Below are 57,671 nucleotides of genomic sequence, written 5' to 3' on the forward strand. Positions count from 1 at the left end.
GTGCGCTCCACCGAGGAGCAGGCACAGACCTGGGATGACCTGCCCGAGGACATCAAGAACACCTATGACAAGCTGGGCATCCCCGAGGCCGAAAAGCAGCGCCTTGTCGCCGGCGTCGCCGCGCAGTACGAGTCCGAGGTGGTCTACCACCAGATTCGTGAGGACCTCGAGGCCCAGGGTGTGATCTTCCTCGACACCGATACCGCCCTGAAGGAGCACCCCGAGCTCTTCAAGGAACACTTCGGCTCCGTGATCCCGGCCGGCGACAATAAGTTCTCCGCGCTGAACACCGCCGTCTGGTCCGGTGGCTCCTTCATCTACGTGCCCAAGGGAGTCCACGTCGACATCCCGTTGCAGGCCTATTTCCGTATCAACACGGAGAACATGGGCCAGTTCGAGCGCACCCTCATCATCGTGGACGAGGATGCCTATGTGCACTATGTGGAGGGCTGTACCGCCCCGATCTACAAGTCGGATTCCCTGCACTCCGCCGTGGTGGAGATCATCGTGAAGAAGGGTGGCCGCTGCCGCTATACCACCATTCAGAACTGGTCCAATAACGTCTACAACCTGGTGACCAAGCGCACTAAGTGTGAAGAGGGCGCCACAATGGAATGGGTCGATGGCAACATCGGTTCCAAGGTGACGATGAAGTACCCGGCCGTGTGGATGACCGGCCCCCACGCCAAGGGCGAGGTGCTGTCTGTGGCCTTTGCTGGCGAGGGCCAGTTCCAGGACACCGGCGCCAAGATGACCCACATGGCTCCCTACACCTCCTCCAATATCGTCTCCAAGTCCGTGGCCCGCAGCGGCGGCCGCGCCGCCTACCGCGGTCTGGTGCAGATCAACAAGGATGCCCATCACTCCACCTCCAATGTGGAATGCGATGCGCTCTTGGTCGATAGCATCTCCCGCTCGGATACCTACCCCTATAACGACATTCGCAATGACCACGTGACCCTCGGCCACGAGGCCACCGTGTCGCAGGTGTCGGACGATCAACTCTTCTACCTCATGTCCCGCGGCATCCCCGAGGACGAGGCCATGGCCATGATCGTGCGCGGCTTCGTGGAGCCGATCGCCAAGGAGCTGCCGATGGAATACGCCCTCGAGCTCAACCGCTTGATCGAATTGCAGATGGAAGGATCGGTGGGTTAAGCACAATGTCAACTCCCCTCACTGAAACCGAAGCGACTATCACCCCGGTTGGGGCCGGCACCGGCCACCAGACTAAGGGCGATCGCTTCACATCGTTTTCCACCGCCGATTTCGAGGTCCCGAAGGGGCGTGACGAGGACTGGCGCTTTACCCCCATGCGTAAACTCCGCGGCCTGCACGATGGCAGCGCCGGTGCGGGGCAGCGCGCCGCGATCACCGTCACAGGCGCGAGCGAGGGCGTGAGCGTCAGCGAACTGGCGATGGACGATCCCTCGCTGGGACGCGCCGGCGCCCCCGTGGACCGTGCCGCCGCTCAGGCCTGGGAGAACTCCGAGGTAGCCGATCGTGTGAAGGTGGCCAAGAACGTCGCTCTCTCCGAGCCCGTGGTGATCACCATCAGCGGCCCCGGCACCGATGCCGTGTCCTATGGCACGGTCGTGATCGAGCTGGAAGAGAGCGCAGAGGCCGTCGTCTTCTTGCGCTATGAGGGCTGTGGCGCCCACTCCGACAATGTCGAGTTCATCATCGGCGACAATGCCCGGCTGACCACTGTGGTGCTCGAGGACTGGGAGGATGACGCCGTCCACCTGTCCAACTCTCACCTGCTGGTGGGCGCCGACGCCACCGTGCGCCACTACTACGCCGCCTTCGGTGGCGAGGTGGTGCGCACCGTGCCGCACGTGCGCTACACCGCTCCCGGTGGTGACGCCGAAATGCTCGGACTTTACTTCGCCGACTCCGGCCAGTACTTCGAGCAGCGACTGCTGGTGGATCATTCCGTGAAGAACTGCCGCTCCAATGTGCTCTACAAGGGCGCGCTGCAGTCCACTGGTGAATCCAGCCGCTCCGAAGCCCGCACCGCGTGGATCGGCGATGTGCTGATCCGCCCAGAGGCCACTGGTACCGATACCTACGAGAAGAACAACAACCTGCTGCTCACCCAGGGCGCCCGCGCCGATGCTGTGCCGAACTTGGAGATTCAGACCGGAGAAATTGTTGGCGCCGGCCACGCAGCCACCGTCGGCCGCTTCGACGATGAGCACATGTTCTACCTGCAGTCCCGCGGTATCCCCGAGTCCGAGGCCAAAATGCTGATCGTGCGCGGCTTCTTCACCGATGTGATCAAGCGGATCCCGATTCAGGAGATCCGCGACAACCTGGAAGAGATGGTGGAGCAGGAACTGACCGCCACGGTGCTCTAGCGCGTAGTGCGCCACACCATCGCCCCTGCCCACACCATTGCGACAAGGCGCCGCTATGCTCGGTGCCGATTCACCACAGTTAGGAATTAAAACCACTCATGAGCACTCTTGAGATTAAGAACCTGCACGCCCAGGTTGTGCCGGCCGACGAAAACGAGAAGCCGAAGATGATCCTGCACGGCGTGAACCTCACCATTAAGTCCGGTGAAACCCACGCCATCATGGGCCCCAATGGCTCCGGCAAATCCACACTGTCTTATGCCATCGCTGGCCACCCCCGTTATGAGATCACCGAGGGTGAGGTGCTTCTCGACGGCGAGAACCTGCTGGAGATGGACGTCGACGAGCGCGCCCGCGCCGGTCTCTTCCTCGCCATGCAGTACCCGACCGAGGTCCCCGGCGTGTCGATGGCGAACTTCCTGCGCAGCGCCGCCACCTCCGTGCGCGGCGAGGCCCCGAAGATTCGCGATTGGGTGAAGGAAGCCCGCACCGCGATGAATGAGCTCGACATCGACCCGGCTTTTGCCGAGCGTTCGGTGAACGAAGGCTTCTCCGGTGGCGAGAAGAAGCGCCACGAAGTGCTGCAGCTCGGCCTACTGAAGCCGAAGTTCGCGGTGCTGGACGAGACCGACTCCGGTCTGGACGTGGACGCCCTGCGCATTGTCTCCGAGGGCATCAACCGTTATAAGGAGCGCGAGAACGGTGGCGTGTTGATGATCACCCACTACCAGCGCATCCTCAACTACGTGAAGCCCGACTATGTGCACGTCTTCGCCGCTGGTCGCGTGGTGGAGTCCGGCGGACCCGAGCTGGCCCAGCAGCTCGAGGCAGAAGGCTACGAGAAGTTCGTTAAGTAGCAGCCCAGCGAGTAGTCGCCGCCGCACCATCACCTCGACCGAGACACCCATAGAGGAGAATCACCCATGGCAGAAAGGCAGAGCCCTGTCGATACCGCGCGGATTCGCACGGATTTCCCGATCCTGAGCCGCACGGTGCGCGAAGAGCGCCCGCTGATCTATCTGGATTCTGGCGCCACCGCCCAGCGCCCTCGTCAGGCAGTGGATGCGGAGCGTGACTTCCTCTTCCACCACAACGCACCCGTGCACCGCGGGGCCTATCAGCTGGCCGAGGAAGCCACCGATGACTACGAGCAGGCCCGCGAGCGTATTGCCCGCTTCGTGGGCGCATCGGTGGGAGAGATCGCCTTCACCAAAAACGCCACCGAGGCCCTCAACGAGGTCGCCTATATTCTCGGCGATGATCGCTCCGGCGAGTACGCCGTGGGCGCGGAGGATGAGATCGTGGTCTCCGAGCTGGAACACCACGCCAATCTCGTGCCTTGGCAGGAGCTGGCGCGACGTACAGGCGCCACCCTTCGCTGGTACAGCAGTACTGAGGATGGTCGAATCGACCTCGATTCCCTCGTGCTCAGCCCCCGCACCAAGGTGGTGGCGCTGACCCACCAGTCCAATGTGACCGGAGCCGTGCTCGATGTCGAGGAAGCCGTCCGCCGCGCCCACGAGGTAGGGGCACTCTTCGTGCTCGACGCCTGCCAGTCTGTGCCGCATATGCCTGTAGATCTGCACCAGCTGGGTGTGGACTTCGCCGCCTTCTCCGGGCACAAGATGCTCGGCCCCACTGGGGTGGGTGCACTCTATGGGGGCCAGGAACTGCTGGATTGCCTCCCGCCCTTCCTCACGGGCGGATCCATGATCGAGAAGGTGAACATGGACAGCTCCACCTACACGGTGGCGCCGCAACGGTATGAGGCCGGCACCCAGATGACGAGCCAAGTCGTGGGGCTCGGCGCTGCGGTGGCCTATCTCGAAGAGGTGGGGATGGAGGCGATTGCCGCCCACGAGCACGAACTCACCGCCTATGCGCTGGAGCAGCTCCAGCAGATTGAGGGGCTGCGCATCATTGGCCCCACCACCGCCGAGAATCGGGGCAGTGCCGTCAGCTTCGTGGTGGAAGGTATCCATCCGCACGACCTGGGGCAGGTTGTTGACGATCACGGCGTGTGCATCCGGGTGGGCCACCACTGCGCGTGGCCGGCGCATACCACCCTGGGCGTACAGGCCACCGCGCGGGCGAGCTTCTACCTCTACAACGAGAAGTGGGAGATTGACGCCCTCGTGGAGGCCATCAAGGCCGCCCAATCCTTCTTTGGCCTGAGCCGCTGATACGTAAGGCGGCCACGGCCACTATCTCCCTGAGTGGCTAAGATCGGGGAGACAGGTTGATAGCTTGAGGCGGGCGTCTGAGTGCCTGCACCGCGGAATACCCGTGCGAAAATCCGACTTTGTATTGCAGAAGGGCTAGTCCAGGCTGATGAAGCTGGAAAACATGTATCAAGAAGTGATCTTGGATCACTATAAAAACCCCCAACACGCAGGGCTGCGCGAACCCTTCAATGCGGAAGTGCATCACGTGAACACCTCCTGCGGCGATGAGCTCACCTTGCGCGTGCGACTGTCCGAGGACAAGTCCACCGTGGAGGATGTCTCCTATGAGGCCATCGGATGCTCGATTAGCCAGGCCTCCACCTCAGTGATGGCAGAGGAGATCGTGGGCAAGTCCGTGGAGGAGGCCTTCGCGATCCTCGCCGAGTTCGAGAAGATGGTCACCTCTCGCGGCACCATCGAGGGCGATGACGAGATCATTGGCGATGGCATCGCCTTCGCCGGCGTATCGAAATACCCGGCCCGCGTGAAGTGCGCCCTGCTGGGCTGGAAAGCCTTCGAGGCCGCGACGTATGACGCCGGCGCCGACCCCGCCGCCTAGCCACACCACCGCCAGCCCGAGCAGCTACACACACCGAAGCGAGGACGCATGTCTGAAGAACACACCACGCCCGAGACCGAGGACACCACCATCGACGCGGCCGCCGAACAGCCGCAGCCGCCCGCCGAGCGCACCCCTGAGCAGCTTGCGCTCGCCGGCAAGGTAGAGGAATACCTGATGGATGTGATCGACCCCGAGCTCGGCATCAACGTTGTTGATCTCGGCTTGGTCTACGACATCTGGATCGAAGGGGAGAGCACCGCCATGGTGAACATGACGCTGACCTCTCCCGCCTGCCCCCTGCAGGGGGTCATCGAAGAGCAGGCTAATACCGCTGTGCTCAGTAACCTCGAGGGTGAAATCAGCGAACTCCAGATCAACTGGGTATGGATGCCCGCCTGGGGCCCGCAGATGATCAACGAGGAAGGCCGCGAGCAGCTACGCGCGCTCGGCTTCTCCGTCTAAGCGCGAGCACCCGTCGCCTGCAGACATGGCGTCGTAGTATCTCACCGCACACCCGCAGCGATACGACGGCGCTTTCTGCTACTACGCAGCAGTGCGGGAAGCACAATCGCCCACGGCCGCCGCCACAGCGGGCGCAGAAAGGGGTGGCGCAGGCTGATGCGGCTCTGCAGCCGGACCATGGTACGCGCCACCGCCCACGGATCCTCGCCGGTGACATACGCCAACTGATCCGCCGCCGGCAAGGAGAAGAAACGCCCGAAGAAGTCCTGCAGCTGCGGCCCAGAGGCCTGGGTAATCAACTGGGCACCGATATTGCGCAGCAGATGAGCCAGCCAGCGCCGTGGCTGCGGCACGCGCAGAGCCGGCAGAACAGAGTGTTCGGCCGCGGCGAGCCGATCCAGCAGGGGATCGACGCTGCGTGCGGTGTCAGCCACCGAATAGCCAGTGGCGGGATTAATGGACCCAGCTCGCGCCCCGCACGCCCAGGCACCGGGCAGCGGCCGGCCATAGGTGCCCATCGGGATAAACACGATCTCCTCATCCTGCTGCGCGGCTGCGGCGGCGCGTGGATCCGGTAGATGGTCCGCTAGGCGGATGTTGAGCCGTTCGCGGAGAAGAGCGAGGAGATGGCGTCGTGAAGCGGCAACAGTGCAATCGATATCGGTGGCGAGGATGGTTTCCTCCCACAGCCACTGCCCCTGCACACGCTGGGTGTAGAGGAAACTCGGCGGCAGCTGCTGCTGTGTCGTGGACTGCCGCCAATCCATGAATACCGGCGTATCCTGCGGCGGGGCCGCGGGCAGCAGCCGGCCGACAGCTACCTGCCAGAGCGCGCGGTGCGGGTTGGCGCCACGGCAATCGATGATCGCATCGGCGCTCACATCGGCGGCGCTATGAACAGCCGCGGTATGCACCCGGAACCGGTCTGCACGGCACAGCCGCTCCACGGCCTCGTGCACCGCGGCATTGTCCAGCATGCGATAACAGAAGGGTAGCGGCTGCAGCTGGACGCTCGTGCCGCTGGACTGCATGGGAGTCGGCGGCCCCAGCAGCGGCTCCAGCCAGGCGGGCAGTTGGTGATCGATCAGGCCATAGGTGGCGCTCCACTGCTGCAGCCCGCGGGGGTCATAGGCGTCGATCTCCCAGCCGCGGGCCGCGGCGCGCAGCGCCACCATCGCCCCCGCCGGCCCCAGTCCGAGAATCGCTATACGCACGCTTACCTTCCCGTTGTTGTTGGTGTTCGCCGCCGTCGATCGGTGGGAGCACGCGGGCGAGGTGAGGGCGGTGGTACGGACGTTATGTGCCACCCAGTGGCGTTCCCGCCGCCTCGCCGCATCGATGCCGAGGCGCACCTGCTATCTTGGCTGTTTGTGATTGTAACCAATGATCTTGAAGTCCGAGTTGGCGCCCGCACCCTGCTCAACGCACCGGGGCAGCAGCTGCGCGTGCAGCCCGGTGATCGTATCGGTTTGGTGGGGCGCAATGGCGCAGGCAAAACCACTACCATGCGCATCCTCGCTGGGGAGGGCGAGCCCTATGGCGGTAGCGTAACCCGCAGCGGCGAGATCGGGTATCTGCCCCAGGATTCCAAGGAGGGCGATATCGAGCAGACCGCGCGGGATCGCGTGCTGTCCGCTCGGGGGCTGGATCAGATCCGGCGCAGTATGGATAAGCAGCAAGAGATCATGGAATCCACGCTCTCTGATACCAAGCGGGATACTGCGATCGGCAAATATGCCCGGCTGGAGGAGCGCTATCACTCTCTCGGCGGCTATGAGGCCGATAGCGAAGCTGCCCGCATCTGCCATGCGCTCGGCCTCGAGGAGCGCGTCTTAGAGCAGCAACTCAAAACACTCTCCGGTGGCCAGCGCCGCCGTGTCGAGCTGGCGCAAATCCTTTTCGCGGCCACCGCCGGCTCGGGACGCTCGGCGACCACCCTGCTGCTCGACGAGCCCACCAACCACCTCGACGCGGACTCGATTACCTGGCTGCGGGAGTTCCTCTCCAAGCACGAGGGTGGGCTGATCATGATTTCCCACGACGTCGAGCTTCTCGAGGCCGTGTGTAACAAGGTGTGGTTCCTGGACGCGGTGCGTGGCGAAGCCGATGTCTACAACATGGGCTGGAAGAAGTACCTAGACGCCCGTGCCACGGACGAGGCGCGCCGCCGGCGCGAGCACGCCAATGCGGAGAAGAAGGCCGCCGCCCTCAAACAGCAGGCCGCGAAGCTCGGGGCGAAGGCCACCAAGGCCAAGGCCGCCAAGCAGATGGCTGCCCGTGCGGAGAAAATGGTGGACTCTCTCGACGAAGTGCGCGTGAGCGATCGCGTGGCTTCCATTTCTTTCCCCACCCCAGCTCCCTGCGGCAAGACACCGCTCAATGCGCAGGGCCTGACCAAAATGTATGGCTCCCTCGAGGTCTTCGCCGGAGTGGATCTGGCCATCGATAAGGGCTCGCGCGTGGTGGTGCTCGGCTTCAACGGCGCCGGTAAGACGACGCTGCTGAAACTGCTCGCCGGGGTGGAACGCACTGATGGCGAAGGCGGCATTGTCAGCGGCCATGGCCTGAAGATCGGCTATTTTGCCCAAGAGCACGACACCATCGATACCGAGGCGAGCGTGTGGGAGAACGCCATCAACGCCTGCCCCGATGCCAATGAGCAGGACCTGCGTGGCCTTCTTGGCGCGTTCATGTTCTCCGGCGATCAGCTCGACCAGCGCGCCGGCACCCTCTCTGGTGGTGAGAAAACCCGCCTCGCCTTGGCCACGCTGGTGAGCTCGCGCGCCAATATGCTGCTGCTCGATGAGCCCACCAATAACCTCGACCCACAATCCCGCGAGCAGGTGCTCGATGCTTTGCGCACCTACACCGGAGCGGTGGTGCTCGTCACCCACGATCCAGGCGCGGTGGAAGCCCTCGAGCCGGAGCGCGTGATCGTGCTACCCGATGGCACCGAGGATCTGTGGAACGAGTCCTATCTCGAGATTGTGGAGCTCGCCTAAAGCAGCAGAGCACCGCCGCGTGCGGCACGCCCCGCAGGCCCACGTACGGAGCACCGGCGCGAGGCTCCCCGCGGCGCCGGTGCTTAGTTGCGGAAACCGTGCACGGGCGCGGGGATGAAGCCGCCGCGGTCGATGAAGGCCTGATTGCCCACGGTATTCACCGGCATGACGGGCGCGTAGCCCAGAAGCCCGCCGAAGTCCACCTCATCGCCGACCTGCGCACCCGGTACTGGGATCACGCGCACGGCGGTGGTCTTATGGTTCATCACGCCAATGGCCGCCTCGTCGGCGATCAGACCGGAGATGGTCGAGGCCGGGGTGTCGCCGGGAATGGCGATCATATCGAAGCCCACCGAGCAGATGGCAGTCATGGCCTCCAGCTTGTCGATACTGATCGCGCCCGAGCGCACCGCATCGATCATGCCCTTGTCCTCGGAGACGGGGATGAAGGAGCCAGACAGCCCGCCGACGCGCGAGCAGGCCATCAGCCCGCCCTTCTTCACGGCATCGTTAAGCAGGGCGAGCGCTGCGGTGGTGCCGTGGGTGCCTACTTGGTCGAGGCCCATGTGCTCAAGAATATGCGCCACGGAGTCACCCAATTCGGCGGTGGGGGCGAGGGAAAGGTCCACGATGCCGAAGTCCACTCCGAGTCGCTCGGCGGCCATGACACCTACCAGCTGGCCGGTGCGGGTGATTTTGAATGCGGCCCGTTTAATCTCCTCGGCCACCTGGTTCAGCGAGGCGCCGGCGAGGCTACCGACGGCGCGATCGACCACTCCGGGGCCGGAGACGCCGACGTTGATCACCACGTCCTGCTCCTCAAGGCCGTGATAGGCCCCGGCCATGAAGGGGTTATCTGATACCGAGTTGGCAAACACGACCAGCTTGGCGCAGGCGATGGCTGAGCGATCCGCGGTATTCTCCGCGCACTCCTTGATGATGTGGCCCAGCGTGGCCACGGCGTCCATGTTGATTCCAGCGCGGGAGCTGGCCACATTCACCGAGCCACAGACCACATCGGTGGTGCTGAGCGCTTCGGGAAGGGAGGTGATGAGCCGTTGTTCCCCAGCGGTGGCGCCCTTATCTACCAGCGCCGAATAACCGCCGATAAAGTTCACCCCCACTTCGGCGGCCGCTCGGTCGAGGGCGCGGGCGATCTCCACGGGATTGCCGTCCACGGCAGAGGCCAACACGCCCACCGGGGTGATGGAGATGCGCTTATTCACGATCGGGATGCCGAGCTCGCGCTCAATCTCCTGGCACACCGGAACGAGATTCTCGGCGGCGGAGACCACGCGCTCATATACTGCCTCGGCGGTGGCGCTCATGGTGGAACGAATGCATCCCATGAGATTGATGCCCATCGTCACCGTCCGGATATCCAGGCGGTAACGTTCGATCATCTCAATGGTTTCAAGGATGTCAAGGCTATTGCCCTGACGGTAGCGGGAATCCATGTGTCTTCTCTCTCGGATGTGGTATCGACTACTCGCGGAGGGCTCCCGCTAAATGCTGTGCATGGCGGAGAAAATGGCCTCCGATTGGACGCGGATTTCCAGCTTCTCGGCGGCCTCCACATCCTTCATGGCGTTCTGCACATCGGAGATGCCGCGGACGGAATCGTCGAACTCGCAGTGCAGAATCATGGTGAAGTACTTATCCATGATGGTCTGAGAGACGTTGAGGATGTTCACATCCAGCTCTGCACACTTGGTGGAGACGGCGGCAATAATGCCGGTGTGGTCCAAACCGGTGACTGTCATGATTGCGATCATGGTCTTATTAGACCACACCGCCCAGACCCCCTCGGGTAGCGGATGCTTATCGACGCCACTCCGCTGCCCAGCACCGCGCCCGCGGCCAGCGCCTAGAGCGCGGGTTCGCGCAGCGCCGACGACTGCGGAACATAGTTCCGAGAGAAGGCGATGAAGTTGTGCACGATTGTGTGGGCGGGGCTGACATCGGCGGCGTCGAGTTCCGCGCAGATGCGCTCATAATCGTCCTTAGCAAAGTAGCCATCGTTCATATAGAAGCTCATGCGACGCTTCATGCCGGCGGCATTCATCTCGGGATGGAACTGGGTAGCCCAAGAATGCTCATGGGTGCGGAGCATGTGTACGAAGCCGCCGGGACCAGTGGCGAGAACGGTGGAGCCCGGTGCGGGGGTCACGACATTTTCTTTATGGCCGGTCATGGCGCGGAAGGTGGCGGGCACACCGGCGGTCAGAGGATCGCTCGCGGCGGCGTCGCTGAGCGTCACCGTGGTCAGCCCGGCTACCTCGGGGTGGGTGTGGCCAACCTCGCCACCGCGGACGGCTTGGCTAAAGCCGGTACCGAAGCAGACGAAAAGACTCGGCACAGGGGAGTGCAAGATGGCATCCAATTGCTCATGGACGGCCAATTGGTGCTCGCTGTAGTGCTCATTGGTCACGTTGAAGGGGCTGCCGCCGATGAACACCCCAGCGTAGCGGCTGAGATCCGGTAGTTGCGCTGTGGGGGAGTCGAGCATGTAGTGCTCCATCTCGGTGGCGTCGAGTCCTGCAGTATTGAGGAAGTCGTCGAATTCTGCACGGGCCACCGCATGACCCAGACGAGGGGAAACCACCAAGAAAGTACGCATGGCAGACAGTGTACATACCGCTTGGTCTATTTTGTCAATACTTGCTGTGTCCGAGCGTTCATTACGATGGGTACTATGAGTTCTCGCACCCAACCCTCGGACGTTGACATTGCCCAGGCTCACACCCTTGAGCCCATCACGGATATCGCCCATCGCGCTGGATTCAGCGACGAAGAATTGATCCCCTATGGCACCCGCAAGGCCAAGGTGGATATCACCTCAAGCATCGAGAAACCCGCCGACGCCAAGCTGGTGCTCGTCACCGCCATGTCGCCCACCCCCGCCGGTGAAGGAAAATCCACCGTGCTCATCGGCTTGGGCGATGCCTTGCGCAACGCTGGCCACAACACCATCGTGGCTATGCGCGAGCCCTCGCTCGGCCCCGTCATGGGCATCAAGGGGGGCGCTGCCGGCGGCGGCTATGCCCAGGTGGTGCCCATGGAAGACATCAACCTGCACTTCACCGGAGATTTCCACGCCATTTCCACCGCCACCAACACCCTGGCGGCGATGATCGACAATCACCTCCACCAAGGCAACGAGCTCGGTATCGATCCCCGCAGCATCACGTGGAAACGCTGCCTCGATGTCAATGATCGGGCGCTGCGTACCGCCGTGATCGGCTTGGGTGGTCGCGCCCACGGCGTGCCGCGCGAAACCGGATTCGATATCACGGCGGCCAGCGAGATCATGGCCATTCTCTGTCTCGCCAGCGATCTGGAGGATCTCAAGGCGCGCTTCGCCCGCATCGTTATTGGCTTCACAACCGCAGGCGAGCCCGTAACTGCCGGTGATCTCCACGCCGAGGGGGCCATGACAGCCCTCATGGCTGATGCCATTCACCCCAACCTCGTACAGACCTTGGGCGGCACCCCCGCGCTCGTGCACGGTGGACCCTTCGCCAATATCGCCCACGGCTGCAACTCGCTCATCGCCACCACGACCGCCATGCGACATGCCGATGTGGTGGTGACCGAGGCTGGTTTCGGCTCCGATCTGGGCGCCGAGAAGTTCTTTGACATCAAGTGCCGCATGGGCGAGATGTCCGCCGACGCGGTAGTCGTGGTCGCCACCATCCGCTCCCTGAAGTACAACGGCGGGGTAGAGCGCGAGGCACTCAATGAGGAGAACCTCGATGCGCTGCATGCTGGTCTGTCGAATCTCGAGCGACACTGCCGCAATATCGACACAATTGGGGCGCAGCCCGTGGTGGCGCTCAACCGCTTCGTCTCCGATACCGATGCAGAGAGGGCGGTGCTGCAGGAGTGGTCCGAGCGCACTGGCTACGCCGTGGTGGATACCCAGGTGTGGTCCGAGGGCGGCGCCGGTGCCACCGAGCTGGCAGCAGCAGTGGCGGAGGAGATGAACTCTGGGCGCAATAACCCGGCCCCGCTCTATGACCCCGCCGAGGGCGTGGAGGCCTCCATTAACACCATTGCCACCACGATCTACGGTGCGGCGGACGTAGAGTTCACTAAGCAGGCCCGCAAGGATCTACAGGTGCTGCGCAATCATGGCTGGGACACCCTACCGGTGGTGATCTCCAAGACGCAGTACTCCTTCTCCGATGATCCGAGCCAGCTGGGCGCCCCTGAGGGCCACACCTTGCATGTGCGGCAGCTGATTCCCAAGATTGGCGCTGGATTCGTCGTCGCCCTCACCGGCGATGTGATGACCATGCCGGGGCTGCCGAAAAAGCCCGCTGCCAACGGCATTGATGTCGATGGCAGCGGGCGAATTTCGGGGCTGTTTTAACGGCCGCGGATGGTTTCCTCGATGAGGTTGAGAACCTGCTCCAAGTGGGCAGGTTCTTGGCCGCTCACCAGCTGAGAGATGAACCCATCCATGAAGGTCTCGAGGTAGACCATGAGCACATCCACTTCTACGTCGTCGCGCATCCGGCCGCGGCTGGCATTGTCGCTGAGGCGCGAGCGCACGGCTTCATCGAGCACCGCCTGATGTTGCTGCCAGAGCGAGCGGAAGTGGGGATCGGTGCGCAGCATGCGCGAGATCTCTAGCCGGGTGGAGAGCCAGTCATAGCGCTCGGGATGGTGCAGCATATCGCGCATCACCTCCACCAGGCCTTCCCGAGCGGTCACTTCCGCCATGCGGGCAGCGTCTTCTCGGGCGAGCGCCAAGAAGAGGTGCTCTTTATCGTTGAAGTGGTGGAAGATGGCGCCGCGGGATTTCCCGGTGGCTTCTTCCAGCCGGCGCACGGTGGCGCCTTCATAGCCGTGCTGGGCAAAGCAGGCCCGCGCCGCGTCGAGAATGCCTTGGCGGCGTCGATTGAGGTCACTCGAACTGACTCGAGGCATAGTCCCGCACCTACTTTCTTCACGACAAAGGCGGGCAGGTGGCATTGGATGCTTCCTGCCCGCCTTGTCTCACGTCTGAGCTAGGACCTAGCTCTTGACCATGTTGCGCAGCACGTACTGCAGGATGCCGCCGTGGCGGTAGTACTGGGCCTCACCGGGGGTGTCAATACGCACAACGGCGTCGAACTCGGTGGTGGAGCCGTCTTCCGCGGTGGCGGTGACGTGCACGGTCTTCGGGATGGAGTTGTTGTTGAACTCCTCGATGCCCGTGATGTCGAAGGTCTCGTGGCCGGTCAGACCCAGAGACTCGTGGGACTCGCCCTCCGGGAACTGAAGCGGCATGACGCCCATACCGATCAGGTTGGAGCGGTGAATACGCTCGAAGGACTCGGTAATCACGGCCTTCACGCCCAGCAGCAGGGTGCCCTTGGCAGCCCAGTCGCGGGAGGAACCGGTGCCGTACTCCTTGCCGGCGAGCACGACCAGCGGGGTGCCCTCGGCCTTGTAGTTCTCGCAGGCATCGAAGATGAAGGACTGCGGAGCGTCATCCTTGGTGAAGTCCAAGGTGTAGCCGCCGGTCACATCCACCAGCTGGTTGGCGAGGCGGATGTTGGCGAAGGTACCGCGCATCATCACCTCGTGGTTACCACGGCGGGAACCCAAGGAGTTGTAGTCCTGCTGCTCCACACCGTTCTCGTCCAGGTACTGCGCCGCGGGGGTGCCGGGCTTAATGGAGGAGGCGGGGGAGATGTGGTCGGTGGTGACGGAGTCGCCGAGCTTCGCCAGCACGCGAGCGCCGTGGATGTCCTCCACCGGAGCCGGCTCGGGCTGCATGCCATCGAAGTAGGGAGCCTTGCGGATGTAGGTGGAATCCTCATCCCATGCGAAGGTCTTGCCGGTGGGGATGTCCAGGGAGCGCCACTGCTCGTCGCCCTTGAACACATCGGCGTAGTCCTCGACGTACATGTCGCGAGAGATGGACTCTGCGATGACGTCCTCGATCTCCTGGGTGGAGGGCCAGATGTCCTTGAGGAAGACATCGTTGCCGTCCTGGTCCTGGCCGAGCGGCTGGGCCTCGAAATCGAAGTCCATGGTGCCGGCGATAGCGTAGGCGATCACCATGATCGGGGAGGCCAGGTAGTTCATCTTCACATCGGGGGAGATGCGGCCTTCGAAGTTACGGTTACCGGAGAGCACGGCGGTAGCAGTGAGGTCGTGCTCGTTGATGGCGTCCGAGATCTCCTGCGGCAGCGGGCCGGAGTTACCGATACAGGTGGTGCAGCCGAAGCCGGAAAGGTAGAAGCCCAGGGCCTCCAGGTCCTTCCACAGATCAGCGCGCTTGTAGTAGCCGTCGACAACCTGGGAACCGGGGGCGCAAATGGTCTTCACCCACGGCTTTGCCTTCAGGCCCTTCTCCGCGGCCTTGCGGGCGATCAGGCCAGCGCCGAGCATCACGGAGGGGTTGGAGGTGTTGGTGCAGGAGGTGATGGAGGCGATAGCCACCATGCCGTGGTCGATGGTGTATTCGCCACCGTGCGGGGACTGCACCACGACCGGGTTGGACTGGCGGCCCTCGGCACCTTCAGCCGCGGACTCGCCATGGCCGGCGCGGGAGGCGTTGTAGTTGGACGCGCCATCGGACTCGCCCGTCGGACCCTCGTGGTCCATACGCTTGGCGGGCTCGGAGGCGTCGACCGGCTCAGCAGAGCAGTAGTCCGGCAGATCCTTGCGGAACTGCTCCTTGGCCTCGGACTGCTTGATGCGGTCCTGCGGGCGCTTCGGGCCGGCGATGGAGGGCTCCACGGTGGACAGGTCCAGCTCGAGGTACTCGGAGTACTTGGCCTCGGGGGCGTCCTGCTCCAGCCACATGCCTTGGGCCTTGGCGTAGGCCTCGACCAGAGCAACCTGCTCCTCGGGGCGGCCGGTCAGGCGCATGTACTTGGTGGTCTCCTCGTCGATCGGGAAGATCGCACAGGTGGAACCGAACTCGGGGGACATGTTGCCGATGGTGGCGCGGTTGGCCAGCGGCACCTGCTTCACGCCGTTGCCGTAGAACTCAACGAACTTCTGCACCACGCCGTGCTGGCGGAGCATGTCGGTGATGGTGAGCACCACGTCGGTGGCGGTCACGCCGGCGGGGATCTCGCCGGTGAGCTTGAAGCCCACCACGCGCGGGATCAGCATGGATACGGGCTGGCCGAGCATAGCGGCCTCTGCCTCAATACCGCCGACACCCCAGCCGAGGATGCCGAGACCGTTTTCCATGGTGGTGTGGGAGTCGGTGCCGATACAGGTATCGGGGTAGGCGAGACCCTCGTTGTCGAAGACGACGCGCGCCAAGTACTCGATGTTCACCTGGTGGACGATGCCGGTTCCCGGAGGAACAACGCGGAAGTTGGAGAAGTTCTCGGCGCCCCAGCGGAGGAACTTATAGCGCTCCTCATTGCGCTGGTACTCGATGTCCACGTTCCTCTCCAGGGCGTCGGAACGGCCGAAGGCCTCGACGATCACGGAGTGGTCAATAACCATCTCAGCCGGGTTCAGGGGGTTCACCTGATCAGGGTTGCCGCCCAGGCTAGACACGGCCTCACGCATGGTGGCCAAGTCCACCACACAGGGCACACCGGTGAAGTCCTGCATGAGCACGCGGGCCGGGGTGAACTGAATCTCGGTGTCCGGCTCAGCCTCCGGATCCCAGTTGGCTAGTGCCTTGATGTGGTCGGCGGTGGTGTTGAGCCCGTCCTCGGTACGCAGAAGGTTCTCGGCGAGAACCTTCAGAGAGTAGGGCAGCTTCTCCATGCCATCGACGGCATCGAGGGCAAAGTAGTCATAAGACTTATCGCCGACCTCGAGCGTCTTCTTCGCATCAAAGGAGTTATTGCTTTCAGTCACGTAAAGCTCCGTTTCCTAGAAAATATGAGTGAACTGCTGCGAGGGGCGGTTCGTCTTAGGCTGACTCCTCCCTCGCGGCGCCCCGAATCCGTGCCACTTACATGCATGGGCACTGGTATCCGGTGCGAACCCAAACCAGCATAACAGTACGCTCGTTATGTTTAATAAAGATTGGGCGGGCAACGCGGTGCAGCCAGCGCTTCCACCCCATCGCGGGGGTGAAAACGGCGGCGTGCGTCACGCCGCACCTATCTATCCATGGTAGCCGGAACGCCGTGGAGATGGAGGAGATTAGAGCACGTGTGGGCAAAGAATTGGGCAATATATATACCCTCCGCGCGGTAGCGAGATCTGGGGGAGTGGTGCACTAGACTCAGTGGGCAAGGATCCGCCCCCCCTTAACTAGGGGTGTCCCGAGGGGCGGCGAGTGAGCGTCGATAAGCAAGAAAGCGATACAGCATCCATGGTTCCGAGCTCTATAGATATGGCCTCCATAATTGCCCAGCTTGAGGAGGATGGAGTGGCCTTCAGCTATGAGCATGAGGGCAATGCGGCGCTCAACGCCAAGCTCGTGGAAGTTGTGGAGATGGCCGAGGGGGAGGGCTATGAGAATCCCGGGATCATCGTGCTGGGCGCGAAGCAGCCTGGGCCGGGCGATGAACGCGATATTGCACAGGCGGCCGCCGATGCCACGGACTCCAGCTTGATGATGGTGCGCACTCCCGGCAGTGCCGCGGTGGTCTCGAGTGAGCATGCCCGCGCCGATATTGAAAGTGTGCAATATAGCCTCGCCACCACAACGGACTATGTCCTTGGGGCGCGCGAGGTGGTCGAAGAACTGCCTGGGTCAAGTGTTGGGGCTGTACCTCTTGTCGTGGGCACGCTCGCCCTCGTGGCCGTCGCGACGGCTTTTAGTGTTCGCTGGAGCGCGAAGCTTCACTGCAAGTAAAGCCTGTACGCTAGACAGTATTAAACCTAGCATTCAGACGTGTTCGAAAGTCGAACACTACTTTCGCCCCTTTTCGCAGCGTGACACGCCGATATCTCTGCGCAAGTGAGCAAACTCACATATCTTTTTGATAAAGCTAAGTTCGCAGGTGAGCCGCCCGCAGAGTCATGGGGCAGGGCTTTACTCGTGTGACTCAAGTGGATTGTCTGGTTATTGGTACCGATTGTGTCCTAATGTTTCCATTGTCAGCTTGTGAGTAGTGCTGGGTTCGAGAGACCGAGGTTTCTCAGCCTCTATCACCTTCAGACGCCACAGTTGTTCTACTGCGCCGCATCCAGCGGCGTGGTGATCAAGAACAACGCCCTCGCCTCTGGCGCCATGCCGGCGGCGGGATATCTTCATATCGAGTTCATTGACTGCTGGTTCCTACCCGCATTCATCACAGGAGCGTGAGTCTCGCTCAGAGTTTGAGACTCCCGGCGCACTGCGATGGCGCATGGCCACATCGAAGAGCACGTGGGGAAGCTTGCTTTTACCCGTGGTCGCAGGATAGATCCAGAGCAGAATTCGAGTCGAAGACACGGCGGGTGTGATGGCAATAGCCCTGCGGTACTCACTGGCCGATACATGGTGCGCGCGCCGCACGCCCGATTCCCGCGGGTGAGGCTGCGGTTGCTGCACCCCTATCTTGACCATGTGTTGTCTTAGCTGAGGCGGCACAGGGCGCGGGATAGGAGTAGCTCTGATCTAGTTTTCGATAGCGCCTAAGGAGAATTTGTGGCCACGTCTACCGAGCACCGAGGTCGTTTCCCTCGGCGGCGCGCACGCCGTGCACTGATGACGCTTGTTTCCTCCTCGCTTGTGTGCGTGCTGGCTTCGACGTCCGTCCACGCCGCGCCGAGTAATCCATCCGATGAGGCCATCCAGGACGCCCTGAGTGCCGTGGATTCCTCCTCGCAGAGTGTCGCCCAGTTGGCGAACACCGTGGCAGATGCCGCCGAGTCCATCGCTGCGATCGAAAACGAGATGGGTGCTCTTCGCGAAGCCGTGAATAAGGCCCTTGTGGATCTGCAGGATGCCCGCGCGGTGGCCGAGCTATCGCGCCAGCAAGCCCAGACAGCCCGCGAGGAGCTGGATGCGAGCCAGGCGGATATCGCCGAGGCCCAGAAACTGCTGAATGAGATCGCCCGTTCGGCCTATCGCCGCTCGGTATCTCCCTCCTCCCTCAATGATCTCGTCGGATCCTCCACGTCCGACGATGCGTTGGACCGCTTGACCTATCTGCGGCAGCGGGCGGAGGAGCAAAAGGACGCCATCCAGAACCTGGATTCGCTGCGCACCTCTAAAGCCAATGCCGAGTCCTTGCTGCGCCAGGCCCGCCAGAAGGCCGATGAGCAGCTCAGCGCAGCCGAGGACGCGGAACAAGACGCCCGTAACCAGATTGACGAGAGCTCTCGCCAGCTGGAAGAGGCGGAAGCCCGTCGCTCCGAGCTGGTGCGCGAGCAGGCCGAGGCCCAAGCGCAGCTCGACGCCGCTCGCGGCCACGCCGATGAGCTGAACTCCCAGCGCAGTGAGTACGAGGAGTACCAGCGCGCGGAAGAAGAGCGCAAGCGCAAGGCGGAGGAAGAGCGCAAGGCCGCCGAGGAGCGTCGCGCCAAGCAGGAGCGGGAAGAACAGGCCCGCAAGGAGGCCGAAGCCGCCGCCAAGGCTGCGGAGGAAGCCGAGAAGGCTCGTGCCGAAGAGCGCGAGAAGGTCCGCAAGGAGGCCGAGGCGAAGCGTGCAGAGGCGGAAGCCGCCCAGCGCGAGGCCGAGAAGGCTGCCGAGGATGAGGAGAAGGCTCAGGCCGCCCGCGAGGAAGCCCAGCGCGCCTCCCAAGAAGCCGCCGAGGCCGTGGTCGCCGCCAATGAGCCGGACCACACCGCCTTGGACAATCCTTATCCCACCGACGAGGACGCCGAGGCAACTACGGTGGCAGCCGTGTCGGGGGAGAACACCACCGAGGCAACGTCGAACACCACCACCGATGAGGATGTGAGCGAGCAGGCCACCGAGGTGGTCTCTGGTACTCGCCAGCAAAAGATCGAGACCGTGATCGCGCGGGCCGAAAGCCAGCTGGGCGTGCCCTACGCGTGGGGTGGCGGCAATGCCTACGGCCCGACGAAGGGTATCCGCGATGGCGGCGTGGCTGATTCGTATGGCGACTACAACAAGATCGGCTTCGACTGCTCCGGGTTGACGCTCTACGCCTTTGCCGGCGTGGGCATCTCCCTGCCGCACTATTCCGGCTATCAGTATCAGCGTGGCACCAAGGTGAGCCCCTCGCAGATGCAGCGCGGTGACCTCATCTTCTACGGCACCCACGCGCAGCACCACGTGACCATCTACTTGGGCAATGGGATGATGATCGAGGCGCCGCAGTCCGGCTCCTATGTGCAGAAGTCCCCGGTCCGCTGGGCCGGCATGAGCCCCTATGTGGTTCGCCTGATCTAGTAACAGCACTCTGGCGCTTATCGACGCCGCCCTCCTGACTTTTCTCCCCGCGGGAAAAGAGCCACGGAGAGCGGCGTCGTTGTCGTCTATCAGCCGTGGGTGACACATTCGGGCGCCGCCGCGTGAAGGAGCCGAGGATGAAGTTGGTAGTGTGTCTTTCTATGACATCGCCTCGTTCTGCTGATTCAACTCCCGTGGACTCGGTCCCGGAGGCAGATGCACTGCTCGTTCTTTCCTTCGGCGGCCCGGAAGGCCCCGATGATGTATTGCCCTTTTTGCGCAATGTCACCCGCGGTCGCGGTATCCCCGATGAGCGGCTCGTGGAGGTGGGTGAGCACTATGCCCATTTTGATGGTGTGAGCCCGCTCAACGAGCAGAACCGTGAGATCATTTCCGACCTGCAGCGGCGCCTCGCCGCCCATGGCTGGGATCTGCCGGTGTATTTCGGCAACCGCAACTGGCATCCCTTCGCCGAGGAGACGGTCGAGCGCATGGCCGCCGCCGGGGTGCGCTCTGCCTATGTCTTTGCCACCAGTGCCTGGGCGGGATACTCCGGCTGCAAGCAATACCACGAGGATATTGCGCGGATGCGCCGCCACCTCGCCGAGAAGGGGCTGCCGGAGATCGAATTCACCAAGTTGCGGCAGTTCTTCGATCACCCCACGTTTATTCAGGCCGCCGTGGACGAGGTGGCACCGCTTATCGCTGAGCACCCGCAGGCGCGCATGGTATTTACGGCCCACTCCATCCCCACTGCGGCCGATGCTGCCTCCGGCCGCCCCGAGGACGGGGCGCTGTACTCTCACCAGATCGCCGAGGCGGCGCGTCTGGTTGCGGAAAAGATCGGGATCACCGACTGGGATGTGGTGTGGCAGTCGCGCTCCGGTGCTCCACATATCCCGTGGTTGGAACCCGACATTGTGGACCATATGGAGGCCTTGGCCGATGAGGGAGTGCGCGAGCTCATCGTGTTCCCCATTGGCTTTGTCTCCGACCACATCGAGGTGATTTGGGATCTCGATACCGAGCTGGTGGCTGCGGCCAACAAGCGCGATGTCTCCGTCTATCGCGCTGCCTCGGTGGGACACAACCCCCGCTTCGTACAGATGATCATGGAGCTGATCCTCGAGGCCCGCGGGCTAGTGAGCCCGCAGCGCCTGGGTCATGAGCCCAGCTATGGCTGTGGGGTCAATGGATCACCCTGCTCTCCGGAATGCTGTCCTTCGGCACGGCCCACCCGGCCGACTGCCCGACCCGCTACTGCAGAGGGCTGATATGTCGCGCTACTCCACTGATATTTTTTCCGGTCACGCCTCCCGCTCCGCGCCCCGCTACCCGCAGCTGGCGCTGCCCCCAGGCGAGGTTGTGGAGGTGCTGGCCACCGGATTCGTCGGTGCCATCGTGGGCTATGAAAAGGCTGTCGAGGGCGATGTGGTGCGGCTAGAAGACCGCCGCGGTACCCGCCGAGTATTCGTGCTGCGACCGGGCGCTTTCCTCGTGGAGGGCAAGCGGGTCACGCTGCAGCGCTATGTGGCACCAAGTGCCCCGCAGCGCTCCAATTCCGGCTCCCGCAAGGTGGCCAATGTGCAGGCGAAGGTCGCCGCCCCCTCGCGCATTTGGGTGGAAGGTATCCATGATGCCGCGATCGTGGAAAAGGTGTGGGGCCACGATCTTCGCGTCGAAGGCGTGGTGGTGGAATATCTGGAGGGCTTGGATAATCTCGAGCAGCGACTGGCCGAGTTCCAGCCTGGCCCCGGCCGGCGTATCGGGGTGCTGGCCGATCACCTCGTGCGCGGTTCCAAGGAGACCCGCTTAACCGAGCGCCTCGGCCCCGATGTGTTCGTCACCGGCCACCCCTATGTGGATATATGGGCGGCGGTCAAGCCCGAGCGCCTCGGACTCACAGCATGGCCGGAGGTGCCCTATGGCGAAGACTGGAAGGAAGGGATCTGCCGCCGGGTGGGCTGGTCCGACCCGCGCGAAGGATGGAACCGGGTGTATAGCGCCGTGCACAGCTTCCGTGATCTCGATTCCACGCTCATCGGGGCGGTGGAACGGCTCGTGGATTTCGTCACCGTTCCCGAGCTAACTAAGGGAGACCTCACTTAGTACTTTTCACGTATTCTGGACAGTGTGAGTGCACTAATTTGGTTCATTGCAGGCATAGCGCTCGTCGGTGCAGAAATGTTCGTCGGCGAGCTCACCTTTCTCATGCTCGGAACAGGGGCCCTCGCTGGGGCTGGTTCCGCGCTGCTCAGCGATTCCTTGTGGGTGCAGCTCATCGTGTTCGCAGTGGTATCAGTGAGCATGATCTTCTTCGTCAAACCGGTTCTTCGAAAGAAGATGCTCTCGTCTACCTCGGATCGAGGTAGCTCCCTCGCAGCGCTTGCTGGCCGCTCCGCCGTGGTGGTGGAGCCGGTGGATGAGCACCGCGGTTTGATTCGCCTCGATGGCGATCTGTGGTCGGCTCGTGCAGTTGATCCTGCCGAGTCCTATCAACCGGACGATACCGTTCATGTCCTCAGAATTGACGGCGCCACCGCCGTCGTGTGGAAAGAGAGCTCATAACCATAGCCATGGAATTTCTTCCTCTCGCATTATTTGCGCTGGTGATCGTGTTTGTCGCGGTCGCTATCGCACGCTCTATTGTGATCGTTCCCCAGGGCTCCGCCGCCGTGGTGGAGCGCTTGGGTAAATACACCCAGACCATCGCCCCAGGCATTGGCTTCCTCATCCCCTTCGTGGATAAGGTGCGCGCCAAGGTCGACACCCGTGAGCGGGTGGTGTCCTTCCCGCCGCAGGCCGTGATCACCCAAGACAACCTCACCGTCGCTATCGACACGGTGGTGACCTTCCAAATTAACGAACCCGATCGCGCCATCTATGGTGTGGACAACTACATCGTGGGCGTGGAACAGATCTCTGTAGCCACTCTGCGTGACGTGGTCGGTGGCATGACCTTGGAGGAAACCCTCACCAGCCGCGAGGTGATTAACCGTCGTCTCCGCGGCGAGCTCGACAATGCCACCACGAAGTGGGGTCTGCGCATCTCCCGTGTGGAGCTGAAGGCCATTGATCCGCCATCCTCCATTCAGGCCTCCATGGAGAAGCAGATGAAGGCCGAGCGGGAAAAGCGCGCCATGATCCTCACGGCCGAGGGCCAGCGCGAGGCGGACATCAAGACCGCCGAGGGCGAGAAGCAGGCTCGTATCCTCGGGGCGGAGGGTGAAAAGCACGCCTCGATTCTCGCCGCCGAAGCCGAGCGCCAAGCCATGATGCTCAAGGCTGAAGGTGAACGCGCCGCTATCTATCTGCGCGCCCAAGGCGAGGCCCGCGCCATTCAGAAGGTCAATGCGGCGGTCAAGGCCTCCAAGCTCACCCCGGAGGTGCTGGCCTATCAGTACTTGGAGAAGCTGCCGAAGATCGCCGAGGGCGAGGGCAACACCACGTGGATGATCCCATCCCAATTCGGTGACTCCCTAGAGCGCTTCGCCAAGTCCTTCGCCAAAAAGGACGAGGAGGGTGTGTTCCGCTACGAGCCCACCGGCGTGGATGAGGAAACCAAGCGCGTCGCCGAGGTGGATGAGGACGAGGATTGGTTCAATACCGAATCCGCCCCCGAGATCGCCGCAGCGGTGGCCGCCGCAAATGCCGTGGCCAATAAGCCGGTGGACGAGTCCGATCCGGCACGCTCGATCGAGTCCTCAGTACCAGACGGCACGGCTACACCGCAGCACTCTGCGCTCGACACAGCACCCAGCCCGCTACCGGATACTCCGGCGTCACGCACACCGCAGCAGCCCGCGGACTAAGGACTGTACTCGCGGCCCCGCCCCACGCTTCTTCTGCTGGGGACGGGGCCGCTCGCATGTGCGGGGTGGCGTATCCGGGCTAGGCGAGCGAGTCCGCCCGCTGTAGAAGGTGTACCGCCAGTTGCCAGCCGGCGGATTCCGCCAGCCAGCCCGCCGCCTGCAACCGCTGCGACATTGCCTGTTTCGAGATGCCCAGTTCCTCGGCAGCTTCATTTTGATTCAATCCCTGGCGCACCAAGGCGGTGGCCTCGCGGCCCTCGTGGGTGCGCTTGGAGAACACATGATTGAGCAGGGCGAACACGGCAATAATGTCTTCGGTGATATCCGCCGTATCCACGCCAGGGGCGGAGATCTGTGCCTTGACCGTGCCCGCGCGCACCCGCTGCGGCATCGCAGCCGTAGCGATGGCCTGCACCCGCCCGGTGTCATTGGACAGGGGAGTCACCCCGATGGAGACCGCCCATTCGCCGGCGCTCAGCAGCGCCATCGCGGTATCAGTGGTGGCGCGGGCGGAGTCGATGGCCGCACAGATATCCTCCACCCCTAAGACGTCGAAAGTCCCGACACCATCGAGGGTGGACAGCGCCTCGGCGGAGCGTGCCACCAGCTCGGCGCGGTGGGTGGAACGGCCCCGATAACGGGCGTGTACAGCAAACATCTAGACCCCTTTTTCACCTGGCACTCATGGGGAGGGGACGCCACCGGGCCTAGATACTGGCCGAGAGGGCGTCCCTTAAGTCAAGTCCTAAACGTAGACTATACCGAAGGCTGGGGCGTGTGTGGGGAGGCCGGGCGAAGCGGCAGGAGAGCGTCGATAAGCATCCCCATGGCGCCCATGATGAGCAGGGCGATGGTGATGAGAACAAGGCGTGCATCGCCGCCGTGGCTCAATGCCGATCCCAGCACCACGGTGGCGATGGTGCCTGGCGCCGAGCCGATGAGGGTGGCGAGGGTGAACCAGCGACGCGGCACCTCTGAGATCGCGGCCACGTAGTTGAGAATGGAAAAGGGCACCCCAGCGATCATGCGCAGGCTGGTGACGGCCAGCCAGCCGCGGCGGCGCAGATGAGTATTGATGGTCTCCACCGCTGGGTGGGTGAGATGGGGGCGGATCCAGTCGCTGAGGAATGCCCGCACCACACTCAGAGAGATCCATGCCGAGACAGTCGTGCAGCTCAGCGCAAGCACAATGCCGATGAGTGGTCCGAAAAGCACGCCGCTGGAGAGGGTGAAAACAGTGCGCGGAATAGGGAACTGGGTGGCCACGATATAGATGGCGGCAAACGCCAGCACGAACCTCGGGCCCAGCGCCTCGCTCCAAGCGCGCCACTGCTCCATACTGGGAATATCCACCAGTAACGGTACCGCGATCACCGCCAGGATGCACCCCACGATGGCCACCTGGCGCAGCCGCGACAGCGCGCGGAAACCGCGGGCGATTCCACGCAGCGAGCGAGCTACGCGGTGCGCAGCGGCGGAGAGTCTGTGCATGGGCTCTGAGCATAGCGCCCGTGCCCGTATCCGCCCATATGGCCACGGACTGCGGGCACACTCTGTGGACAAACCAACAGGGTGGTGTTGCTTTATTACCCACATTGGTGAGTATGAATCCGTGCACTTCCGCAGCTATGCGCTGGCAGGGCTGGCGACGGCGGCGTCAATCTTCACATGAAGCGGGGGCTTGGCACTACACTGATGAGGTGAATGTGACCGTTTCCGGATACGACGGCTCAGTGTGAGCACATCGCCTCGCACGGAGATACCGCCTTGGAAGAAACGGAGCCCGCACTGCGACAGGGAATGGGTGCTCGACGCACCGCCCTGCGGGACCATTTCTTGCGCTGGAAGAGGTCACGATTCGAAGAGAATATTTCTGCGACAAATCAAGCTAGAGAGTCGGTCTCTGCCATGGCTCGGGCGTCGCGCGGCCGCACCAGATGGTGGGGCATGCGCTGTATGCGTGGCGCCTGCACGCGAGGCAGGGGACGGCTCCATAAGGGAGAAGGTTCACTGTGACTGATACACAGTCCGGTACCCCCAACGCTGATCTTCCCGAGAACTACTCGGAGATGGAGAACGCGTGGCACAAGGCAGTAGCCAAAGTGTTCGCACGGGTACAGAAGAAAGATGTCGCCGACGTTCCACTCGATGTGTGGAAAAAGTTGGTGAAGGCCACCTATAACGATGTAGACATCAAGCCGCTCTACAACCGGGCCGATGAGCTCGCGGAGGCAGCTGCTCCCGGACACTTCCCGTACCTGCGCGGTGACAAGACTGCTCACGCTCGTGAGGGCTGGGGAGTGGCCGAGTCCTTCGAAGGCGAGACCGCCAACAAGGACATCCTGCATGCCCTGCGTGTGGGCACCACTCACCTCATCATCGATGGCACCGATCTGGAGAAAACTCTCGACGGAGTGCTGCTGGATCTCGCCCCGATCCGCCTCAACGCCGGCGCCACGGTCTCTGCCGCGGCAGATGCGCTCTACCAGATGATCGACGAGGCCGGCAAGGAGGTAGCCGAGGGCGTGAACATCGATCTCGGCGCTGCCCCGCTCACCGCCGTCTATGACGGCTCCGAGACCATCAGCCTCGACGAGGCCGTGGAACTGGCCGTGGCCGCCGCCAAGCGCCCCGGTACGGTACGCGCCATCCTCGTGGATACCGTGCCGCTGTCCAACCAAGGCGCCAGCGATATCCAGGAGATCGGCTACGGTATTGCCGCTGGCGTCGAGTACCTGCGCGCGCTTGTCGACGCCGGGCTCTCGGCCGAGGAAGCACTCGGCCAGATCGCTTTCCGGGTTGCCGTCACCGATGAGCAATTCGCGCAGATCGCCAAGCTGCGTGCCCTGCGCAGCCTGTGGGCCCGCGTTGCCGAGGTCATCGGTGTGCCCGAGGCCGGGTCGGCTGTGGTGCACGCGACCACCGCGCCGGTAATGTTCTCGCAGCGTGATCCGTGGGTGAACATGCTGCGCGTGACCGTGGCCGCCTTCGCCGGCGGTGTCGGTGGCGCCCAGGACATCGAGGTGCTGCCTTTCGACGCGGCTGTCCCCGGCGGTATGCCCAACGCCTCCCGTAACTTCACTCACCGCATCGCCCGCAACACCAACCTGTTGCTGCTGGAGGAGTCGCACCTGGGTCACGTGATCGACCCCGCCGGCGGCTCCTTCTACGTGGAGTCGCTGACCGCCCAGATCGCCGACAACGCATGGGAGATCTTCACCTCCATCGAGGGCGAGGGCGGCTTTAGCTCCAGCACCGAGACCGTGCAGGCTGCACTGGATAAGCAGGCCGAGCTCACCCGCGTGGATGTGGCTCACCGCCGCAAGAAGGTCACCGGCATCAACGAGTTCCCGAACCTCGCGGAAACCCCCTTGCCCCCAGAGAAGCGCGATGCCACCCCGGGTATTCGCCGCTGGGCTGCCGAGTTCGAGCGACTGCGTGACCGTTCCGACGAGTTCCTCGCCGAGAAGGGTGAGCGCCCGCAGATCGGCCTGATTCCTTTGGGCCCGCTGGCTAAGCACAATGTGCGCACCGGCTTCACTACCAACCTGCTCGCCACCGGCGGTATCCAGGCCCTTAACCCGGGCCAGGTAGAGCCCGGCACCGAGGAGTTCACCGCCGCTGCACAGGCATCGCCGATCGTGGTGATCTGTGGCACCGACCAGGAATACGCCGCCTCCGGCGAAGCGGCCGTCACAGCCCTGCGCGAGGCCGGGGTGAAGGAAATCCTCCTGGCCGGCGCGGAGAAGTCCTTCGCCGATGCCGAGGAGAAGCCAGACGGCTACGTAAATATGACCATCGACGCAGCCGGCACCTTGTCCGAGTTGCTCGAGAAGCTGGGAGCGTGAGGAGACAATGACCACCATCCCGAATTTCGCTGATGTCGCTCGTACCCCCGAGGCAGCCACTGCGGCTAGCAACGTAGACGAGATCAAGGGCGAGGAGCAGGTCTGGGCCACCCCAGAGCGCATTGATGTCGCCCGCGTGTTCACCCGCGACAACCGCGATGAGGCTGTCAATGACACCCCCTCGCACCCGCTGGATTCCTTCCCCGGTATGCCCCCATTCATGCGCGGGCCGTACCCGACGATGTACACCAACCAGCCGTGGACGATTCGCCAGTACGCCGGCTTCTCCACCGCGGCCGAGTCCAATGCCTTCTACCGCCGCAACCTTGCCGCCGGTCAGAAGGGCCTGTCTGTGGCCTTCGACCTCGCCACCCACCGCGGCTACGACTCTGACAATGAGCGCGTGCTCGGTGACGTCGGTATGGCCGGTGTGGCCATCGACTCCATCTTGGACATGCGCCAGCTTTTCGAGGGCATTGACCTCTCGAGCGTGTCGGTGTCGATGACCATGAACGGCGCCGTGCTGCCGATTCTGGCTCTCTACATCGTCGCTGCTGAGGAGCAGGGCGTGAAGCCGGAGCAGCTGGCCGGAACTATTCAGAACGATATTCTGAAGGAGTTCATGGTCCGTAACACCTACATCTATCCGCCGCAGCCCTCCATGCGCATCATCTCCAACATCTTCGAGTACACCTCGATGAAGATGCCGCGCTGGAACTCGATTTCCATCTCGGGCTATCACATCCAGGAAGCCGGTGCGACCGCCGACTTGGAGCTGGCCTACACCCTCGCCGATGGTGTGGAGTACATCCGCGCCGGTAAGGCCGTGGGCTTGGACGTGGATAAGTTTGCCCCGCGTCTGTCCTTCTTCTGGGGCATTTCCATGAACACCTTCATGGAGATCGCGAAGCTGCGCGCCGGCCGCCTCCTCTGGAGCGAGCTCGTGGCCACCTTCGATCCGAAGAACCCGAAGTCGCAGTCGCTGCGTACGCACTCGCAGACCTCCGGCTGGTCCCTGACCGCCCAGGACGTGTACAACAACGTGCCCCGTACCTGCATCGAGGCAATGGCCGCGACCCAAGGCCACACCCAGTCGCTACACACCAACGCCCTCGACGAGGCGCTGGCGCTGCCCACCGACTTCTCCGCTCGTATTGCCCGTAACACCCAGCTGCTGTTGCAGCAGGAGTCCGGCACCGTGCGTCCGGTGGATCCGTGGGCTGGCTCCTACTACATCGAGTGGCTCACCAATGAGCTGGCCAACCGCGCCCGCAAGCACATCCAAGAGGTGGAGGACGCGGGCGGTATGGCTCAGGCCACCGCCGAGGGCATCCCGAAGCTGCGCATCGAGGAATCGGCTGCACGTACCCAGGCCCGCATCGACTCCGGCCGCCAGGCCCTCATCGGTGTGAATAAGTACGTGGTGGCCGAGGATGAGCAGATCGAGGTGCTCAAGGTTGAGAACTCGCGCGTGCGTCAGGAACAGCTGGACAAGTTGGAGCGCCTGCGCGCTGACCGCGATGAAGAGGCAGTAACCAAGGCCCTCGACGCCCTGACCTATGCCGCCGCCCACGAGGACGAGAAGGAAGCCGGGGATCTCTCCCTCAACCTGCTCAAGCTCTCGGTGGATGCGGCTCGCGCCAAGGCCACCGTGGGCGAGATCTCGATGGCTCTGGAGAAGGTCTTTGGCCGTCACGAGGCCGAGATTCGCACGCTGTCGGGCGTGTACAAGGACGAGGTCGGAAAGGAAGGCCAGGTGTCTAACGTGCAACGCGCCATCACGATGGCCGATGCCTTCGAGGCAGAGGAAGGTCGCCGCCCGCGTATCTTCATCGCCAAGATGGGCCAGGACGGCCATGACCGCGGCCAGAAGGTGGTGGCTTCCGCCTACGCCGATCTGGGCATGGACGTGGATGTGGGACCGCTGTTCCAGACCCCGGCCGAGGCCGCCCGCGCCGCCGTGGACGCTGACGTGCATGTGGTGGGCGTGTCCTCCCTTGCCGCCGGTCACCTCACCCTGGTGCCCGCGCTGAAGGAGGAGCTGAAGAAGCTGGGCCGCGAGGACATCATGATCGTCGTCGGCGGCGTGATTCCTCCCGGAGATTTCCAGGAGCTCTACGACGACGGCGCCGCCGCGATCTACCCGCCGGGCACCGTGATCGCGGACTCTGCCATCGACATGATGCAGAAGCTTGCCGCCGATCTCGGCTTCGATCTTCCTGATCCGAAGGAGGAGGCCGCAGCGGAGTAGCGCGCCATCGCCGCTACGTTCGCTGCCGGCTTAGCCGCTCACGCACCGCCCCTTACACACCCGCCACATCGTGGCCTGTGCAAGGGGCGGTTGTGCGTCGAGGGCAGAGCTAGGGAATCACGACCTGCCACGCTGCGGCCTGCCCTGGGGGAGGTACACACGGGCCCGGGAGCGGTGAGGGTGATTCTTATTAACCCCATCTGGACTCACGCGCTGGGGCACTCAGGCACAATGGGGAACGAAGGACTATTTACTGCAGAGAAAGGCTGGGAGCACCTAATCATGGAGGGCACACGCGAATACCTTGAGGAAAACCTCGGATCGCTGACTACCACGGCCGGAACCGATCTTGGCACTGCCACCGCCGTGGCCCCGGAGAAGGTGAAAAGGGCACGCCGCCGCATTAATGTTGATGAGCTTTTCGACGGCGTCCGCAATGGTGAGCGCACCGCGATTGCTCGCGCGATTACGCTGCTGGAGTCCAGCGCGGCAGCGCATCGAGTATTAGCGCAGGAACTGCTGGTGAAGCTGCTGCCCTTTAGCGGCAATGCCTTACGCGTGGGCATCACCGGTGTGCCCGGAGTGGGTAAGTCCACCACGATCGAAAGTCTCGGTATGAAGCTGGTCAATGAGGGCCACAAGGTGGCGGTGGTGGCGGTGGATCCCTCATCCACCAAGACCCGCGGTTCGATCTTGGGCGATAAGACCCGCATGGCGAAGCTCTCGGCGCAGGATGATGCTTTTATCCGCCCCTCGCCCTCGGCGGGCACCCTGGGAGGCGTGGCGAAGGCCACGCGCGAATCCATGGTGGTCTTCGAGGCCGCGGGCTTCGACATCATCATCGTCGAAACCGTCGGCGTGGGCCAAAGCGAGGTGGCCGTGTCCAATATGGTGGACTGCTTCACTTTCCTCGCCCTCTCTGGGGCGGGCGATCAGCTCCAAGGCATTAAGAAGGGCGTGCTGGAGATGGCTGATCTGGTGGCCATCAATAAGGCCGATGGCTCGAATAAAAAGAACGCCAAGCGCGCCGCCCGAGAACTGGCCGCGGCGATGCGCATGGTGCGTTCCGAGGACGATGATTGGCACCCACCAACAATCACCATGTCCGCTGTGGAGGACACCGGGATCTCCGAATTCTGGGAGATCGTGGAAAAGCACCACCAGTGCCAATTGGAGACCGGCGCCTTCGAGCGGCTGCGCCGCGAACAGCAGGTGGGCTGGATGTGGCAGATGGTGCACGAAACCATTCTGCAGCGGCTCAACACCAATGCTTCGGTGCAAGAGACAAAGCAATTAGTGGAATCGCAGCTCAAACAGGGGCAGATCACCCCGACGCTCGCCGCCGAGCGCATCCTCGCCGCCTTCGATAACGTTGCGCAGCCGGCACCGACGCCGGGGCAGAGTGACAACGCCAACTAGAGCCGATACCCGCTCAGGCCGACTCTCAGGCCTGCTCTCGTGCTGGCTTTGGTGAGAGCACGCAACTGCACCGCCAGCCCCACGCCCACGGGGATGGCGGTGCAGCTGTGTCTGCGCTGGTGCCTAGCCACCCAGCATCCGGTTGAGCTGCGCGACCAGCCACAGCACAAGCACAAGCCCGATGAGCACCATGCCGCCACTAAGGATCAGCTTCTGGGTGGGGGCGAAGCTCTCGCCCTTCGCTCGGGGCAGGTAGTACACGATCAGCGCGGCGAGGATAAGCCCAATGACATTGCCGGTAAGCAATTGGTGGATAACGCTGAATATGGCGTAGATGCGCAGCGTGCGCAGATTTTCGGCCTCGGCCACACGGAGGAGTGCAGCCATAATAATCACCGAGCAGCTGGCCACGAACGCCAACGCCACGCTGGGATCGGTGATGACCTCCTCGAAGCTCATCCCCGTCTGGGTACTCACCGCGGTTTGGTAGAGGAGATAGGCCACGGCGCTGAGCAGCCAATACCAAAAGAGAATCGTAGTGGTACGACGATAGTCCTTGAACATCGCGAAGAATGTGCTCACGAGCGCCTGCTTTCTAGTTGCTGTTCGTTGTAGACAATAAGGCTGCGGGCCACATAGTCCAGCAGCACGTTCAATCCCACAAAGGAATGGTGCAGCCCGGCGTTGATGCTGGTCATTGTCGGTGTTGAGGTGTAGGTGAGGGTGCGATCGGCATGCTGGGCGATATAGCCATCGCTGCGTGCCGCGATCAGTAGTACCCTGATCCCGCGCAGCTCCATCTCGTGCAGAATCTCCTCGAGGCCATCGGTCGCCCCCGAGAGAGAGACGATCACCACCATGTCTTCTGGCCCCATGACCGCGGTGGAGGCACTGAACTCGTTGATGGTCGGCAACACCACGGTAAAGCGCCGGCTCGAAATCAATGACTTGGCGAATTCCTCGGTGGCAAGCCGCTGCGCATAGCCGGTGGCGAAGCAGTACAGCGTGCGCGCACCGGCGATCCAGCGCAGGATCTCGGAGAGATCGGTGCCCTCCATGGTCGTGAGAGTGGCCTCCACATCCGAGCGCAGCACCCCAACGAGGTCCTCCGAGGGGGTGGGGATGTGCGCGAGGGAGTTTTTGATAAAGAACTTGAGTTCGCCGAACCCAGTGAAGCCGAGCTTTTGGGTCAAACGGATCACGCTCGAGGTTGAGGTGAACGCCCGGTGTGCCACAGCGCTCAGCGTGGCATCGGCCACGAATTCCTGCTCGGCCAAAATGAAGGCCAAGACATCACGTTCAGTGGCACTGAGCCGGAGCTCAATCTTTTTTACATGATCCGCCAGATTCATGGCTCATAGTCTATCCCTAGAGTTAGCGCATCTGCTGCACCTCGTGGACGCTGCGTGCAGGCACGGAACGAGGTGCAGCGCGAGGCACTACGCAGGAGAGTCGCTTGTGACCATCGCTTCGAAGGCGTCGCGGACTTGGGGGACGTCCATGCCGACGATCACCTGGAAGGCGCGGCCCTTACGGACGATGCCCATCGCCCCCGCATCCTTGAAATCGGCGTCATTATCGGAGACCAGCGCGGCATCATCCACTGATACCCGCAACCGGGTGGCGCAGTTATTCACATCCGTAATGTTCGCTGGGCCGCCGAGCAGGGCCAGGAAATCCCGGGCGCGTTGGCTATAGGGATCATCGGCCGCCGTGGTATCGCCGGTGTCCGTGCTGCCTTTCTTCTCCGCTTTCTTCGCGGCCTGCATCTCGCGGTATTCCTTCTTGGAGTAGAGCTTCACGTCGGCTCCATCGGCCTCGCGCCCAGGAGTCTTTAGGTCGAGCTTGAGGATGAGGAAGCGGAAGAGCAGGAAGTAGATGGCAGTGAAAGTGAGACCGATGAGGATCTGAGCGATATAGGTGGCGTGGTGGTTAGCCCACAGCGGCACCCAATTCTGGAACACGAAGTCGATCAAGCCACCGCCCATGTTGCCCACCACGCCGAAGGAGTACATGACCGCGGCCATCGTCGCGGCCAAGAGGGCGTGGACGACGAAAAGAATCGGGGCAGCGAAGAGGAAGGTAAACTCCAGCGGCTCGGTGATGCCAATGAGAATGGCGGTCAAGCACACCGGTACCAGCAGGGTGAGGGTTTCCTTGCGCCGTTCGGGGCGAGCTGTCGTATAAAACGCGGCCGCGATACCGATCGGGGCGAATACCTTGGAGTTGCCGTGCAGCGAGAAACCGCCCGAGGGGAAGAGATCCTTCAAGGATTCGGTGGAGGCGGCATACTCATTCAGATGCGCCACCCAGTACTTGGTAATGCCATCGGGCACCACTGCGGGGCCAAAGACGAAGGGGGTGTAGATGAAGTGGTGGAGTCCCGTGGGGATGAGGATGCGCTCCATGAACGTGTACAGCCACACGCCAAAGACGCCGGAGGAGATAAAGAATCCCTGCATGCTGGCGATACCGTTCTGGATACTCGGCCAGATAAACGCGGTGAGTAGTGCCACCGGAATCATGAGGAAAAACCCGAGGGCATAGACGTATTGGGTGCCCTGGAAGATGCCGAGGAAGTCCGGCAGCTTCGTGTTGAAGTAGCGGTTGTGCAACCACACCACGATCGCGGAGACAATGATCGCCCCGAAAATACCGGTGTCGAGGGTCTTGATGCCGGCGATCTCCTTCAAACCGGAGGTGCCGCCGACCTCAGCGCTGAAGTCCACACCGAGCTTATCGCCGAAGTGCTCCAAGATAGAGCTGAGGAAGTACTGGAAGGTCAGATACACCATCGCGGCTTCCAGCACAGCGCGAGCATTGGCTGTTTTGGCGAGGGCGATAGGCAGGCCCAGCACGAAAAGCAGCTCCATCTGATTGAAGACTGTCCAAGCGCCGGATTGCCACACGGTCCAGAAAGACCACCACCAACTTCCCTCGGCGGCAATTCCGCCCACGAGGTCTTCGTTCAGCGCGATGATTGACAGGCCCACCGCGAGGCCAGCGAAAGCGAAGATGAGGACCGGGGCCAGCATGGCCGAGCCGAACCTCTGGACTTTCTCCATCATGGTTTCTCGTCCCTTTCCACTTCAGGGGCGCAGCTAGGGTGCAGGTGTCATGAGCTGCGTGTGTATTGGCTTTGTCTCTATTCATAGTTCTTCGCTTCAGTGCTGAGAAGCACTTTTGCGCCGGCTGGAGAACACTCCAGATTTTGGAGCATCGCGGCCTTCTGTGCCGCGGCCGCGTCTTCATACACTGGGGGAGACCGCTATTGTTGCGCCCCGTGAGCTAGGAAGGCCTATGAAGGTTCTCACCCTCAACACCCACAGCTGGATGGAAGAGATGCAAATTCCCAAGCTGTATTCCCTCGCACGCATGCTTGTCGACGAGAGCATAGACATTATCGCGCTGCAGGAAGTCAATCAGTCCCGCTGTATGCCCCCAGCCGCGGATCTCGAAGGGTGGATACCTGCTCGGGATGCCTTGGATTCCATTGCCGTGCACGGGGACAACTACGCACTACTGCTCGTGAAGGCTCTGCGGCAGCTCGACTCCCATACCGCGTGGAGCTGGACGTGGATTCCGGTGCACCGCGGCTTCGGCGTCTTCGATGAGGGTACTGCGATCGTGTCCCGCCACGGCATCGCGGAGGCGCGCCAGCTCAGCCATGGTGGTGACTTCGAGTATGACGACGTGCGCCGCCGCGCCTCGCTCGCGGTACATAGCGCTGGTCTGTGGTGGGTATCCTCCCACTTCTCGTGGTGGCGTGGCGATAACGATACCTTCTTCGCCCGCGAATGGCGCCATATGAGTCCGCAACTCGACCAGCTGCGCCGCCTAGCCCCAGTGGTGCTCTGCGGCGACTTTAACGTTCCTGCCGGAGACACCGACGGCGGCTACGACTACGTGATGCGCTCGGGCCAGTGGTCCGATAGCTTCCACCAGGCGGCTGAGGTGCAGGGCGAGGCGACTGTGCACACAACAATTCACGGCTGGGACGACAACACCCAAGATTTGCGCATTGATTATGTGTTCACCAGCAGCGGGGTGCGCGCCCGCAGCCACACCGTGGTTTTTACCGACAACAGCTCCGAAGCGGTGTCCGACCACTCCGGCATTGTGGTCTCGCTGGACACCACACCCGATGACGACCCACAACTCTAAGGAGTACCGAATGACCAGCCCACGCCGCAGCGTGCTCGACAACGCGGTGGTCTATCAGATTTATCCGCGCAGCTTTAAAGATTCCGATGGCGATGGCATCGGCGATATCCGCGGCATATGCGAAAAACTGGATTATCTGCAGCAGCTCGGCGTCGACGTGCTGTGGCTTTCTCCTATTTTCGCCTCGCCCAATGACGATAACGGCTATGACATCTCCGATTATCGCGCGGTGATGAAGGAATTCGGCACCATGGCCGATGTGGAGGAACTTATTGCGCAGGCACGCCAGCGCGGAATGAGGATTCTGCTGGATCTGGTGGTCAATCACACCTCGGATGAACACGAGTGGTTTCGCCGCTCCCGTTCCTCGAGGGACAATCCCTATCGCGACTACTACATCTGGCGCGATCCATCCGGATATAGCGAAGACGGCACGCCGCTGCCGCCTAATAATTGGATCTCCGCATTTAGTCCCTCGGCATGGGAGTTCGATGCGACCACGGGCCAGTTCTATCTGCACATGTTCTCCCCCAAACAGCCGGATGTGAATTGGGAGAACCCTGAGGTTCGCCGCGAAGTCTACGATCTGATGCGTTTCTGGCTTGATAAGGGCGTCGGCGGTTTCCGTATGGATGTGATCAACCTGATTTCCAAGCCGCAGGAGCTTATCGACGCACCCCTAGCGGTCAATGATCCCGCCGTCGCACGCGGTAGCCGCGAATCCTCGCTCGCTATGAGCGCCAATGGGCCACGCGTTCACGAGTTTCTCCAGGAGATGCGCCGAGAGGTGCTCGACGACTATGACACGCTCACCGTAGGGGAGACCCCAATCACCACGGTGGAGGACGGTATTCTCTATGCCGGATTCGAGCGCGGGGAACTCGACATGATCTTCACGTTCGAGCATGTATCCCTCGACTTTTCCGAGCAAGGATGGGGTAAATGGTCGGATCGTCGAACCAGCCTGAGCGCACTGACTGCCACGCTGGAGCACTGGCAAAAGGGACTAGAAGATCGCGCCTGGAACTCGCTGTATTGGAATAACCACGACCAACCCCGGGCCGTATCCCGCTTCGGCAATGACAGCCCCGAGTACCGCGTGGTTTCTGCCTCCATGCTGGGCACTGTGCTGCACATGATGTGCGGCACCCCGTATATCTACCAGGGTGAAGAGATAGGGATGACTAATGTCAGCTTCCCTGAAATCGATGACTATGACGATCTCGAAACCCACGACGCCTATGAGACGTATGTGCGCAGCGGAATCATCTCGCATGAGCATATGATGCGCTATATCGCGGCGAAGAGCCGAGATAACGCCCGCACTCCTATGCAGTGGGATGAGAGTGAGCACGCTGGCTTCACCATGGGTACTCCGTGGCTGCCGCTGAACCCGAATTATCCCGATATCAACGCCCGTGCCGCCGTGGCAGATCCGCACAGCGTCTACCACCACTACCGGCGCCTTATTTCCCTGCGTCGCGAGCATCCAGTAATTCGCCGAGGTAGCTTCCAGTTGCTCGAGCCAGGGAGCGAGACCATCTTTAGCTACGCCCGCGCCACCGCGGATGAACGGCTGGTGGTGGTGGCCAACTTCAGCGCCACCACGGTGGAGTGTGATTACGCAGATGCATCTACCGCGGCGTTGCAGCGCCGTGGTATCGACGGCGATGGGTGGCGGCTGATCTCCTCTAACTACGCAGACGATGCGGGTAGTGCTCTGCGCCCCTATGAGGCGAAGGTGTATCTGGGCCACGCCCTACAGCCCTAGCCCACGAGCTGGAGGAGAGGGGAGACGTCCCGGCACATAGCGTGAACCGGGCTCTCCGCTTGCTTCTTTGTGGGCGCGGCAGTGGGGTAGAGGCCGGTGTTTAGGGCTACTCGCCGCCGTGGTTACCGTGCTCAGCTGCGCACCGAGACATGAAAAAATCCCGTGTTCATCACATGATGAACACAGGATTTCACAAAGTGCCCGAGGGGGGACTTGAACCCCCACGTCCGTTAATAGGACACTAGCACCTCAAGCTAGCGCGTCTGCCATTCCGCCACCCGGGCTTGGGTTTTGTTTGCAGCCTCTCGGCTGGGCACTCGCATACTGTAGCCCGAACGCGGCAATATAATCAAATCCCCTGCACAGAGGGACATTTCCACACCTATGAACGGAGCGAATCTCAGCGGTGAAAGTTCCGCTTCACGGCACGGTGGAGAGTTTTTCGGTAAAAACGGGGAGTATGAGCAACTACAACGATTCACGATTCCCCGGACCCGACCCCTATGCCCCGTTGAAGGACCTCCCGAGCTTCCCGCTCTCCTCGAGCGACTTCGAGGACGGCGGCACCTTCAAGGAGGAGCAGCTCGGCGGCCAGGATGTCTCCCCGCAGCTGGCCTGGTCTGATCTTCCCGAGGGCACGAAGTCTCTCGCTATCACCTGCTTCGACCCAGACGCTCCTACGGCCTCTGGTTTCTGGCACTGGGCTGTGTTTAATATTCCCGCCGATGTCAGTGAACTCGCCACCGGCGCCGCCAATGATGGCACCCTGGAATCTATGGGGGATGTCGTCTCGCTGCGCGGCGATTCCGGCTCCCGCGGCTACTTCGGACCGCAGCCGCCGGAGGGCCACGGCCCGCACCGCTATCTCTTCGCGGTTCACGCCGTCGATACCGAGAAGCTCGACATTGATCCGGACGCCACCCCCACGGTGCTCGGCTTCAACCTTTACTTCCACTCGATCGGCCGTGCGATCACGTGGGGTTGGCACGAAAACTCCTAAAACTCGCCGGATACTCCCATACCCGTCGCCCCCGCATTCGGTGCGGGGACGTGCATATAACCCCAGCTTGGGGTAGTGTTTTGAATCACTATGGGAAAAAAGAAGCGTTCTCGGCCCCGCACCACTCCTGCATCCTCTGCGCAGCGCGCCCGCACCCCGCGCGCGCAGGACAAGGCCGCCGTGGTGGTCGTCCCTCCGGTTCTGCGAGTGGGCGGCGCATTTTTGGCTCTAGCCATAGTCCTGGCGCTGTTTACGCTGATCAGCCTGATCACCGGCGGTTTAACTGGTTTCTTTCCCGTCACGTGGGGTTTTTTACTGATCATCGTCTCGGCCATGTTGTTGGGTGCCTTCGGCACGACACACCGCAATGAGGAACGCACCACCCGCCATATCGTGGTGCTGGTGGTTGCTGTGGGGTTGGTCGTGTTTAGCCGCTTCATCACCACCGAGCCGATTTATATCTTGGAATCGTGGTGGCTGCCGGTCTACGCCACCATGGCTCTCATCTGCGCGCTGGTGATCCGCCGCTCCGTGGCATAGCCACACAGGGAGTCGGTGGAGTTCCAGCGGCAGACACGCAAGGCAGAAAAGAAGGGCGCGCCCCGTACGGGCGGCCCTTTTTTCAGATGTGCGGCTGGCTCTAGTCCACCCATGCCTTGCCACAGCCGACGGCCTGGCTGAGCGAGGAGAAGCCGTGGGCACGAACCTGGTGGGCGATACCCTTGTGGATATCGCGGATCCAGTCGGGGCCGCCATAGATCAGGCCGGTGTAGCCCTGCAATAGGCTGGCGCCGGCAGCGATGCGCTCCCAGGCTTGTTCGGGGGTCTCGATACCGCCGACGCTCACCAGGACCAGCTGATCGCCCACGTGCTCACGCAGGAGCCGGAGCACCTCGAGGGAACGGGCGGCCACCGGAGGGCCGGAGATGCCGCCGGCGCCCATGGCCTCTACCTCGGCTGGGTCGGTGCGCAGCCCCTCACGGGAAATGGTGGTGTTGGTGGCCACGATACCGGCGAGTTTGAGCTCGAGGGCGAGATCGGCCACGGCCAGCACATCCTCGTCCGAGAGGTCGGGGGCGATCTTCACCAGCACTGGGGTGGTGGTGGATTCGAGGACCGCCTCCAGAATGGGGCGCAAGGATTCCACTGCCTGCAGATCGCGCAGGCCCGGGGTGTTCGGCGAGGAGACGTTCACCGTAACGTAATCGGCCAGATTGCCCAAGAGGGTCGCGGACCGGCGATAGTCGCTGGCGGCGTGGGCAGCATCCACTACCTTCGTCTTGCCGATGTTGATGCCGATGACATCGTCGGACCTGCGGCGTTTGAGGTTCTTGGCCACCGCGGCGGCGCCGTCGTTGTTAAAGCCCATGCGGTTGAGGATCGCGCGGTCCTCGGGCAGGCGGAACAGCCGCGGGGTGGGATTGCCCGGCTGCGGGGAGGCCGTGACGGTGCCGAGCTCGGCATAGCCGAAACCAATCGGGGTCCAGGCATCGGGGGAGCTGCCGTTTTTATCGAAGCCGGCCGCCAGCCCCAGCGGGCGGGGGAAACGCACGCCGAATATGTCTTGAGCCAAGATCTCGTCGTGCACCGGCAGGATCTTCTCCAAGCCACGATTAAGGGGCCCAGTGGTCTGCAGTACGGAGAGGCCGTTATTGATGATCCCGTGGATGCGTTCGGGACGCAGCGTGAACATCGCCTTCAAGGCCTTGTTATAGAGGGTGGAACGAAACGACGATGAGGCCATACAGGGGTGTCCTTAAACGATGAGTATCAACGGTGTGTCAGAGGGGGAAGTCCGCAGGCGCCGACGGAGCTGGCCACGCTGCTAAGAGTCGAGGAACTGAATGCCATCTCCGCTAGCCGAGGCAAGAACCTTGGTCCCATTATCCATCACTGCGAGGCTCGTGGCATCAGCCACGGTGGAGTAGCGCTGCTGCTCGAGCGGCTCGCCGGTAGATAGGTCATATCCCACGAGGCTATTGGTGCCAGTGGATGCCACCCAGGCCAGCTGCTGGGAGGAGTCCCAAGCCACCGCCCACGGGCTGCGGTCAACCGGCATCGATTGATGCAGGCGCACCACATCGAAGCGGGTATACACCAAGAGCTGATCGCCCTCGGTGTCGGCGGCGAGGAACACACCCTGTTCGCCAGGGGCGACCGTGCCGACACCGGCGCCGGCGCGCAAACGCCCGCCCTCACGCCGCTGCTCCCTGTCGAGGCCTTGAATAGTGGTGAACTTGCGGTTGATCACCACGACCGGGTCGAGGTGATCGGCATAGGTGGTAGACACCAGCTGATCCACCGTGTCGGTCATCGAGATCTCAGTGGTAGCCGTCGGATCGTCATGCGGGAAGGTAATGATGCGTGAGGAATCCGCGGCGGCAGCCACCACATCGCCGGTGCTAGTTTGGGTGGCGGTGGTGAACCTTTCCTCAGCGGTGCGGGTGTTCTCCAGTGTCGGCGCGGTGGGGTCGATGAGATACACCACGCCGCCTTGTTCCGTGCCGTCGACGGCCTGCGGACAGGCGAGCACAAAGTCGGTGGCGCCGGCGCTGAGCTCTCCACAGCCCTCGGCGATATCGACAACGCTGAAGTCGTCGTCCTCGAATTGTTCCCGAGTTCCGATACCCAGCTTATCGCCGGAGCGCACGGCAATATGATCGCCGAGAACGGCCAGCCCATCGATCGTGCTGAACTCGCCGCCGAGCGTGAGCACGTCACCGTCCACGTTCTCCGCGGCGGGGGAGCGTTGCGCCTCTGCCGATCCCACCGGACGAGCCTGTTTTCCGGGATCGTCTCCACTGGATCCGCAGGCGCCCAACACCAGAGCGGAGGAGGTCACAAGTGCTGCTAGAACTAGATTCCGACGCTTCTTCACAACGCTTAAGGCTACCAGAGCGCTATGAGAGCGAGACGTCGTCTAAGGCCTCAATGATCGCCTTGGGCAGCTGCACCTCGGCCGCAGCGAAGGCCTCCTCGCACTGCTCCGGTGTGCGCGCCCCCACTAGGGTGGCGTCGACCCCGGGTTGGGCCAAGACCCAGGCGATAGCGGCCGTGGTGGCAGAGATATTCAATCCCAGGGCCGCCGTAGTGAGCGCTTCGACGATGGCGCGATCGCGCGCCTCGGAATAGGCGTGGGCCTCCGCGCTGCGTCCCTGAGCAGAAGCATTCTGTTCGCGATACTTGCCGGTCAAGACCCCATGGGCCAGCGGCGCACCAGCGATAAACCCCACCTGGTGGTGGTGCGCCGAAGGCAAAAGCTCCTGCTCGGGTAGGCGATTGAGCAGGTTGTACTCGCCGCTGGCGCCCACCACGCCCCGGGCGGCGACGGGGGCGGCGGCGCGCAGCACGGCAAGTTGCCAGCCGCTGAGCCCACGCGCGCCCACATAGCGCACCCTGCCCGTGCGCACCGCATAGTCGAGGGCATCGGCTACCTCCTCCACGGGGGTGAGCTCGTCCCAGTAGTCGATGGAAAAGAGATCGAGATGGTCCGTGCCGAGCAGCCGCAGATAGCTATCGAGCTGGTTGAGCAATCCGCGGCGGGAGCAATCGACGCGCCGGCCCACCGGCTGATCTGGCAGCGTACCCGCCGCAGCCGAGATGATGAGATCCTCCCGAGAGATCTCAGACCCCAGAAATGTGCCGAGGTACTCTACTGCGGCCGTGCCGGTGGTGTGCTGCGGGGTGACGTCGATAAGCGACGCGCCGGCGCTGGTGAACAGGCGCAGAATCTCGCTCGCCGCCTCCCGATCGGTGCCCGCACCCCATGTCAGGGTGCCTAGTCCTAAGCGCGGGATGCGCAGTCCGCTCCGTCCTACATTGGTTTGTTCCACGCCTCAAGAGTAGTAGCCTCTAACGGGTGAACGACGTAATCGCTGCACAGGCCCCTGAAACGATGTCATGGACACAAACCATTGTGCTCTCCATCGTGCAAGGCCTCACCGAGTTTCTTCCCGTGTCCTCCTCAGGGCATTTGCGCATCGTCTCCAGTTTGTTCTGGGGCGCCGATGCCGGTGCCTCTTTTACCGCCGTGGTCCAGCTCGGCACCGAGCTCGCAGTGCTGGTGTACTTCGCCAAAGACATCTGGCGCATCCTCACCGGCTGGTTCGCCGGCGTAGTCGATAAAAACAAGCGTGGCTTCGACTACCGCATGGGCTGGATGGTCATCGTCGGCTCCATCCCAGTGGGTGTGCTGGGGCTGCTGCTCAAGGACCTCATCCGCGACAACTTCCGCAATATGTGGATCACCGCCACCGTGCTGATTCTGTTCTCCTTCGTCTTCATTTGGGCGGAGCGCGTGGGCAAAAAACAGCGCAGCTATGACGAGCTGACGATGAAGGATGCGCTAACCATGGGCTTCGCGCAATGCCTGGCTCTTATTCCCGGCGTGTCCCGTTCGGGCGGCACCATCTCCGCCGGCCTGCTCGTGGGCTTGGATAGGGAAGTGGCCACCCGCTTCAGCTTCCTGCTCGCGATTCCCGCCGTGCTCGCATCGGGGCTGTTTTCGCTTCCCGACGCTTTCGCGCCGGACGCCGGCCAAGCCGCCAGCGGCCTGCAACTGCTGGTCGGAACCTCCATCGCCTTCGTGCTGGGCTATGTCTCCATTGCCTGGTTACTCCGCTTCGTGGCCAATAACTCCTTCGCGTGGTTCGCGGCCTACCGCATCCCCTTCGGCCTTCTCGTGATGGCGCTGCTCGGATTCGGAGTGCTGCAGGCCTAGGGAGTTATCTGCGCCTGTGCCCGTGGCTATCGCCCCGCTCTTTGCTCCACTATGTGATGGATTAGAGTGGGGCGCATGCATTCTTGGCCTCAACCTGATGTTCCTGCCCTGAGCGGGGACTGCGTAGAACTTCAGCTATACGACACCGCAGATCAGTGCGTGCGCCCCGTCCACCCCGCAGCAACCGCTGGGATGTACGTGTGCGGAATCACCCCTTATGACTCGACGCATCTAGGCCACGCGGCAACCTATGTCGCCTTCGATCTCATCTACCGCCAGCTCCTGGATAACGGCCACAAGGTGGTTTACGTCCAAAACGTCACCGACGTCGACGACCCCTTATTTGAGCGCGCCGCCCGCGATAATGTGGACTGGCGCGAGCTTGGCGACGACCAAACCACGCTCTTCCGCTCGGATATGACCGCGCTGAAGGTGATCCCGCCGCGCGATTTCGTCTCGGTGTCCGAGGCCGTCGGCGAAGTGATAACGGTGGTGCAGCAGCTGCTGGACAAGGGCGCCGCCTATGCGGTGGACGATCCGGAGCATCCCGATATCTACGCGCCAATCGACGCCACCGAGCACTTTGGCTACATCTCCGGCTACACCCCCGAGCAGATGCGCGATGTCTTCGCCGACCGCGGCGGCGATCCCGATCGCCCCGGCAAGCGCCACCCCTTGGATGCGCTCATTTGGCGCGCCGCCCGCGAAGGCGAGCCGAGCTGGCACGCCCCCTTTGGCGCGGGCCGGCCCGGCTGGCATATCGAGTGCTCCGCGATCGCCAACAACCGCTTGAAGGACATCTTCGATATCCAGGGCGGCGGCTCCGATCTGGCGTTTCCGCACCACGAATTCTCGGCCGCCCACTATGAATCGCTCACTGGCTCCCAGCGCATGGCCGGGCACTATGTGCACGCCGGAATGATCTCCCTCGATGGGGTCAAGATGAGCAAGTCGCTGGGCAATCTCGTCTTCGTGCATAAGCTCACCGCTGCTGGTCATGAGCCGGCCGCCATTCGCCTCGGTATCTACTCCTCACACTATCGCGGGGACCGTGACTGGTCCGATGCCGTTTTGGCACGCGCGGAAGAGCGTCTCGCCACCTATCGCGCCGCGATGGCCGCCACCACCGATGAGGCTGCCGCGCAGCGCTTGGTGCAGCAGCTACGCGAGCGCCTGGCTGCGGATCTCGACACCCCTGGGGCGCTGGAGGCCGCAGATGCCTGGGCCGCAGCGCAGGATACGGAGACATCGTCCCCGCAGGAGCAGCTCTCGGCCGCAGGCGAGTATGTGCGCACCGCCTTCGACGCCCTGCTCGGCGTGGAGCTCTAAACACCTCTCTCCGCACCGCGATCCAGCCTGGGGTGGGGCTGGCCGCAGTCTCCGAGGCTGCGTGGCGGCGTGGGCTCAGGCAGAATACACACCATGAGCCAGACCACGCCCGCGCCACGCAGCCACTTCGATTCCCAGATCAGCACGCTGTGCGCAGATCTCAGCGACTTCGCCACCGGCGCTTATCTCTCCGACGGTGACACCGACTACTGGGAGGAGCCCTATCCACCAGCCATTGTGCCGCTGGTGGAGTCCGTGCTGCGGGGCTTCCTCGATCGCGCCTATCGCTGCGCCGCGGACACCGGCACCGCCAGCGAGGCGGCACTGCACCGCGAGGTGGATGCCGCCATCGCCGAACTTGAACGCATTGATCGCAGCGTCGATTATGCCCTCTTGGACACCGAGGAATCCGCTGAGTTCAGCGATTTTTTCCGCGCAGTATGCCGCAGCCTCGGCGCCCCGCTGGAGCAGGAGTGGGAGCTCGGCGAGCCCTCGGACGGGGAGAAATAACCACGTCTACGCTGCACACTCTGGATGTATCCGCGCCAGCGTCCGAGCGTCGGTGGTGTGTAGGGAGAGCGCAGCTCAGGCAGTAATTAGACCGCTCGGTTTCTTGCGAGCAGGGCCATTGGCTTGGATCACTCGCTAGTTGCGTACTAAGCTGTCTATTTCATGAGCCAGATTGACGCTATTTCGCAGATCACCACCCCGCCTCTCGCCGAGGTTCTCGGCACCCGCGTACTCGTCGGCGATGGGGCCATGGGCACCCAGCTGCAGAGCTTTGATCTGGACTTAGACAGCGACTTCCTGAATCTTGAGGGCTGCAACGAAATCCTTAACGTCACCCGCCCCGATGTGCTCCGCGAGATCCATCGCGGCTTCCTCGATGCCGGGGCCGAGCTGGTGGAGACCAACACCTTCGGCTGTAACCTGCCGAACCTGGCCGACTATGACATCGCCGATCGCTGCGAGGAACTGGCCTACGCGGGCGCGCAGATCGCTCGCGAGTTGTGCGATGAGTACTCCGCCGGTGAGGAGGCCACGCCGCGCTATGTGCTCGGCAGCCTCGGGCCGGGCACGAAGCTGCCCTCCTTGGGGCACGCCCAGTTCGGCGATCTCAAGCAGTACTACTATCTGGCCGCCAAGGGCCTGCTCCGCGGCGGGGTCGACGCCTTCCTAGTGGAGACCGCCCAGGATTTGCTCCAGGTCAAGGCCGCTATCCACGGCATCCATCAGGCCGAGGCAGAGCTGCAGGTCAGTCGGCCCATTCTCTGCCACGTCACCGTGGAAACCACCGGCACAATGCTGCTCGGCTCCGAGATCGGCGCCGCCCTAACCGCACTGGAGCGGCTGGGTATTTCCATGATCGGCCTCAACTGCGCCACCGGCCCCCACGAGATGAGCGAGCACCTGCGCTATCTGGCCACCCACGCCTCGGTGCCGGTGTCCGTGATGCCCAATGCTGGCTTGCCGGTACTCGGCCCCAATGGCGCCGAATATCCCCTCACGCCCGCAGAACTCGGCGATGCGCTGGCCCGCTTTGTCGATGACTATGGTTTGGCCATGGTGGGCGGCTGCTGTGGTACCACCCCCGAGCACATCCGGGTTGTCGTCGACAAGCTCGAGGGCAAAAGGGATAACCCCACCGCACGCCCCCAAGAAGAGCCGGAGGATACTGTGTCCTCGCTCTATACGGCGGTGCCTCTCACCCAAGACACCGGTATCACCATGATCGGCGAGCGCACCAACGCCAATGGTTCCAAGGCCTTTCGTGAGGCGATGCTCGCTGGAGACATGGAGACCTGCCTGGATATCGCCAAGACCCAAACCCGGGATGGCGCACACATGCTCGATGTGTGTATTGACTATGTAGGCCGCGATGGCCGCGAGGACATGGCACGCTTCGCGGAGCTGCTGGCCACCTCCTCCACGCTGCCGATCATGATCGACTCCACCGAGCCCGCCGTGATCGAGGCGGGGCTGGAAAAGCTCGGCGGGCGCTGCGCGGTGAACTCGGTGAACTTCGAAGATGGAGACGGCCCCGATTCCCGCTATCGCCGCATCATGGAGCTGGTGCAGGCGCATGGCACCGCGGTGGTGGCCCTGACCATTGACGAGGAGGGCCAGGCCCGCACCGCAGAGAAGAAGGTGGAGATCGCCACCCGCCTCATCGAGGACATCACCGGCACCTATGGGCTGCGGCATGAAGACATCATCGTCGACTGCCTCACCTTCCCGATCTCGACGGGACAGGAGGAGACCCGCCGCGATGGCATCGAAACGATCGAGGCCATCAAGGCGCTCAAGGCGAAGTATCCGCGGGTGCACACCACACTCGGGCTGTCCAATATCTCCTTCGGGCTCAATCCGGCAGCCCGCCAGGTGCTCAACTCGGTATTTCTCTCCGAATGCATCAACGCGGGCCTCGACACCGCGATTGCGCACTCCTCCAAGATCATCCCCTTCAACCACATCGATGAGCGCCAGCGCGAGGTGGCGCTGGATATGGTGTACAACCGCCGCAGCGAGGACTATGACCCGCTGCAGGTGTTCATGGAGCTTTTCGACGGCGTCTCCGCGGCCTCTGCCCAAGATGCCCGCCAAGAAGCCCTCGCCGCTTTGCCGCTGCTCGACCGGCTGGCCCAGCGCATCATCGATGGCGAGAAAAACGGGATGCAGGAGGATCTCGATGCCGCGATGGCGGAAAAGAGCCCTATTGCCATCATCAATGAGGACCTACTGCGGGGCATGAAAACGGTGGGTGATCTCTTCGGCTCCGGAGAGATGCAGCTGCCCTTCGTGCTGCAGTCCGCCGAAACCATGAAATCGGCGGTGGGCTATCTCGAAAGCTTCATGGAGGCCTCCGATAACACTGGGTCAAAGGGCACCATTGTGCTCGCCACGGTGAAGGGTGATGTGCACGATATCGGCAAGAACCTAGTGGATATCATCCTCTCTAATAATGGCTACACCGTGGTGAATCTCGGCATTAAGCAGCCGATCGCCACCATCGCGTCCGCGGCGAAGGAACATGGAGCCGATGTGATCGGTATGTCGGGGCTGCTCGTGAAATCCACCGTTGTGATGAAGGACAACCTGCTCGAGCTCAACGAGCTCGCGGAGCGCGAAGAAGCGGATCGTTATCCCGTGCTCCTCGGCGGAGCGGCGCTGACGCGCACCTATGTGGAAGACGATCTCGATGCGCTCTATCACGGCGATGTGTTCTACGCCCGCGATGCCTTCGAGGGGCTGCGGCTGATGAACGAGGTGATGCAGGATGCGCGCGGCGAAAAGGGCCAACTGAGCGAGGCCGAGGCAGCTGAGAAGGCGAAGCGCGAGGAGAAGAAGAAGGCGCGTCGCGAGCGCCGCGAGCGCTCCAAGCGCATCGCCGCCGAGCGCAAGGCCGCCCAGGAACCAGTGGAGGTGCCCAGCCGCTCCGCAGTGAGCATTCCCGAAGAAGTCGCCACCCCGCCGTTCTGGGGCACCCGCGTGGTCAAGGGTATTGCCTTGAAGGAGTATATGACCTGCCTGGATGAGCGAGCCCTCTTCCTCGGGCAGTGGGGTTTGCGCGGCAGCCGTGGCGACGGCGGACCAAGTTATGAGGAACTCGTGGAGAGCGAAGGCCGGCCGCGCCTGCGCGCTTGGATTGATCGGCTCAAGCCCGAGAGAATCCTCGATCATGCCGCTGTGGTCTACGGCTATTTCCCGGCCGTATCGGAGGGCGATGATGTGGTGATCCTCTCCGAGCCGCGCCCAGATGCCCCCGAGCGGATGCGTTTTAGCTTCCCCCGGCAGCAGCGCGGCAAGTTTCTATGCATCGCCGATTTCATCCTGCCCTGGGAAGAGGCGCGTGCCCGCGGCACGGTGGATGTGTGGCCGATGCAGCTAGTGACTATGGGCCAGCCCATAGCTGACTTCGCCAATGAGCTTTTTGCCAAGGACAACTACCGCGACTACCTCGAGATCCACGGCATTAGCGTTCAGCTCACCGAGGCTCTCGCCGAGTATTGGCACGGGCGCGTCCGCGCCGAGCTGGCCTTCGCGGATGGCTCCGATGCGGCCAAGGCCGATCCCACCGATGTCACCGGCTTCTTTGACCTTGAGTACCTCGGGGCGCGCTTTTCCTTCGGCTATGGTTCCTGTCCGAACCTCGAAGATCGAGCCGCGCTCGTGGAATTGCTCGAGCCCGAGCGTATCGGCGTGGGCCTCTCGGAGGAGCTGCAGCTCCACCCCGAGCAATCCACCGACGCCTTCGTGCTCTATCACCCCGAGGCGAAGTACTTCAACGTCTAGCGCCGGCCGGATACTAGGCGTGCGGTATTCTCGAACGCATGCTCACTGCCCCGAAACGGACCTTTGAAGACGAGCGCAGCGCCGTGTTCTGCCACTCTCCCCACGCTGTGTTCGCCGCCCTGGAACGTATCGGCGGCGAGAATGGCTGGTTCTCACTCGCGCTGCCGTGGGCCATCCGCGGCCGCGTGGACGAGCTACTCGGCGGGCCGGGGATGCGCCGGCCCAGGCGCCACCCGCGCACCCTGCGCGAAGGCGATGCGGTGGGCTTCTTCGTGGTCTCCGAGATCGAGCGCCCTGAGCGGCTGGTACTAAAGGTAGCCGCGCGGCTTCCTGGCAAAGCCACGCTCGCCTGGGAGATTCATGGCCACACCCTGACCCAACGGGCGCGCTTTCATAGCACCTCCGTGGCCGGCAACCTCTACTGGTACGCGCTTTTGCCCATCCACCTCTTCATTCTTTCTTCCATGCTCAAAGGGATTATTCGTAGTGCTTAAAGCTATTTTCTGGGATATGGACGGCACCCTTGTGGATTCCGAACCGCTATGGGGGGTGGCCACCTATGAACTCTCCGAGCAGGTCGGGCGCCGGCTCACCCCAGAGCTGCGGGAAAAAACGGTGGGCGGCAACTTCGATAACACCTTGGCTATCTGCGCCGCCCACGCCGAGGTAGAGGTGGCCGATCTCGACTATGAGGGCTTGCGCCAGCAGATGTATGCCCGTGTGACCGAACTCTTTGATAATCAGCTGCAGCCGGTGCTGGGAATGCGGGCCCTCTTGGGCGAATTCTCTCGCCGGGGCATCCACATGGCGATCACCACCAACACCCCGCGCGCCCTGGCCCATCACGCGGTCTCTGCGGTGGGGGAGCACTTCTTTGATACCGCCTTCTTTGGCGATGAGGTACCGCGGCCAAAACCGGCGCCGGACATGTATCTCCTCGCCGCTCAGCGATACGGCCTCGACCCCCACGACTGCCTGGTCTTCGAGGACTCGGCCACGGGCATGCAAGCCGCTGCCGCAGCTGGTTGTCGGGTGATTGGCGTGGTGGCTGATGCCACGACACCCACGCCCGAGCGGGTGCGCACCCTCGCCGAACTCCATGGCTCCATCGACTTCTCCACGATCACCGCCGATATGGTCGAGCAGTGGTTCGAGCAGCTGCCCTAGCCCTGCGCGGCTGCCCTCGCTGTAGGGGAAAACACCGCCTCAGCACACGCCCGCGGCGGCTCTGTGAAAGAATGATCGATTGTGAAAGATTTTGAATCGCTGTATGAAGAGCTCCTCGACCGCAAGAAGAATCGGCCCGCCGATTCCGGCACTGTAGCCGCCCTTGATGCCGGGGTCCATTCCTTGGGCAAAAAGGTTATTGAGGAAGCTGGCGAAGTGTGGCTCGCTGCAGAGTATCAGTCGGATGAGGAACTCGCCGAGGAACTCTCGCAGCTCATCTACTGGTCTCAGGTAATTATGGTGGCTCGTGGCATCCGCCCCGAGGACGTGTACAAGTACCTCTAAGCACGATCGACGGCGCCCCACAACGGGCGCTCCTTTTCTCAGTGCAGCGCAGCATGCACCCCACAGCGTTCCCGCGGCAATAAGCAGCGCCCAGTGCGACCCAGCGTAGAAAGCGAGCTAGATCATGTTGAAAGTGGCAGTTCCCAACAAGGGTTCCTTATCCGAGAAGGCCATGTCCATCCTCACTGAGGCCGGATATCCCTCCCGCGGCGATTCCAAAGCGCTGACCGTGATGGACAAGCGCAATGACGTCGAGTTCTTCTTCCTTCGCCCCAAAGACATCGCCATCTATGTGGCCAGTGGCCAATTAGATCTCGGCATCACCGGCCGTGATTTGGCCGCAGATTGCCGCGAGGAGACCGAGGAGGTGCTTGCCCTCGGCTTCGGCGATTCCACCTTCCGCTTCGCCGCGCCCAAGGACGAGCAGTGGAGCATCTCGGATCTGGAAGGCGCCCGCATCGCCACCTCCTATCCCAATCTCGTGCGCTCCTTCTTGCAGGAACACGACATCGATGCCAGTGTTATCCGCCTCGAGGGCGCGGTGGAGATCTCCATCAAATTGGGCGTGGCCAATGTGATCGCCGATGTGGTGTCTACCGGCCGTACCCTGCGCAAGCAGGGCCTGGCTCCTTTCGGTGAACCGATCATCACCTCCGAAGCGGTGGTCGTGGGGCGCAAGGGCCACGAAGTCACCCAAGAGCAGCGCGTGCTGCTGCGCCGTATCGAGGGCATTTTGCACGCCCACAACTTCCTGATGCTCGACTACAACGTGGAGGCCGAGAAGCTCGAGGAATGTGCGGCCATTACTCCAGGTCTATCCGGTCCCACCGTCTCGCCGCTGGCACTGGACAATTGGCGGGCCGTGCGCGCCATGGTGCCGCGAGAGGACGCCAATACCGTGATGGATCAACTGGCCGCCGTCGGTGCCAAGGCCATCCTTGCCTCCGAGATCGCCATCGCCCGCATCTAGCCGCACCCGCGCTCGACGGCCACTGCGGCCGAGGAGTTCTGTGCTCCGCCACTACCCGCATACATACGGGTTGGTGGAGCCATAGCCCACCCACTCCCACCCCCGAAATAGGTGGAGGTGGGCGTTTTGTCTCTGGGGGAGCGGCCGCCGGAGCCACAAGACTAACTCCTGAAACCGCAGCGTGTTCTCAGCTCGGGAGCGCAGACGATGGGGGATACACAGCACGGACATTGATCCAGTACAACCGTTATGTAAAAACTCTTCATTTCTTCTTATGTTGGCCACGATCTCTTTTCTTCCGCCACTTGTGCGGCCCGATTCGCCGCGCCAGAAGCGGCGTTACCATTGGGGTGGATATACAGAGAATCGAGTGAAGTGAAAGGGTTCGCATGGCTTCAACCTACGCTTTTCGTACTGAAGAAGACCTGCTTGGAGAAATGCAGGTTCCCCAAGACGCTTATTATGGCGTGCATACCCTTCGGGCGATGCAGAACTTCCAGATTTCCGGCACCACCATTAATGAGATCCCTGAATTTATTAGGGGAATGGTAATGGTCAAAAAAGCGACGGCTATGGCCAATCATCGGCTCGGGGTGCTGGCAAAGGATAAGGCGGATGCCATTGTGTGGGCCTGCGATCAGATTCTGGACCATGGGGTAGCCATGGACCAGTTCCCGATCGACGTCTTCCAGGGCGGGGCAGGCACCTCAGTGAATATGAACACCAATGAGGTGGTGGCCAATCTCGCGCTCGAGCACATCGGGAAGAACAAGGGTGAATACGTCTTTATCAATCCCAATGACGATGTGAATATGAGCCAGTCCACCAATGACGCGTACCCGTCCGGCTTCCGGCTCGGAGTCTATGCGGCCGTGCAGGACGTGGTGGCCAAGATCGATGCGCTCTGCGAGGCATTCGCGGCCAAGGGCGAGGAATTTTCTGGCGTGATCAAGATGGGCCGCACCCAGCTCCAGGACGCCGTTCCGATGACCCTAGGCGATGAGTTCACCGGCTTCTCGGTCAATCTTGGCGAGGAGCACGAGGTGATCCAGCAAGCCGCCCACCGGCTGCTCTCCCTGAACTTGGGCGCCACCGCCATTGGCACGGGGCTCAATACCCCCGAGCGCTATCAAGACACCATCATCGAAGCGATGCGCGAGGTCACGGGGCTCGATATCTCCGCCTCCGAGAACCTCATCGAGGCCACCAGCGATTGCGGCGCCTATGTGCTGTTGCACGGCGCCTTGAAGCGCGCCGCCATGAAGCTGTCCAAGATCTCTAATGACCTGCGCCTGCTTTCCTCGGGTCCGCGCGCCGGCCTCAATGAGATCAACCTGCCGGAGATGCAGGCGGGGTCCTCGATCATGCCGGCCAAGGTCAATCCGGTGATCCCAGAGGTCGTCAACCAAGTGTGCTTCAAGATCTTCGGCAATGACAGCGTGGTCACCTGGGCCTCCGAGGCCGGCCAGCTGCAGCTGAACGTGATGGAGCCTGCTATTGGACAGGCGATCTTCGAGAGCATCTCGCTGCTGGGCAATGCCTGCGACACCTTGCGGGAGAAGTGCGTGACCGGCATCACCGCCAATGAGCAGGTATGCCGCGACTACGTGGATAACTCCATTGGAGTGATCACCTATCTCAACCCCTTCATCGGCCACCACAATGGCGATCTCATCGGCAAGGAGGCGGCCCGTACCGGCCGCAGCGTGCGGGAGCTCGTCCTTGAGCGTGGGTTGCTCGATGAGGAGACACTGGACGAGGTGCTAAGTGTGGACAATCTCATGCACCCGAAGTTCAAGGCTGCGCACCAGCAGCAGGAGCAGCAGTAGTTCTACCTGCTGGGTGTTAGGGGAGCAGTAGCCTCGTTCGAACACCCCTCAGTTGAGGTAGGATGTCTCTGGTATGGGGATGAGCCACGCTATCGATGGCTCATCTACTGCCCCTTTTTCGGCATGCCGCGAAGCTATGTTCCGTGCGCGCTGTGGCGTGAGCTCGCCCGCTGCGCATCTCCCTCGCACCGGTCCTAGGCATGCGGTGTCCGCCTGTGCTCTCCTGCCTTCCACACGAGAAGTGAAGGCCCATGTCGCAGCACAGAGGACACGTGTACGTACCTGTTTTGTATTGCTGAGGGCTGCTCTAGCCCTCAGGTGAATGTGGGAGGCGCCGAGCGGTGTCTGTAACCGCGGGCGCGGTTGTGCACATCGCTGCGCACCATCCCCAAGATGTGAGGAGCCACTCGTGCTTGTTGCCCTACAGATCCTTATTGTTCTCGCGGCGATCGTCCTCGGTGCCCGGCTCGGCTCGATCGCCATTGGCTTTGCCGGCGGCTTGGGGGTGTTGCTGCTGGGAGCCACGGGCGTGCCCGTGAGCCGTGAGGACATCCCCTTCGATGTCATCGGCATCATCATGGCCGTCATCGCCGCCATCGCCGCGATGCAGCGAGCCGGAGGTATGGACTATCTGGTGCACTGGGCGGAAAAGATCCTGCGCTCCAATCCGAAGCGCGTGACCTACTACGCACCAGTGGTCACCTATCTGATGACGCTGCTCGCCGGCACTGGCCACACTGCTTTTTCCACCCTGCCGGTCATCGCCGAAGTCGCCAAGGAAGGCAACGTACGCCCCTCGCGGCCTCTCTCGGTGGCGGTCGTGGCCTCGCAGATGGCCATCACCGCCTCGCCAATTTCCGCAGCAGTGGTGTTTATGGCCTCGATCATAGAACCGCTCGGAGTCGGGTATCTGCAGCTGCTCGCGGTGGTTATCCCCGCGACATTCCTCGCAATCTTCCCCACAGCCTTCCTCGCCAACCGCTCGGGCAAGGAACTAGAGGACGATCCCGTCTACCAGTCCCGGCTGAAACAAGGACTGGTCTCACCGCCGCAGGGGGCACGGGACTATACCGCTCCCGCAGGGGCTCGTGCCTCGGTGCTGATTTTTCTCGCCGCTATCGCGCTGGTGATGGTCTATGCCACCCTCATCTCCGAGCAAGTGGGGCTGATCAGCGATCCGAGCCTGCCGCGCAATGAAGCGATTATGGCGATCATGCTCAGCACCGCTGCCATCATCGTGATGGTGTGCAAGATTCCGGCGGCAGAGATTGTGGGCACCCAGGTGTTCAAGGCCGGGATGAGCGCCTGCGTCTGCGTTATGGGCGTGGCCTGGCTGGGCACCACCATTATCAATAACTATTTGGAGCAGATCACGGCCTTCTCTGCGGACTTCCTCACCGATTACCCCTGGAGCCTGGCGGTGATCCTCTTCTTCGCCGCAGCCCTGCTGTACTCCCAGGCCGCCACTACAAAGGCGCTTATGCCGGCCGCCCTGGCCGTGGGCGTCGCTCCGCTCACGGCCGTGGCCTCCTTTGCCGCTGTGTCTTCGCTCTTTATCCTGCCCACCTATCCCACGCTGCTGGCCGCAGTGGAAATGGACGACACCGGCTCCACCCGCATCGGCAAGGCAGTGTTTAACCACCCCTTCCTCGTACCGGGCACCGTGTGCATCGCCCTCGCAGTGGGGTTGGGCTTTCTCATCGGCGGCGTCGTCCTCTAGCTGGCTGCGCCTTTGCGCTGCTGGTGCGCAGCGACGATGCTGCGCACCGAGCCATAGGCGGCGACGAGCCAGTGGGCGACGAGGAGCAGCAAGAAAGCATGGCTGAGGGCCGAGAAGAGCGGCATATGCGTACCCAAAAAGTGGGTGCCGAGCGCGAGCGTTCCCACGGGGAAGGTCAGCGCCCACCAGCCGGGATGCACCGGCATCGCGCTTAAAAAGCCGCTATAGCTGAGGTAGAAGGCCGCCAGCAGCATCGGAATGCCGAGCAGCATCATCACCAGCCCATAGACGTCGGCGATGTGCAGGATATGGCTAGCCGGATCCGGCTGCGCGAAGGATGCTGCCTGGCGCGCGATCACCTGCGCCGCCGCGCTCGACTGGCCGATAATGCCCAGCGGAATCCATGCCGAAATCAGCGCCGCCGGTGGCAGAGGAGAGCGTCGCCACGCGTGCACATAGGACAGCATAAAGACGATCGAGGCCAAAACGAGGGCGATGAAGAAGCAGGCCGTGGATGCCATGAGCATCCACACCTTGGCGCCTGTCGACGCCAGCTGCGGCACCTGCGAAGCGCCCGTGGTCGCCGCCACCATCGGTGCCACGATCGGCAGCCCCCATACCGGGCGAGGCTCGGCGAGGCGGTTCCTGATGATCACATAGCCCATGCCGAAGGCGCCGATGATGCCGATCGTGGTTCCGGTCAGCCACATCAGCATGTCCACGCTCCAGGCGGCATCCATCACCCCTGCTGGGGCCTCCCAAGCCCCCAATACCACGGGAGTGGCCGCGCCCACCGAGAGATAGCCCATGGCCACCATGCCCCAGCCGGTGCACTGGCCGGTATCGGTGATCGAGGAAAAGAGCACGGCGCGATCCCGGTGCGAACGGTGAAAAAAGGCGACGGTGATGCCCACCAGCATCAGCCAGCCCAGCACGAGCATGACGGCGCCGAGCAGCCGCATTCCGCCGACAGTGATGAACAGATTGGCAAGGATGCCAGTACCCATCACCGCACCGAACCAGGCGGGGCCGGGTCCTGGGACGAGGAGGGGACGCTGCCTGCCCAGAACACGGGCATGCGGCAGGGAAGGTCGAGCCTGAGAGGTGGTTGTTTCTTGAGTCACCTCTACCACTGTGCCAAAACGGTGCTGCGGAGAGTAGACCGCTCCGTCCGATGTGGCCACAAGCGCAGCCTGTGGGAGCTACCATCGAGGCATGTCGCTCAGTGATTTGCCCGATCTTCGCGCTCTCCAAATATTGGTGGATAGTGCCCGCTTGGGCTCCTTTGGGGCTGCGGCCCGCTCCCATGGCTTAAGCCAACAGGCCGTCTCGGAGCGGATGCGCAGGCTCGAAGGCGAGCTCGGTGTCACCCTGTTTCAGCGCGGCCCCACGGGCACTCGGCTTACCGCCGCTGGGGAGAAAGTGCAGGCGACCGCCCAGGAGATCCTAGGGGCTTCGGCCGCGTTGGGCGATGCCCTCGCGCTCGAACGCCATCCCGATGCGCCGAAAGTGAGCGTCTACGTCTCGCGGACGGTCAGCGAGTACTATCTGCCACGCTGGTTCGCCGCGCTGCGCCGCAACCATCCGCGCGCACAGCTGGAAATGGTCGCCGTCAATTCCGATCAGGTGGCCACCGCCGTGGCGCAGGGACACACGAGTCTCGGGTTTATTGAGTCAGTGAATGTTCCCGTCCCCGACTCCCTCGGCGGCCACCGAGTCTTCAGCACCTCCGTGATCTGCGAGGATCGGCTCAGCCTCGTCGTGCGCCCCGATCACCCGTGGGCGACAGCGGTCTCGGTGCGCCGCGCCGAGCTGACACGCACCCCGCTGATCCTGCGCGAGCCTGGCTCCGGCACCCGGGAGGTCCTCGACCTTGCCGTCGGGGTGCCGTGGGCTCCTCCCGTCGCGGAGGCGAGCAGCCCCATGGCGGAGATCAATCTCGCGCTCAGCACGGGGGCTCCGGCCGTGGTGCCGGCAATCAGCGTCGCCGAGCATTGTGCCAGCGGAAAGCTGGTGGAAGTGGATATCGCTGATGCCACGCTGCGCCGCCCTATACGCGCGCTGTGGCGCACCGGATCGCGCCCGCGCGGAGCCGCAGCATTGATGCTGCGGGCAGCGCGCGAGGTGAGCGCGCAGGAAGCGCCGCCGCGGATTCGGCGCGACTAGCTCATCGTGTGCGATCTACTCCGCGTCCTGCACGGCGTTCTGGCCCGCGTCCTGCGCGGCGCTGACCTCGTGCAGGGGCAGCGTGTCCTGCGGCCCAGGCCAGCCCGGATACTCCGGCGGGGTGCCGCCGAAGGCGGGGCAGAGGGACTGATGCGCGCACCAGCCGCAGAGCTTCGAGGTGCGGGGCCGGAACGTCCCGCTTCGGCCATCGGCGAGGATCTTGTCCCAGAGCTCGCCGAGATCCCGCTCGAAATACTCCAGCTCTTCCTTGGAGGGGGTGAGAAAGAGCGAGTCGATCACTTTCAGATACATCAGCCGCAGCTGGTGCGGGATCACCCCATAGAGGCGCCAGTACACGAGGGCATAAAAACGCATCTGGAAAGTGGCGTCGTGGGAATAGCGGGGCAGAGGTTTCTTACCGGTTTTATAGTCCACCACGCGCACTTCTCCTGTGGGGGCGACGTCTACTCGGTCGATGAAGCCGCGCACCGGCACCCCATTGGGCAGGGTGGTGTTCACATACATCTCGCACTGTTTGGCGTCGAAGCCCTGCGGGTTTTCCATCTCGAAATAGCCCCGCAGCAGGGCGCGGCATTCCACGAGGAAATCATAGAGATCCTCCTCCGGCACGAGCTCTAGCAGCTCTGGGTCTTTCTCCACCATCTGTGCCCATAGCGGCTTGAGTTTTTTCACGGCTCGGGGAAAGTCGCGGGTGGAGCGCTGCTCTTTATGCATCTCTTCGAGCACTGCATGCACGAGGGTGCCCTTGATTTGGGGCAGGGTGGTGGGCTCGGGAATTTTATCGATGGCGCGGAGGCGGTAGAGCAGCGGGCAGCGCTGGTAGTCCGAGGCGCGGGAGGGAGAAAGTGCTAGCTGTGCCATAGTGACTATGTAGTCTAAGCCTCCCCGCGCAAGCGTGGGGAGTAGGCGGCACTATCCTTAAGTGCCATGACCTCATTCCGCGACTTTCTGCTCTCCTCGCCAAGTTCC

At 62.6% G+C, this 57,671-nt stretch carries 49 protein-coding genes and 1 tRNA gene (2 of these 50 running past the window's edge); 33 read left to right on the forward strand and 17 right to left on the reverse strand.

Annotated elements, in window-relative coordinates; genetic code table 11:
* The 6 genes from sufB to GBB18_RS02265 all read left to right on the forward strand — a co-directional run.
* Positions 1–1,158: the 3' portion of a Fe-S cluster assembly protein SufB gene (gene sufB, locus GBB18_RS02240; protein ID WP_151640611.1), read on the forward strand. The gene continues 276 nt to the left of window position 1, outside the view; only the last 1,158 of its 1,434 coding nucleotides appear in the window; the start codon falls outside the window, past its left edge; it ends in the stop codon at positions 1,156–1,158.
* Positions 1,159–1,163: 5 nt separating this feature from the next.
* Complete coding sequence (gene sufD, locus GBB18_RS02245) at positions 1,164–2,360, forward strand: Fe-S cluster assembly protein SufD (RefSeq protein ID WP_151640612.1); 1,197 nt, start codon at positions 1,164–1,166, stop codon at positions 2,358–2,360.
* A gap of 98 nt (positions 2,361–2,458) precedes the next feature.
* The gene (gene sufC / locus GBB18_RS02250) at positions 2,459–3,217 is read left to right on the forward strand and encodes a Fe-S cluster assembly ATPase SufC (protein ID WP_151548607.1); all 759 of its coding nucleotides are present in this window, start codon (positions 2,459–2,461) and stop codon (positions 3,215–3,217) included.
* 66 nt (positions 3,218–3,283) lie between these two features.
* On the forward strand, positions 3,284–4,543 hold the full coding sequence (locus GBB18_RS02255) for a cysteine desulfurase (RefSeq protein ID WP_151640613.1): 1,260 nt from the start codon (positions 3,284–3,286) through the stop codon (positions 4,541–4,543).
* 148 nt (positions 4,544–4,691) lie between these two features.
* Positions 4,692–5,144, forward strand: coding sequence for a Fe-S cluster assembly sulfur transfer protein SufU (gene sufU, locus GBB18_RS02260; protein WP_151528743.1), 453 nt, complete (start codon positions 4,692–4,694; stop codon positions 5,142–5,144).
* A gap of 48 nt (positions 5,145–5,192) precedes the next feature.
* Positions 5,193–5,609, forward strand: a complete 417-nt coding sequence (locus tag GBB18_RS02265) for a metal-sulfur cluster assembly factor (RefSeq protein ID WP_151528744.1) — start codon at positions 5,193–5,195, stop codon at positions 5,607–5,609.
* Positions 5,610–5,650: 41 nt separating this feature from the next.
* Here GBB18_RS02265 and GBB18_RS02270 read toward each other — a convergent pair whose 3' ends face one another.
* A complete protein-coding gene (locus GBB18_RS02270) occupies positions 5,651–6,823 on the reverse strand; it encodes a lycopene cyclase family protein (RefSeq protein WP_151640614.1) in 1,173 nt (390 codons plus the stop codon).
* Between the two features lie 156 nt (positions 6,824–6,979).
* Between GBB18_RS02270 and GBB18_RS02275 the strand changes: the two genes are divergently transcribed.
* A complete protein-coding gene (locus GBB18_RS02275) occupies positions 6,980–8,611 on the forward strand; it encodes an ABC-F family ATP-binding cassette domain-containing protein (RefSeq protein WP_151640615.1) in 1,632 nt (543 codons plus the stop codon).
* Between the two features lie 83 nt (positions 8,612–8,694).
* On the opposite strand, the gene GBB18_RS02280 is transcribed toward GBB18_RS02275, so the two are convergent.
* From GBB18_RS02280 to GBB18_RS02290, 3 genes are all read right to left on the reverse strand, one after another.
* The gene (locus GBB18_RS02280) at positions 8,695–10,068 is read right to left on the reverse strand and encodes a PFL family protein (RefSeq protein ID WP_151548603.1); all 1,374 of its coding nucleotides are present in this window, start codon (positions 10,066–10,068) and stop codon (positions 8,695–8,697) included.
* A gap of 48 nt (positions 10,069–10,116) precedes the next feature.
* Positions 10,117–10,386 (reverse strand): ACT domain-containing protein, encoded by a 270-nt coding sequence (locus tag GBB18_RS02285; RefSeq protein WP_151528870.1) that lies wholly within the window; start codon positions 10,384–10,386, stop codon positions 10,117–10,119.
* A gap of 92 nt (positions 10,387–10,478) precedes the next feature.
* Positions 10,479–11,231: a glutamine amidotransferase gene (locus tag GBB18_RS02290; protein ID WP_192795879.1), complete on the reverse strand. Its 753-nt coding sequence runs from the start codon at positions 11,229–11,231 to the stop codon at positions 10,479–10,481.
* Between the two features lie 75 nt (positions 11,232–11,306).
* Between GBB18_RS02290 and GBB18_RS02295 the strand changes: the two genes are divergently transcribed.
* On the forward strand, positions 11,307–12,986 hold the full coding sequence (locus tag GBB18_RS02295; protein ID WP_151640617.1) for a formate--tetrahydrofolate ligase: 1,680 nt from the start codon (positions 11,307–11,309) through the stop codon (positions 12,984–12,986).
* Here GBB18_RS02295 and GBB18_RS02300 read toward each other — a convergent pair.
* Entirely contained in the window at positions 12,983–13,546 is a 564-nt protein-coding gene (locus GBB18_RS02300) for a TetR/AcrR family transcriptional regulator (RefSeq protein ID WP_151528750.1), read from the reverse strand. The genes GBB18_RS02295 and GBB18_RS02300 overlap by 4 nt on opposite strands.
* An 87-nt stretch (positions 13,547–13,633) precedes the next feature.
* Positions 13,634–16,438, reverse strand: coding sequence for an aconitate hydratase AcnA (gene acnA, locus GBB18_RS02305; RefSeq protein WP_151640618.1), 2,805 nt, complete (start codon positions 16,436–16,438; stop codon positions 13,634–13,636).
* 427 nt (positions 16,439–16,865) lie between these two features.
* Between acnA and GBB18_RS02310 the strand changes: the two genes are divergently transcribed.
* The 6 genes from GBB18_RS02310 to GBB18_RS02335 all read left to right on the forward strand — a co-directional run bounded on the left by GBB18_RS02310 (position 16,866) and on the right by GBB18_RS02335 (position 23,689).
* Entirely contained in the window at positions 16,866–17,387 is a 522-nt protein-coding gene (locus GBB18_RS02310; RefSeq protein ID WP_151640619.1) for a DUF6676 family protein, read from the forward strand.
* A 777-nt stretch (positions 17,388–18,164) separates the two neighbouring features.
* Positions 18,165–19,877: a DIP1281 family NlpC/P60 protein gene (locus GBB18_RS02315; RefSeq protein ID WP_225990214.1), complete on the forward strand. Its 1,713-nt coding sequence runs from the start codon at positions 18,165–18,167 to the stop codon at positions 19,875–19,877.
* A 161-nt stretch (positions 19,878–20,038) separates the two neighbouring features.
* Complete coding sequence (locus GBB18_RS02320; protein ID WP_151640620.1) at positions 20,039–21,151, forward strand: ferrochelatase; 1,113 nt, start codon at positions 20,039–20,041, stop codon at positions 21,149–21,151.
* A 1-nt stretch (position 21,152) separates the two neighbouring features.
* A complete protein-coding gene (locus GBB18_RS02325; RefSeq protein WP_151640621.1) occupies positions 21,153–21,986 on the forward strand; it encodes a DUF3097 domain-containing protein in 834 nt (277 codons plus the stop codon).
* A gap of 24 nt (positions 21,987–22,010) precedes the next feature.
* A complete protein-coding gene (locus GBB18_RS02330) occupies positions 22,011–22,445 on the forward strand; it encodes an NfeD family protein (RefSeq protein WP_151528754.1) in 435 nt (144 codons plus the stop codon).
* A gap of 8 nt (positions 22,446–22,453) precedes the next feature.
* Positions 22,454–23,689, forward strand: a complete 1,236-nt coding sequence (locus GBB18_RS02335; RefSeq protein ID WP_151640622.1) for an SPFH domain-containing protein — start codon at positions 22,454–22,456, stop codon at positions 23,687–23,689.
* A gap of 79 nt (positions 23,690–23,768) precedes the next feature.
* On the opposite strand, the gene GBB18_RS02340 is transcribed toward GBB18_RS02335, so the two are convergent.
* The gene (locus tag GBB18_RS02340) at positions 23,769–24,347 is read right to left on the reverse strand and encodes a MarR family transcriptional regulator (RefSeq protein WP_151640623.1); all 579 of its coding nucleotides are present in this window, start codon (positions 24,345–24,347) and stop codon (positions 23,769–23,771) included.
* A 98-nt stretch (positions 24,348–24,445) separates the two neighbouring features.
* Complete coding sequence (locus GBB18_RS02345; RefSeq protein ID WP_151640624.1) at positions 24,446–25,180, reverse strand: TVP38/TMEM64 family protein; 735 nt, start codon at positions 25,178–25,180, stop codon at positions 24,446–24,448.
* 521 nt (positions 25,181–25,701) lie between these two features.
* Between GBB18_RS02345 and GBB18_RS02350 the strand changes: the two genes are divergently transcribed.
* From GBB18_RS02350 to meaB, 3 genes are all read left to right on the forward strand, one after another.
* Complete coding sequence (locus tag GBB18_RS02350) at positions 25,702–27,537, forward strand: methylmalonyl-CoA mutase family protein (protein WP_370513254.1); 1,836 nt, start codon at positions 25,702–25,704, stop codon at positions 27,535–27,537.
* A gap of 7 nt (positions 27,538–27,544) precedes the next feature.
* Positions 27,545–29,788, forward strand: a complete 2,244-nt coding sequence (gene scpA / locus GBB18_RS02355; RefSeq protein ID WP_151548593.1) for a methylmalonyl-CoA mutase — start codon at positions 27,545–27,547, stop codon at positions 29,786–29,788.
* Between the two features lie 282 nt (positions 29,789–30,070).
* Positions 30,071–31,207 carry a methylmalonyl Co-A mutase-associated GTPase MeaB gene (gene meaB / locus GBB18_RS02360; protein ID WP_151548592.1) on the forward strand — a complete coding sequence of 379 codons (1,137 nt, stop codon included), beginning with the start codon at positions 30,071–30,073 and terminating at the stop codon, positions 31,205–31,207.
* 123 nt (positions 31,208–31,330) lie between these two features.
* Here the strand turns inward: meaB and GBB18_RS02365 are convergent, their stop codons facing one another.
* The 3 genes from GBB18_RS02365 to GBB18_RS02375 all read right to left on the reverse strand — a co-directional run bounded on the left by GBB18_RS02365 (position 31,331) and on the right by GBB18_RS02375 (position 34,275).
* Positions 31,331–31,789, reverse strand: coding sequence for a hypothetical protein (locus GBB18_RS02365; RefSeq protein WP_151548591.1), 459 nt, complete (start codon positions 31,787–31,789; stop codon positions 31,331–31,333).
* Entirely contained in the window at positions 31,786–32,559 is a 774-nt protein-coding gene (locus GBB18_RS02370) for a MurR/RpiR family transcriptional regulator (protein WP_151548590.1), read from the reverse strand. Before GBB18_RS02370 ends, GBB18_RS02365 begins: the two co-directional genes overlap by 4 nt.
* 87 nt (positions 32,560–32,646) lie before the next feature.
* Positions 32,647–34,275 carry an alpha-glucoside-specific PTS transporter subunit IIBC gene (locus GBB18_RS02375; protein WP_151640625.1) on the reverse strand — a complete coding sequence of 543 codons (1,629 nt, stop codon included), beginning with the start codon at positions 34,273–34,275 and terminating at the stop codon, positions 32,647–32,649.
* A gap of 232 nt (positions 34,276–34,507) precedes the next feature.
* Here GBB18_RS02375 and GBB18_RS02380 point away from each other — a divergent pair, with 232 nt between their 5' ends.
* Positions 34,508–35,371 (forward strand): endonuclease/exonuclease/phosphatase family protein, encoded by an 864-nt coding sequence (locus tag GBB18_RS02380; RefSeq protein WP_151640626.1) that lies wholly within the window; start codon positions 34,508–34,510, stop codon positions 35,369–35,371.
* Between the two features lie 10 nt (positions 35,372–35,381).
* Positions 35,382–37,142, forward strand: coding sequence for an alpha-glucosidase (locus GBB18_RS02385; protein ID WP_151640627.1), 1,761 nt, complete (start codon positions 35,382–35,384; stop codon positions 37,140–37,142).
* Between the two features lie 198 nt (positions 37,143–37,340).
* Here the strand turns inward: GBB18_RS02385 and GBB18_RS02390 are convergent.
* Positions 37,341–37,426: transfer RNA gene (locus GBB18_RS02390), tRNA-Leu, on the reverse strand.
* 176 nt (positions 37,427–37,602) lie between these two features.
* On the opposite strand from GBB18_RS02390, the gene GBB18_RS02395 reads away from it, so the two are divergent.
* Together GBB18_RS02395 and GBB18_RS02405 are read left to right on the forward strand one after the other, a co-directional pair.
* Positions 37,603–38,142: a YbhB/YbcL family Raf kinase inhibitor-like protein gene (locus GBB18_RS02395; RefSeq protein WP_151548586.1), complete on the forward strand. Its 540-nt coding sequence runs from the start codon at positions 37,603–37,605 to the stop codon at positions 38,140–38,142.
* Between the two features lie 90 nt (positions 38,143–38,232).
* Positions 38,233–38,682: a hypothetical protein gene (locus GBB18_RS02405; protein ID WP_151548585.1), complete on the forward strand. Its 450-nt coding sequence runs from the start codon at positions 38,233–38,235 to the stop codon at positions 38,680–38,682.
* A gap of 100 nt (positions 38,683–38,782) precedes the next feature.
* On the opposite strand, the gene GBB18_RS02410 is transcribed toward GBB18_RS02405, so the two are convergent.
* The 3 genes from GBB18_RS02410 to GBB18_RS02420 form a co-directional block, all read right to left on the reverse strand.
* Positions 38,783–39,886: a quinone-dependent dihydroorotate dehydrogenase gene (locus GBB18_RS02410; protein WP_151640628.1), complete on the reverse strand. Its 1,104-nt coding sequence runs from the start codon at positions 39,884–39,886 to the stop codon at positions 38,783–38,785.
* Between the two features lie 81 nt (positions 39,887–39,967).
* Positions 39,968–40,984, reverse strand: coding sequence for a YncE family protein (locus GBB18_RS02415; RefSeq protein WP_151640629.1), 1,017 nt, complete (start codon positions 40,982–40,984; stop codon positions 39,968–39,970).
* A 58-nt stretch (positions 40,985–41,042) separates the two neighbouring features.
* Entirely contained in the window at positions 41,043–41,975 is a 933-nt protein-coding gene (locus GBB18_RS02420; protein WP_151548582.1) for an aldo/keto reductase, read from the reverse strand.
* 62 nt (positions 41,976–42,037) lie between these two features.
* On the opposite strand from GBB18_RS02420, the gene GBB18_RS02425 reads away from it, so the two are divergent.
* The 10 genes from GBB18_RS02425 to GBB18_RS02470 all read left to right on the forward strand — a co-directional run bounded on the left by GBB18_RS02425 (position 42,038) and on the right by GBB18_RS02470 (position 54,515).
* Positions 42,038–42,862: an undecaprenyl-diphosphate phosphatase gene (locus GBB18_RS02425; RefSeq protein ID WP_151528874.1), complete on the forward strand. Its 825-nt coding sequence runs from the start codon at positions 42,038–42,040 to the stop codon at positions 42,860–42,862.
* A 75-nt stretch (positions 42,863–42,937) separates the two neighbouring features.
* Positions 42,938–44,191: a cysteine--1-D-myo-inosityl 2-amino-2-deoxy-alpha-D-glucopyranoside ligase gene (gene mshC, locus GBB18_RS02430; RefSeq protein ID WP_151640630.1), complete on the forward strand. Its 1,254-nt coding sequence runs from the start codon at positions 42,938–42,940 to the stop codon at positions 44,189–44,191.
* 93 nt (positions 44,192–44,284) lie between these two features.
* A complete protein-coding gene (locus GBB18_RS02435; RefSeq protein ID WP_151548580.1) occupies positions 44,285–44,701 on the forward strand; it encodes a hypothetical protein in 417 nt (138 codons plus the stop codon).
* Positions 44,702–44,863: 162 nt separating this feature from the next.
* Positions 44,864–48,484, forward strand: coding sequence for a methionine synthase (gene metH, locus GBB18_RS02440; RefSeq protein WP_225990215.1), 3,621 nt, complete (start codon positions 44,864–44,866; stop codon positions 48,482–48,484).
* Between the two features lie 38 nt (positions 48,485–48,522).
* The gene (locus tag GBB18_RS02445; RefSeq protein WP_151548579.1) at positions 48,523–48,978 is read left to right on the forward strand and encodes a DUF2867 domain-containing protein; all 456 of its coding nucleotides are present in this window, start codon (positions 48,523–48,525) and stop codon (positions 48,976–48,978) included.
* Positions 48,971–49,651, forward strand: a complete 681-nt coding sequence (locus GBB18_RS02450) for an HAD family phosphatase (RefSeq protein ID WP_151548578.1) — start codon at positions 48,971–48,973, stop codon at positions 49,649–49,651. Before GBB18_RS02445 ends, GBB18_RS02450 begins: the two co-directional genes overlap by 8 nt.
* Positions 49,652–49,732: 81 nt before the next feature.
* Entirely contained in the window at positions 49,733–49,996 is a 264-nt protein-coding gene (locus GBB18_RS02455; RefSeq protein WP_151548577.1) for a phosphoribosyl-ATP diphosphatase, read from the forward strand.
* A gap of 124 nt (positions 49,997–50,120) precedes the next feature.
* The gene (gene hisG, locus GBB18_RS02460; RefSeq protein ID WP_151548576.1) at positions 50,121–50,966 is read left to right on the forward strand and encodes an ATP phosphoribosyltransferase; all 846 of its coding nucleotides are present in this window, start codon (positions 50,121–50,123) and stop codon (positions 50,964–50,966) included.
* A 389-nt stretch (positions 50,967–51,355) separates the two neighbouring features.
* Positions 51,356–52,795: an aspartate ammonia-lyase gene (gene aspA, locus GBB18_RS02465; RefSeq protein WP_151548575.1), complete on the forward strand. Its 1,440-nt coding sequence runs from the start codon at positions 51,356–51,358 to the stop codon at positions 52,793–52,795.
* Between the two features lie 409 nt (positions 52,796–53,204).
* Entirely contained in the window at positions 53,205–54,515 is a 1,311-nt protein-coding gene (locus tag GBB18_RS02470) for an anaerobic C4-dicarboxylate transporter (RefSeq protein WP_151640631.1), read from the forward strand.
* On the opposite strand, the gene GBB18_RS02475 is transcribed toward GBB18_RS02470, so the two are convergent.
* Positions 54,512–55,639 carry a TDT family transporter gene (locus GBB18_RS02475; protein WP_151640632.1) on the reverse strand — a complete coding sequence of 376 codons (1,128 nt, stop codon included), beginning with the start codon at positions 55,637–55,639 and terminating at the stop codon, positions 54,512–54,514. The two genes, GBB18_RS02470 and GBB18_RS02475, sit on opposite strands and share 4 nt — an antisense overlap.
* A 91-nt stretch (positions 55,640–55,730) precedes the next feature.
* Between GBB18_RS02475 and GBB18_RS02480 the strand changes: the two genes are divergently transcribed.
* Positions 55,731–56,681 (forward strand): LysR family transcriptional regulator, encoded by a 951-nt coding sequence (locus GBB18_RS02480; RefSeq protein ID WP_151640633.1) that lies wholly within the window; start codon positions 55,731–55,733, stop codon positions 56,679–56,681.
* Between the two features lie 15 nt (positions 56,682–56,696).
* Here GBB18_RS02480 and GBB18_RS02485 read toward each other — a convergent pair whose 3' ends face one another.
* Positions 56,697–57,563 (reverse strand): RecB family exonuclease, encoded by an 867-nt coding sequence (locus GBB18_RS02485; RefSeq protein WP_151548571.1) that lies wholly within the window; start codon positions 57,561–57,563, stop codon positions 56,697–56,699.
* A gap of 66 nt (positions 57,564–57,629) precedes the next feature.
* Between GBB18_RS02485 and GBB18_RS02490 the strand changes: the two genes are divergently transcribed.
* Positions 57,630–57,671, forward strand: the 5' portion of a protein-coding gene (locus tag GBB18_RS02490) for a M18 family aminopeptidase (RefSeq protein ID WP_151640634.1). Its footprint extends 1,203 nt past the window's final position; 42 of the gene's 1,245 nt are visible here — the first part of the coding sequence; the start codon lies at positions 57,630–57,632; its stop codon lies beyond the right edge, outside the window.

Origin of the sequence: Corynebacterium sp. 11A (assembly GCF_008930935.1) — a bacterium.
Taxonomy (GTDB): domain Bacteria; phylum Actinomycetota; class Actinomycetes; order Mycobacteriales; family Mycobacteriaceae; genus Corynebacterium; species Corynebacterium megadyptis.

What these genes read in the sequence shown, in the direction of transcription:
- GBB18_RS02405 (WP_151548585.1), top strand. Translation starts at nt 38,233, where the DNA reads ATGGGAAAAAAGAAGCGTTCTCGGCCCCGCACCACTCCTGCATCCTCT.
- GBB18_RS02380 (WP_151640626.1), top strand. Translation starts at nt 34,508, where the DNA reads ATGAAGGTTCTCACCCTCAACACCCACAGCTGGATGGAAGAGATGCAA.
- GBB18_RS02285 (WP_151528870.1), bottom strand. Translation starts at nt 10,386, where the DNA reads ATGATCGCAATCATGACAGTCACCGGTTTGGACCACACCGGCATTATT.
- aspA (WP_151548575.1), top strand. Translation starts at nt 51,356, where the DNA reads ATGGCTTCAACCTACGCTTTTCGTACTGAAGAAGACCTGCTTGGAGAA.
- GBB18_RS02300 (WP_151528750.1), bottom strand. Translation starts at nt 13,546, where the DNA reads ATGCCTCGAGTCAGTTCGAGTGACCTCAATCGACGCCGCCAAGGCATT.
- GBB18_RS02280 (WP_151548603.1), bottom strand. Translation starts at nt 10,068, where the DNA reads ATGGATTCCCGCTACCGTCAGGGCAATAGCCTTGACATCCTTGAAACC.
- GBB18_RS02320 (WP_151640620.1), top strand. Translation starts at nt 20,039, where the DNA reads ATGACATCGCCTCGTTCTGCTGATTCAACTCCCGTGGACTCGGTCCCG.
- GBB18_RS02435 (WP_151548580.1), top strand. Translation starts at nt 44,285, where the DNA reads ATGAGCCAGACCACGCCCGCGCCACGCAGCCACTTCGATTCCCAGATC.
- GBB18_RS02375 (WP_151640625.1), bottom strand. Translation starts at nt 34,275, where the DNA reads ATGATGGAGAAAGTCCAGAGGTTCGGCTCGGCCATGCTGGCCCCGGTC.
- sufD (WP_151640612.1), top strand. Translation starts at nt 1,164, where the DNA reads ATGTCAACTCCCCTCACTGAAACCGAAGCGACTATCACCCCGGTTGGG.
- GBB18_RS02295 (WP_151640617.1), top strand. Translation starts at nt 11,307, where the DNA reads ATGAGTTCTCGCACCCAACCCTCGGACGTTGACATTGCCCAGGCTCAC.
- sufU (WP_151528743.1), top strand. Translation starts at nt 4,692, where the DNA reads ATGAAGCTGGAAAACATGTATCAAGAAGTGATCTTGGATCACTATAAA.
- hisG (WP_151548576.1), top strand. Translation starts at nt 50,121, where the DNA reads ATGTTGAAAGTGGCAGTTCCCAACAAGGGTTCCTTATCCGAGAAGGCC.
- GBB18_RS02485 (WP_151548571.1), bottom strand. Translation starts at nt 57,563, where the DNA reads ATGGCACAGCTAGCACTTTCTCCCTCCCGCGCCTCGGACTACCAGCGC.
- scpA (WP_151548593.1), top strand. Translation starts at nt 27,545, where the DNA reads ATGACCACCATCCCGAATTTCGCTGATGTCGCTCGTACCCCCGAGGCA.
- GBB18_RS02445 (WP_151548579.1), top strand. Translation starts at nt 48,523, where the DNA reads ATGCTCACTGCCCCGAAACGGACCTTTGAAGACGAGCGCAGCGCCGTG.
- GBB18_RS02480 (WP_151640633.1), top strand. Translation starts at nt 55,731, where the DNA reads ATGTCGCTCAGTGATTTGCCCGATCTTCGCGCTCTCCAAATATTGGTG.
- GBB18_RS02255 (WP_151640613.1), top strand. Translation starts at nt 3,284, where the DNA reads ATGGCAGAAAGGCAGAGCCCTGTCGATACCGCGCGGATTCGCACGGAT.
- GBB18_RS02395 (WP_151548586.1), top strand. Translation starts at nt 37,603, where the DNA reads ATGAGCAACTACAACGATTCACGATTCCCCGGACCCGACCCCTATGCC.
- metH (WP_225990215.1), top strand. Translation starts at nt 44,864, where the DNA reads ATGAGCCAGATTGACGCTATTTCGCAGATCACCACCCCGCCTCTCGCC.
- GBB18_RS02335 (WP_151640622.1), top strand. Translation starts at nt 22,454, where the DNA reads ATGGAATTTCTTCCTCTCGCATTATTTGCGCTGGTGATCGTGTTTGTC.
- GBB18_RS02385 (WP_151640627.1), top strand. Translation starts at nt 35,382, where the DNA reads ATGACCAGCCCACGCCGCAGCGTGCTCGACAACGCGGTGGTCTATCAG.
- meaB (WP_151548592.1), top strand. Translation starts at nt 30,071, where the DNA reads ATGGAGGGCACACGCGAATACCTTGAGGAAAACCTCGGATCGCTGACT.
- GBB18_RS02425 (WP_151528874.1), top strand. Translation starts at nt 42,038, where the DNA reads ATGTCATGGACACAAACCATTGTGCTCTCCATCGTGCAAGGCCTCACC.
- GBB18_RS02265 (WP_151528744.1), top strand. Translation starts at nt 5,193, where the DNA reads ATGTCTGAAGAACACACCACGCCCGAGACCGAGGACACCACCATCGAC.
- GBB18_RS02410 (WP_151640628.1), bottom strand. Translation starts at nt 39,886, where the DNA reads ATGGCCTCATCGTCGTTTCGTTCCACCCTCTATAACAAGGCCTTGAAG.
- GBB18_RS02345 (WP_151640624.1), bottom strand. Translation starts at nt 25,180, where the DNA reads ATGCACAGACTCTCCGCCGCTGCGCACCGCGTAGCTCGCTCGCTGCGT.
- GBB18_RS02370 (WP_151548590.1), bottom strand. Translation starts at nt 32,559, where the DNA reads ATGAATCTGGCGGATCATGTAAAAAAGATTGAGCTCCGGCTCAGTGCC.
- GBB18_RS02340 (WP_151640623.1), bottom strand. Translation starts at nt 24,347, where the DNA reads ATGTTTGCTGTACACGCCCGTTATCGGGGCCGTTCCACCCACCGCGCC.
- GBB18_RS02290 (WP_192795879.1), bottom strand. Translation starts at nt 11,231, where the DNA reads ATGCGTACTTTCTTGGTGGTTTCCCCTCGTCTGGGTCATGCGGTGGCC.
- mshC (WP_151640630.1), top strand. Translation starts at nt 42,938, where the DNA reads ATGCATTCTTGGCCTCAACCTGATGTTCCTGCCCTGAGCGGGGACTGC.
- GBB18_RS02325 (WP_151640621.1), top strand. Translation starts at nt 21,153, where the DNA reads ATGTCGCGCTACTCCACTGATATTTTTTCCGGTCACGCCTCCCGCTCC.
- sufC (WP_151548607.1), top strand. Translation starts at nt 2,459, where the DNA reads ATGAGCACTCTTGAGATTAAGAACCTGCACGCCCAGGTTGTGCCGGCC.